Raw genomic sequence first — 57,671 nt, 5'->3', positions numbered from 1 at the left:
AATAAATGCGGTGAAGATATAAGTCAGCGCAACAAATGCGGCTGTAATGGTGAGAAACTGAACAGATGAAAGCTCCTGGTCAGTTCTCTGAGATGTCTGAACTGCTTTTTCCATAGTGATAGATCCTTTCCCGAAAACATCGATGTATGGATGTCCTCTTTTCATATATTTTTGGTTGGGTATACTTTACAACATGAGTGTACATGAATAAAGACACAATTATAGAAAAAAAAGAGGGGACAGATCTGAGAGGGATATTTGTCATTAAAACAGGAGGTTTACCTGGTGGGAAATAAAACAGAGTTTTCGTAATGAAGGCGTAAAACGGGAAATACAGGGTCAGCATAGGAAGAGAATAAGATAGGTATATCTGGGAAGATTATAATGTTAGAAAAATCCTGTACGGAGCAGGATGTCTGCTTACGGTTCACCGGCAATGTCCCGCGAGGTGTTTTTTGTGAGTGAAGGTCACAGAAAACCCGAGATATATTCATAAAGTACAGGGAGAAATCAATTGACAAAGCTGTAATAAAATCGTAAACTATAGCAAAGAGTGTGTTCAGGAGTGAATGTTCCGGACACACTTTGTGACTGATGATGATTATGAGGAGGATACTATGAAGAATAAAAAATTTATTGCACTTTTAGCTATGACTGTTGCTCTTTCTGGTGTCATGACGGCATGTAGTTTCGGAGGAGGAAAAGAGGACAGCGTGGTTGTGGAGTCTACTCCTACTCCGACACCGGCGAAAAAAGCGAAGGTTACACCGACTGTTGCAGCAGATGCACAGAATACAACCTATACATCCAAGGATAAATCTGTAGCGATCAAGCTTCCGGATGCAACCTGGGCCAACAAGTCCGATGAGACAGATATGGTGAGCTTCGAGTCTCCGGACCAGGGCAGGATCCTGATCCTTCATGGCTCCGGTGCTGACCTGGAATCCGCAGTGATCCCGAACTCCCAGGATATGGCAGTTTCCATGACACAGGCAGAGAACATGGTAAATGGAACCGATTTTGAGATCCAGGATTACAAGGCAGATCAGAAAGACGGAATCAACATTTATTCTTATACTGTGAAATATAAGGATACGACCAAGAGTGACGGTTATGTATATGCTATCAATAAATACTTTGTAAGTGACAGCGAGTATTACAGCATTGTGGCCTCTGTTAAAAAAGAGGATGCTCTGAAAAAGGTTCAGGAGTCTGTCGACAGCTTTGCGATCCTTGGTGATTCCACTCTGAAGAGTGCGGCAAATGGTTCCGCAGCCAAGACTGCCGGTAAAGATAATGCAGCAGCTTCCTCTGACGGAAATGCATCTGCAGATGGTAATGCAGCAGCTTCTACTGACGGAGCAGCAGATGGAACTACAGCTGCCGGCGGAAGCACATCTGCCGACGGAAGTGCAGCGTCTGACGGAAGCAGCACATCTGACGGTTCTTCCGATGGAACTGCATCCACTGACAGCAGCTCCTCCGGTGCTATCGTAAATGGCGGATTTACAGATGAGCAGCTTGGCAACACAGATGAGACAAGAACTATTTACAGAAACTCCGATGGTAAACCACGTGTTATCGTTCCGGACGGAAACGGTGCATGGATGGATAACGAAGGAAACCGTTTCACCTTCTCTTCTCAGTATGACTGTGATGTATACGAAGAGGATGGAACAAGCTTCTACTGGCACGGTGAGGCTGCAGACGTATACTATATGCCTGTACAGTAAAGCCTGGAGCAGCAGGAGATTCGGTTAGATAAGAGTTCCGGGATCACAGCTTTTGTGGCTGCGGTCCCGGATTTTTTGTGTCATATTATGTCAGAGGCGTATACTTATACAGGAAGACATGGTATAATGTGAACGCTGCGGGCGATGGAACGTCCGAAAAATATTTGGAGGTTTTTATGGAAGCATACAGCGATTTTGCCAGAGTTTATGATATTTTCATGGATAATGTGGAATATGAAAAATGGGCGGAATATCTTATAGGAAGTCTTAAAGAATACGGAATTGAAGACGGGATCGTGCTGGAACTTGGCTGTGGGACCGGAGTGATGACAGAGCTTCTGGCTGAGTCCGGTTATGATATGATCGGTGTGGATAACTCTGAGGAAATGCTTGGCGAAGCCATGGAAAAACGTGCAGAATCCGGCCATGAGATCCTTTATCTGGAACAGGATATGCGGGAGTTTGAACTTTATGGAACGGTACGTGCTGTCGTCAGCGTCTGTGACTGTATGAATTACATCACAGAGGAGAAGGATCTGCTTACTGTATTTAAACTGGTGAACAATTATCTTGATCCGGATGGAATTTTCATATTTGATATGAACACCCCGTATAAATACCGGGAAATGCTTGGAAATACGACTATTGCAGAGAATCGGGAAGAGGGAAGCTTTATCTGGGAAAATGAATTTGATGAGGAGACCGGGATCAATGTGTATGATCTGACTCTGTTTCTTCCGAGAGAAGATGGTCTTTATGAGAGAGACGAGGAAATTCATTACCAGAAGTCCTATGATCCGGAGAAAGTAAGGGAACTTCTTGAAAAGGCAGGCTTGATCCCGCTGGCGGTTTATGACGCATACACCAAGGATGTGCCGAAGCCGGACAGCGGAAGACTGACTTTTGTGGCCAGAGAACATGGAAAGGAAATTCCGTCAGAAGAGAAATAAAGGAGGAAATTTTTTTATATGAGTGATTATATTGTAAGAGCAACAGCGGCAAACAGCCAGATCCGTGCATTTGCGGCTGTTACAACCGATATGGTGGAGACAGCGAGAAAGAATCATAACACCAGTCCGGTGGCAACAGCGGCACTGGGACGTCTCCTTACCGGCGGTGCTATGATGGGAGCTATGATGAAAGGAGAAAAGGATCTCCTTACACTTCGGATCCATGCAGGCGGACCACTGCAGGGAATCACAGTAACTGCAGATTCTCACGGAAATGTAAAGGGTTATGTGGGAAATCCGGATGTATGTATCCCGGCAAACAGTAAAGGCAAGCTGGATGTTGCGGGAGCTGTCGGTGTAGGCTTTATGGATGTGATCAAGGATATGGGACTGAAAGAGCCATATGTGGGACAGGTTGCTCTTCAGACCAGCGAGATCGCAGAAGATCTCACCTATTATTTTGCAACCAGCGAGCAGGTTCCGTCTGCGGTAGGACTGGGTGTGCTGATGAATAAGGATAATACAGTCCGTCAGGCGGGAGGCTTTATTGTACAGCTGATGCCTTTTGCAGAGGAAGAAGTGATCGCAAAGCTTGAGGAAAACGTATCAAAGATCGATTCTGTTACCAATCTTCTGGAGCAGGGACATACACCGGAAAGTCTTCTTGAAAAAGTACTGGAAGGCTTTGACATAGAGATCAATGATACACTGCCCACACAGTTCCATTGCAACTGCTGCAGAGAGCGTGTGGAAAAAGCGCTGATCAGCATCGGAAGAAAAGAACTTAACGAGATGATCCAGGAAGGCAAGGACATTGAGATGAACTGTCATTTCTGCAATAAGAATTATAATTTTACCGTGGAAGATCTTAAGAGGATCATAAGAGAGTGCAAGCGATAAAACTCGGGAGGAAGAAAAAATGAAGCATGGTTTTATCAAGGTGGCAGCGGCAACGCCGAGAGTTACCGTTGCAGACTGCAAGGCAAACGGAGAGGAAATCCTTAAGGCCATTCATGAAATGGAAAAGGAGCATGTCAAGCTGATGGTATTTCCGGAATTTTGTATCACAGGATATACCTGTCACGATCTTTTTCTCCAGAGATGTCTTCTGGACAGTGCGTGGGATGAGCTTCTGCATATTGCGGAGGAGACAAGGGAGACGGACGCCCTGATCTTTGTGGGACTCCCTCTGCGTCACAGAGGCAAGCTCTATAATGTGGCAGCAGCTCTGAATCATGGCCGTATCGTGGGATTTGTGCCGAAGACTCATATTCCGAATTATAATGAGTTTTATGAGCAGAGACAGTTTGCAGGTGCAGAGGAAGAAGATGTGGAATTTGTGGACTTCCTGAAGTGCGAGAAAAATGAGGAGGATGAGTTCTGGGATGAAATTCCTTTTGGAACAGAGCTGATCTTTGAATGTAAGGAATTTCCGGAATTCACCGTTGCAGCAGAGCTCTGTGAGGATCTCTGGGTCCCTGCGCCGCCAAGTATCCGTCATGCCATCAACGGTGCGCATATCATCGTTAATCTCTCTGCCAGTGATGAGATGGTAGGTAAGGATTCCTACCGGAGAACTCTGGTAAGCGGGCAGTCAGCACGACTGATCTGCGGATATATTTATGCCAGTGCAGGGGAAGGGGAGTCTACCCAGGATCTCGTGTTTGGCGGACAGAATATGATCGCAGAGAACGGTTCCATGCTTGCGGAAAGCAGACGCTTTGAGAACAGCATCATTTACAGTGAGATCGATGTGCAGAGACTGGCTGATGAGAGAAGAAGAATGTCCACGTATCCGGCAGTTTCTACCTGCAGTTATACAAGAGTTGATTTTTCTGTAGCAGAGGAGGAAACAAGACTTACCAGAAAATATCCACAGTATCCCTTCGTTCCGTCTGTGAAGGAAGAGCGTGATGAGCGCTGCGAGGAGATCCTGAACATCCAGGCTATGGGACTTAAGAAACGTATGGAGCATATTCACAGCAGGAGTGCGGTGGTAGGACTTTCCGGAGGACTGGATTCTACCCTGGCGCTTCTTGTAATGGCACGTGCCTTTGACAGGATGGGAATGCCGAGAGAACAGATCCACTGTGTGACCATGCCATGCTTTGGAACCACAGACAGAACCTATCAGAATGCCTGCAAGTTAAGCCGCTGCCTTGGTGCAAGGCTTACCGAGGTAAATATCAAAGAGGCGGTAAATATCCATTTCCGGGATATTGGACATGATCCGGAGATCCACGATGTGACGTATGAGAACAGCCAGGCACGTGAGCGTACCCAGATCCTGATGGATACGGCAAACAAGGAAGGCGGCGTTCTTGTGGGAACCGGAGACCTTTCCGAGCTGGCTCTTGGCTGGGCAACCTATAATGGCGATCACATGTCCATGTATGGTGTGAATGCTTCTGTTCCAAAGACACTGGTACGTCATCTGGTACGTTATTATGCGGATACCTGCGGAGATGAGGAACTGAAAGAGGTTCTTCTGGATATCCTGGATACTCCGGTAAGCCCGGAGCTTCTTCCTCCTAAGGATGGCAAGATCGCCCAAAAGACTGAGGATCTGGTAGGACCTTATGAGCTTCATGATTTTTATCTGTATTACATGCTGCGTGCAGGATTTACACCGGATAAGATCTACAGGCTTGCCTGCCTGACCTTTGACGGGATTTATGATAAAGAGACGATCCTGAAATGGCTGAAAACCTTCTATCGGAGATTTTTTGCCCAGCAGTTCAAGCGTTCCTGTCTGCCGGATGGCCCGAAGGTAGGTAGTGTGGCACTTTCTCCAAGAGGAGATCTCAGAATGCCAAGTGATGCAAGTGCAAGGATCTGGCAGGATGTGCTGGAGAAGATTGAAATCTGAACGTAGATCGCAGAGCGGAGAGCTTAAGTGTTCTCCGCTTTTTTTACTGCGTCCGTGATAGCTGAAAGGAGCACCTGGGAGGTATATTTCCGGTCTCCTGCATACTGAATGTCTTCCAGGGACTGACTGGAATAAATCTGACTTGCCAAAGAATCCAGAACCGGTTCCATAAGAGGATAGGAAGCTTTTGTCGTTTCATTTAAATTCACCAGACGGATGGCCTTGATCCTGTCAGCATTTACAGTAACTTCCACATCGAAGGTATTATCATTCAGAGTGATGGAAGAGGTATAGACGCCCGGCTTGTAGCGGGATTTTTCGCCGGCTGTATGACTGGCATTTTTTCCGGGACCGAACATGAAGAAAAGAACGACAGCCAGAACAACAGCCAGAGCCAGAAAGACAGCTGTGTAAATGATCTCTTTCATATGTAGAACGATGATCCTGGTTTTGGAACTCATGGCGCACGCCTCCCAAAGCTTTTTGTATAGTTTATTATCGGGATGGAGGATTTATGCCACAGCTGTGCGCAGACCATCCGATACCGTGTCTGGAAAAATAAGGAAAAGAGCAGGCAGATATTTCAGAATATGGAGAACGACCGTTCTATAGGAGCAGAATTTGTGGTATGATAGGAATACTTCAGGCGCAGGAGGGCGCCGGAATGACTGAAAATCTGCAAGTGATCGGGAGGATGAAGATGTCATTACAGTTTATCATAGGAAGTTCCGGAAGCGGAAAATCCTGTTATGCTTATCAGAATATAATAGAACAGGCGGGGCTGCACCCTGAGAAGCTTTTTTATGTGATCGTGCCGGAGCAGTTTACCATGCAGACCCAGAAGACACTGGTGGAGATGAGTCCGGGCAAAGGAATCCTGAATATTGATATCCTGAGCTTTGAGCGTCTTGCATACCGTGTTCTGGAGGAAGTTGGAGGAGACAGCCGCACCCTTCTGGAAGAAACCGGTAAGAGTATGGTGCTGCAGAAGATGGTACAGCAGCATGGAAAGGAGCTTTCCTATCTGGGAGGTCAGATGCGTAAAGCAGGATACCTGGATGAAGTGAAGTCTATCCTGTCGGAGTTTATGCAGTACGATATCCGGGACAGTGAGATTCAGGAGATGATCGAGGATTCCGGTGACAGAGCGTTACTTCAGATGAAGCTGAAAGACGTAGCTGTTCTTTACCAGGCATTTACCGGATATCTGAAGGATCATTATATGACGGGAGAAGAAGTAATGGATGCGCTGGAAAAAGCTCTTCCGTTTTCTGAAAAAATGAAAAACAGTGTACTTCTTCTGGATGGTTACACCGGTTTTACTCCTATTCAGATGCGTGTCGTGGGAGAACTTCTTGCTGTCTGTGAAAAGGTGATGGTAACGGTGACTATGGATGCGGATGAGAATCTGAGCATGAGAGGAAAACCTTATCAGCTTTTTTATATGAGCCGTCAGATGATCCACGGGCTTTCGGAGCTGACCAGGGAGATCGAGACGCCGGTTCTTTTGAAGGATGTGGGAAAATCCCGCTTTTCCCAGGCACCTGCCCTCCATTTCCTTGAAAAAAATATTTTCCGTTACCGAAAAAATATATACAAAAAAGCGCAGGATGAGATCTGCATGTTTTCGGCAGTGAACCCGCAGAAGGAAATGGAAGAAGCTGCCCGCCGGATCGCCAGACTTGTAAGGGAAAAGGGCTGCCGTTACGGTGAAATCGCCGTGATCACAGGGAATCTGGAGGAGTATGGCAATCTTGCAAAGCAGGTATTTACAGCAGCAGGAATCCCGTATTTCATTGATGAGAAGCATACGGTCCTGATGAATCCGTTTGTAGAATATTTCCGGGCAGCACTTGAGATGGCAGTGCAGGATTTTTCCTATGAAAGTGTATTCCGGTATCTCCGCTGCGGAATGTCCTGCGTGACCAGGGAGGAAGCAGACCTTCTGGAGAATTATGTGCTGGCTCTTGGTATCCGTGGATTTAAGAGATGGGATGAAGTGTGGGTGCGTATTTACCGGGGAATGCCGCCGGAAAGCATTCAGAGGCTTAATGAGATCCGGAAGCGGTTCGCAGATGAGACCAGAGAGCTTGCGCTAAGCTTTAAAGGCGGGAAAAAGACGGTCCGGGAATATTGTACTTTTCTCTACGAGTTTGCAGTGCGGAGCCAGGTGCAGCAGAAACTGAAGCATCAGGAACTGAAATTCAAGGAACAGGGCGACAAGGCCATGGAAAAGGAATATGCCCAGATATACGGAATCGTTATGGAACTTCTGGATAATATGGTGGAGATCCTGGGCGAGGAAACCGTGAACCGTCAGGATTTCCGACAGCTTCTGGAAACAGGATTAAACCAGGCCAAGGTGGCTCTGATCCCGCCAAGTATGGACCAGGTACTTGTGGGAGATATGGAGAGAACCAGGCTGAAGGATATCCGTGCACTGTTTTTTGTGGGAGTAAATGAAGGGAATATTCCGAAGAATACATCCGGCGGAGGAATGCTCACGGAGATTGACAGAGAATTTTTTAAAGATCAGGGGATCCAGCTTGCACCGGGGCCAAAGGAACTGATGAACATGCAGCGGTTTTATCTGTATCTGAACATGACCAAGCCAAGAGAACTGCTCTGTCTGTCCTTCTGTCAGTCTGACAGCCAGGGAAAAGCCCTGAGTCCGGCCTTTCTTGTCAGTAATATCCGGGAGATGTTTCCGAAAATGGAGATCCGGCAGTGCGGAGATATGCAGGAACCTATGGAATTACTGGAGCTTCCGGGAATCAGCCTGGATTATTTCCTGAGAGGGCTTGCAGGAGAAGCTTACCAGGATAATGCGGTCTTCCAGGAACTGTACAGCTGGTATCTTCAGAGCCCGGAATACAGGATCCTTGTAAAAAAACTTACAGAGGCATCTTTTTCAGAACGACCGTCAGACAAGATCGGAAAAACAGTGGCGAAGATCCTCTATGGAGAAATTTCTCCGTACAGCGCTACCCGGCTGGAGCGTTTTGCGGCCTGTGCATTTGCACATTTTCTGCAGTATGGCCTGAAGGTTACAGAACGTGCAGAGTATGAGTTCCGGGCTATGGATATGGGAAATGTCATGCATATGGCACTGGAAAAATTTGCGGTGGAAGTCCGCAAAGAGGGACTGGACTGGGCAGAGCTTACGGAGGAAGAGCGAAACCGTATCATAGACAGTTGTCTGGATCAGGTTTCAGCAGATTACGGAAATACGGTCCTTAAAAGCAGTGCGAGAAATGAATATATGCTCGAACGGACCAGACGTATTTTGCGGCGTACAGTGTGGGCTTTGCAGGAACAGCTGAAGCATGGAGCATTCCGGCCGGAAGGTTTTGAGGTGAGGTTTCAGGGCGGAAGGATCGACCGTGTGGATATCATGGAAGAGCCAGAGAACAATCGGGTCTATGTGAAGGTGATCGATTATAAAACCGGAAATACTTCGTTTGATCTGCTGGCGTTGTATCATGGCCTTCAGCTTCAGCTGATGGTCTATCTGGATGGTGCGTTACAGGTAGAAAAAAGAAAGTATCCGGATCGCGAGATCGTTCCGGCAGGTGTGTTTTATTATAATGTGAAGGATCCTATGATACAGGAGAAGATCCATGCGGATATGGAAAGCATCAATGAGCAGATGCTGAAGAAAATGAAAATGAACGGGCTTGTACAGGCAGATGATAATATGAGCACCAAAATCGACAGCACTATGGCCTCCATACCGGTGTCCCTGAACCGGGACGGAAGCTTCAGCAAAAGATCTTCTGTTGCATCCAGGAAGCAGTTTGATGTGCTGGGAGCGTATGTGCGGAGAAAGATCTGTGACATCCGGGAATCGATCCTGGATGGAAATGCGGCAGTGGAACCCTATGAACTTGGAAAAAAGAATGCCTGCACATACTGTCCGTATCTTACTGTGTGCGGCTTTGACAGGAAGATACCGGGATATGAGTTTCACAGACTGTCGTCCATCGGAGAAGATGCACTGTGGAAAAAGATCATGAAGGGAGAGGAAGAGAATGGCAGTGAAATGGACTGAAGAGCAGAAAAAGGTCATCACACTCCGGGACCGGAATATTCTGGTCAGCGCAGCAGCCGGTTCCGGTAAAACTGCAGTGCTGGTGCAGAGGATCTTAAGTAAGATCATGGATCCTTTGAAACCGGTGGACATTGACCGTCTTCTGATCATGACATTTACAAGGGCGGCAGCGGGAGAGATGAGGGAACGTATCGAACGTGGACTGGATCAGGCACTGGCTGAAGATCCGGATAATGAGCATCTGCAGAGACAGATGACGCTGATCCATACAGCACAGATCACTACCATTGACGGCTTTTGCGCCTATGTGATCCGAAATTATTTTCATCTGATCGGACTGGATCCGGGTTACCGGACCGCAGATGAGGGTGAACTGAAGCTTTTGCAGGAAGATGTGCTGAAGGAGCTTTTTGAGGATCATTATGCAGAAAGAAAGGCAGATTTTACTGCATTTGTGGAATGCTATGCGCCAGGAAAAACGGATGAAGGACTGAAAGAACATGTGCTGGAGCTTTATAATGCTGCGATGAGTAATCCATGGCCCGAAAAATGGCTGGACAGCTGTGTGGAGAATTATCATCTGGATCCGGAAAAAGGTCTTGAGGGGACGCGATGGTTCCGATATCTGTGGGAGGCAGCAGACTGTGCACTGAAAGAAGCGGAAGAGCTTACAGAAACCGCAATGAAGACCTGTCAGCTTCAGGATGGACCGGAGCTTTATCTGGAGGCTCTGGAAAAAGATATGATGCTGATCCTGCAGTTGAAGCAACTGTCCGTTAAAAGGGACTATGATGAGATGGCACAGAATCTCCGGGATCTGAAATTTGCAAGACTTTCCTCAAAAAAAATGGAGGGGGTATCGGAGCAGCTGAAAAATCTGGTAAAAGCTCTTCGCGAAGATGCAAAAGACAATTTGAAGGAACTGGGAATCCGATATTTTTACGGAAATCTGGATGAGCTGACGGAACTGACAGAAGCATCTGCACCACCGCTGGAGATGCTGGTGAAGCTGACAAAGGATTTTGCAGAGCGTTTCCAGGCAAAGAAGCGTGAAAAAAATGTTCTGGATTTTTCGGATATGGAACATTTTGCCCTGGATATCCTTCTGAAAAAGGAAGGAGAAAACTATGTGCCCAGCCAGGCGGCAAGAGAGCTTTCTGAAAAATATGATGAGGTTCTGCTGGATGAGTATCAGGACAGTAATCTGGTCCAGGAGATCCTGATGCAGACAGTTTCCGGCTGGGTCAATGAACGTAAAAATATCTTTATGGTAGGAGATGTAAAGCAGAGCATCTACCGTTTTCGTCTGGCCCGCCCGGAACTGTTCATGGAAAAATATAAGAGCTATTCGCTGGAAGACAGTCAGGAACAGCGGATCGACCTGCACAAAAATTTCCGAAGCAGACCGGAAGTTCTTGAAAGTGTCAACTTTATTTTCCGGCAGATCATGGGGGAAGATCTGGGAGGAATTGCCTACGACGAGGCTGCAGCTCTGTATCCTGGAGCTTCTTTTCCGGAAGGCCAGGATCAGGAATTTGTAAAAACAGAGATCCTTCTTGTGGATAAATACAGTCCGCTGCTGGAAGATAAGGATGAAGAAGTAACGGAGAATGAGAGAGAGCTGGAGGCCCTTGCCATTGCAGGAAAGATCCAATCTATGGTAGGGCATGAACGGGTGCTGGATAAGGAAACTGGAGAGTATCGACCTCTTCAATATGGAGATATCGTGATTCTGCTCCGGTCTGCTTCAGGCTGGGCAGAAACTTTTGGGGAGGTATTGAGTGCAAGAGGGATACCGGTATATACGGCATCCAGAACCGGATATTTTTCTGCAACAGAGGTTGTGACACTGCTGAATTATCTCCGGATCCTGGACAATCCGCTGCAGGATATTCCCATGACCGGCGTACTGCGTTCACCGATCGTTGGATGTACCACAGAAGAGCTGGCTGAGCTCCGGATCGCATATCCGGAAGGAATGATCTATGAATGTGTGTGCAGGTTTGTGGAGGATTACAGAGAGCATGGAAGCTTTGAGGAAAACAAAAAAATCCTCGGAGAGAAGCTGTCCTGTTTTATGGACACTATGAATGCACTTCGTGACAAGGCGGCTTACACGCCGGTGCATCAGCTGATCCTGGAGGTACTTGCACGCACCGGATATGGAGACCATGCAAAGGCAATGCCAAATGGTGAACAGAGGAATGCAAACCTGAACATGCTTGTGGAAAAAGCAATGGAATATGAGAAGACAAGCTATCGAGGCCTTTTTAATTTTGTAAGATATATCCAGAAGCTTCAGCAGTATCAGGTGGATTACGGGGAGGTAAATCTTTCCGGAACCGGGGAAAGTGCGGTACAGATCATGACGATCCATAAGAGTAAGGGACTGGAGTTTCCGGTAGTGTTTGCAGCAGGAATGGGAAAACGCTTTAATTTCCGGGATATGAACGCAAGTATCCTGATCCATCCGGAGCTGGGGATCGGTGCGGATGCGATCCTGCCGGAGAAGAGGATCATCGCTCCATCCCTGTGCAAGCAGATCATACGGAGAACGCTCCTGATGGAAAGCCTCGGAGAGGAGCTGAGGGTACTTTATGTAGCGCTTACACGTGCAAAGGAAAAACTGATCCTCAGCGGAACTATTGGAGCCTTGCGTCCGGAATTGGAGGAATTGTCCGCATTAAGGGACAGTGAGGAACCATTGCTTTCTCTGGGAAGAAGGCTTTGCGGGAAGACTTACTGGGATTATGTGCTTCCGGCACTGGTAAGACATCGCTGCATGGCACCATTATTTCATGAATATGGCATCTTTATGAATACCGCAAATCCTCTGTACAAAGATCCGGCAGAATTCATAGTTACAAGGGTCACAGCACGGGAACTGACAGAAAGTGAGGTTATGGAACAGGCGGAGCGGGAAATGAAGAAGGAAACGCTGGAGAACTGGAATCCGGGCAGAGTTTTTGACAGTGAGATCCGGGAGGAGATCCAGAGACGTTTTTCTTTTGTATATCCATATCAATATCTGGAAGACCTTCCTGTGAAGGTCAGTGTATCAGAACTGAAAAAGCGAAGCTACCACAGTGAGCAGGATCTGGAAGAAACGGTGGATTATGAGACGGAAGAAGAGATCCAGCCGCTGGTTCCCCGATTTATCGAGGAGAAGAAAGAGGAGGGATATACAGGGACACTTCGTGGAACGGCTTATCATCGTGTAATGGAATGTCTGGACTATCAGAAGACAGCAAACAGGGATGAGATCCGCAGACAGCTGAGAGAATGGGTTGACGCCAGGAAGATGGAAAGAAAAGAGGCTGAGTCGGTCCGGGTAAAAGATATCTGGAATTTTGTGGAAACACCCCTCGGACAGCGGATGAAAGCAGCTTCAGAGAAGAGACTTCTGTTCAGGGAGCAGCCTTTTGTGATCGCAAGAAAAGCTTCGGAGCTTGATCCGAAGTGGCAGTGTGAGGAAAATGTTCTGGTACAGGGAATCATTGATGCGTATTTTATAGAGGATGAAGAAATCGTTCTGGTGGACTATAAAACGGACTTTGTGAGACGTGGAGAAGAAAAGAAGCTGATCGACCGTTATCATGTACAGCTGGAGGATTACGCCCAGGCATTGGAACGGATGACAGGCCGGAAGGTGAAGGAACGGTATATTTATTCGTTTACTCTTGGAGAAGCGTTCAGTCTCTAATCTGAAAATGAAAAGATATGTTAATGTGGGCAGATATCCTGCGGCGGAGAGGTTATACTCTCCAGCCTGCAGGATATTTGTTTTTCAGGATCCCGTTTACAAGCTTTCCGAAGCCGAGAGGATAACCGTCCACGCAGAGAAGATGCCAGCCTTTTTTGTGTGCGGCCTCTTCCGGCTCGATCATAAGAGTTTCGCCTTTCAGATAACGGGTAAGCCGCTCGTCGGAAACCGGCAGGGAGATAACTGCTTCCACATCTCCTTTGTGAAGAGCCAGCGCCAGAGGCTGAGACGGCTCAAAACGGTTTTTCTTCAGATCACCCAGATAGAGGCCGTTTCGAAGAAAGGAGATTCCTCGGAGATCCAGCGGGAAGGGCAGCTGATAGTATACTTTATCTTTGCGGACTTCCACACGGTTCCAGTCAAATTCCTGACCGCCGATGGTTTTCAGGCCGATCTCAGAGAAAAATTCCTCCAGCCATTTCCGGGTGTTTTTGTCCGGCCCTTTTGCGGAAAAGCGGAAAACAGGTGGAAGAGAGTCGCCTTTTTTGCGGAACAGGGCGAGAAAATGGCCTTCACCATCCATTTTGTGTGGAAAGATTCGGACGCATTTTTGAAGTTCTTCCGGATTAAATGCATTTAAGTTTAATGCGATTTCGGAATCGGAAGTGTCTGCTGTGCCGGCATATTCCGGGCGGCCGCCGGAGAAGCCTTCATATCCTGGCATTTCCATAAGTTCCATATCCGGGCGTTGTCTGAGAAGATAGGCTGCCACTTCTTCGTCTTCACATGGGGAAAAAGTGCAGGTGGAATAAAGCAGCATTCCGCCCGGACGGAGCATATCGGCAGCTTTTAAGACCAGGTCTTTCTGGATATCAGAAAGCTCTGCGGATTTTTCCGGTGTCCAGTCGCGGGCAAGGGCTTCTTCTTTTCGGAACATGCCTTCCCCGGAGCATGGAGCGTCCAGAAGGATCTTATTGAAGAAAGCGGGAAAACGCTGGGCAAGTTTGGCGGGCTTTTCGTCGGTGACGAGCATATTTTTCATACCAAAAAGCTCCAGATTTCTGAGAAGGGCTCTGGCTCTGGAAGTACTGATATCGTTGGCAAGGAGAAATCCGGTGTCATTTAAGGCTGCACCCAGGGCAGTGGCTTTTCCTCCGGGAGCTGCACAGAGATCCAGGACAAAATCTCCAGGTTCGATGGGAAGCCTGGAAGCTGGTGTCATGGCACTTGGTTCCTGAAGATAATAAAGACCTGCCTGGTAGTAAGGACATCGTGCAGGGCGGCTTTCCTCCTCGTAGAAGTATCCTGTATTGATCCACGGGATCGGCCGGATGGGGAAAGGGGAAAGCGTCTGAAAGTCCTGGCAGGAGAGCTTGGCGGTGTTTACACGTAGACCGTAAGTGCGGGGATTTTTGTAGCTTTTCAGGAAAGCATCATAATCATCTCCCAGCATTTCTTTCATACGCTTCAGAAAAGGAAGCGGTAATGTCTGTATTTTATCTGAATCTGTCATAATTTCCTCCATAATATAAACTTGACTCTCTCGGATATTGTGTGAAAAGAGTGGTTTCCGAAAATATTATAAAGTATAGAGGGATTTTTCTAAATACTATTGACAAAACTATATTATACGATATATAGTATTATTCACAGAACAATATTACATGACTTATCATGTGAGCGTTGGATCGTGAAGTGATCGCGTTCATCAGCATGTAGTAAGACGGAATGTGAATGTCTGTTTTACAGGTCATAGAGAGGTGAGCAGATGGTATTTAATACAGGAGCAGCCCTGCTGGATGCGATCGTCTTGGCTGTTATTTCCAGAGAGAAGGACGGTACCTACGGGTACAAGATCACCCAGGATGTGCGAAGTGTTCTGGAGGTTTCAGAATCTACGCTGTATCCGGTCCTTCGCAGGCTTCAGAAGGATGAATGTCTGGAAGCCTACAATATGGAATATGCAGGAAGAAACCGGAAATATTATAAGCTGACAGATAAGGGCGCAGCGCAGCTGAATCTTTACAGAAGTGAATGGGAGATCTATTCATCTAAGATCACCAGGATGTTTGAGGAGGGAGTTTGATCATGAACAGAAAGCAGTTTATGGAACAGCTTGAACGGCTGCTTTCCGATATTTCAGAGGCAGAGAGACAGGAAGCACTGGAATATTATGAGGGATATTTTGATGATGCAGGTCCTGAGAATGAAGGAGAAGTGATCCGGGAACTGGGAAATCCGGGGAAGGTTGCTGCGATCATTAAGGCAGATCTTCAGGAGAACAGTGAAGATTACGGGGAATACACAGAGAACGGATATCAGGATACCCGTGTGAAAGAGAACGGGGAAATGCCGGACCATTATACAGAAGTAACCGTATACGGAAATGGACAGGGAGGGTCCCATCGTGATACGGGAAGCAAAGAAAATTTTGAAGACCGCAGGAAAAGACGTGCCCAGCGCGGCTATCACGCAGAGAAAAAGCAGAATAAGGCAGGGATCATTCTTGCGCTTATCGTTCTTGTTTTTGCGGCTCCTCTGATAAAAGGATTATTTGGCGGAGTACTGGGGATTTTGGTGACACTGGCATTGTTGCCTTTCCTGCTGACATTTTTTGCAGGAGTGGGATCGATCATCCTTGTGATCGGTGCAGCTGCGTGTATTGTTGTTGGAATTGCCATGGCGGTGTCTCTTCCGCCGGCCGGGATCCTGACTATCGGTATCGGATGCCTGATGATGGCACTTGGACTTTTGCTACTGTTACTGACGGTGTGGTTTACAGGTAAGATACTGCCGGCGATTCTGAGGAAATTTACGGGATTCTGCAGCAATCTCCTGAATGGAAGAAAGGCGGGAAAAGTATGAAACGTTTTCTGAAGGTAATCCTGATCCTTGCAGCAGTATTCGGTGTGGCAGGCCTGGGACTTACTGCCGGCGGAGCTGCCATGGGAGCGACTATGGGAGATGTGAGTGTGCTGGATCATGGAATCACGCAGGTGCTTCGTATTCTGGATCATGAAGACAGCTGGGAAGTGGAAGACTCCGAAGAAGATATGGATGAGCAGGAGGATGATTTTCAGGCAGATGCAGAGAGAGCGGTAACTGAGAAAGGCATTCTGGCAGACAGTGCAGACAGTTCCGCATATACGAAAGTATATGAGGCTTCGGCTGTGTCAGACCTTTCCTGCAATCTGAGATATGAAGAACTGGTTTTGAAAACATGGAATGAGGATAAAGTCCAGGTGAAAGTTTCAGGGAAGGATCACAATCGCGTTCAGATCAGCAATGACAACGGCAGTCTGAGAATTGCAAGTGATCAAAAAGTGAGAAACCGTTCCGTGGAAATTTTTTGCCCGGAAAACTTAAGCTTTCAGAAGATAAAACTTCAGATGGGAGCCGGAACCATCGAACTGGATGGTGATTTTAAAGCGGAGCAGATGGAAGTAAATGTGGGAGCCGGAACCATTGAAAATTCCGGCAGCCTGGATATAAAGGAAGCAGATTTTACAGTCGGAGTGGGAACTGCCGACATCAGTGAAATTCAGGTGGAAAAATTAAATGGCAGCTGTGGCATGGGAAATATGGAGCTTACACTTACAGGAAAAGCAGCTGATTATAATTATGAGCTGAAATGTGGTCTTGGAAATCTGGAGGTGGATGATTCTCTGGAAACATCCATCACTTCCGGAAATAAACAGATCACAAATGAAGGTGCTGCGAAAAATATAAAACTGGATTGCGGAATGGGAAACGTTCAGGTTGAATTTGAAGAAGATTAAAGGAGAAAGCATTATGAGCAACAAAAAACTTTACAAATCATCAGTAAACCGTATGTTATGTGGTGTCTGTGGCGGAATTGCAGAATACTTTGATATCGATCCGACTCTTGTCAGGCTGGTGTGGGTGATCATTACGCTGATGGGCGGAGCCGGAATCCTGGCGTATATCATTGCAGCGATCATTATCCCGGATTAAAAATGACAGTATCTGTAAAGGACGGACATATTTTTCAGAATGCATAATTTCTCCGAAAATTGTTCATACTCCATAAAAAAGATGAGGAGTGTGGAAGATGAACAGGGAGAAAGAAGTAAAGGCATATCTTGAGGGAAAGCTTTCCCAGGCGGAAAAACTGAAATACGAGATTGCCGATGAGATGGGAGTTCTGGATAAAGTGATCAAAGACGGGTGGAAAAGCCTTTCTGCAAAAGAAACCGGACGGATCGGTGGTCTTATGACAAAAAAGAAGAAACATAAAAAGTAAAATACAGCCTGAAGGAACAAGGCGGAATGACGCCGGAAAAGTCCTTCGGGCTGTATTGAATTATAAGAAAATTTTTCTGAAAAAAAGAAATTTTTTTGACGGTTCAGGGTGGACTGACCAGTGGAAAAGAGCTATACTGTTGGAATAACAGAGGAGGTATGAATGAACATGGGTGAAAAAATTAATAACATTCTAAAGGGTGAGATCATCTCCTCAGTATTTTATATACTGCTTGGACTTTGCCTGATCCTGATCCCCACGCAGACGGTGGATGTGATCTGCAAAGTAGTATTCGGGCTGATCCTCATCGGAGTTGGCATTTATCATATTTATATTTACATACGTGGAAAAGCGAAAGCTACGATCATGGATCTTCTAAGTGGTGTGGTTGTTTTTGTACTGGGTGTGTTTCTTTTTATGACACCTTCCATCGTGATCAAATTGCTTCCATGGATGCTCAGCGCATTTGTACTGGTTGACAGTCTGTGGAAGTTTAAAGGAGCTTTCCTTCTGAAAAAAGGAGGAAACGGCGCATGGAGCGTGCTTTTGATCGGAAGTCTTGTTTTCATTGTACTTGGAATCGTGATGCTGTTTGGAAGATTTCCGAAGATCATGACTCTGCTGATCTTTTCCGGCTGGGTGCTGGTGTGTGACGGAGCTGCGGATATCGTATTCTATATTATTATGAAGCTGGGGCTTCGTAAGATTGCAAAAAAAGCAGAGACAGAGAAGGAAGATTCTGGTGCAGACAGTTCAGATGCTGTAAATGAAACGGCAGATATGGATGTGCCAAATGATACAAAAACCCAGGATGAAAATGCGCCAGGTGAGCAGCAGAGCGGGAATGAAACAGAATATCCAACAGACACAGACGGATATTCTGCGGACAGAAAAGAGACAGAAGAATCGACAGAACCGGAAGAAGAGCAAAAGCAGGAGAATTCCTGCTGGGAAAAAGAACCGGAGGATGTGGAGATGAAGCTCTGGGATGTAGGCAAAGACCAGGCGGAAACCGGCAGCCTGAAGAACCTTCTGGATGGTTCCGATGAAGACCTGGAAGAGTGGAAGGACTGACCCTTCTCTTGCATCATCTGTCATTCCGTGGTAAGATGTGCACATGAAAAATACAGATAAAAATATAAAGATACTGATGATGGATTTTTCCGGAATATATGAGGATCAGCAGTTCTGGAGGGGAAAAGAAGTATCCCGGGTGGAGGCCAGGGACATTCCCGGAACCAACTGCTACTGCGATGAGGATGCGATGAATACCATTCGCAGCCGTATTGCCCCTTATTCTTCCGGAGGGATCCATTTTATTGATTCCGGAAACTATCACTATATGACAAGGATCTGGCTGGAAAAGATATCGGAGCCTTTCTCGCTTCTTGTATTTGACAATCACACGGATATGCAGCCGCCAGCATTCGGAGGTCTGCTTTCCTGCGGAGGATGGATCTATGATTCTGTTATGGAACTTCCATTGCTTAAAAGGGTGATCCTGATCGGCCCGGATGAGGAGGCTTTTTCCAGAGTGGAATCGGAGATTCAGGAAAAGGTGGAGTTCTTGAGCAGAGAGAAGCTTCTGGAAATGGAAGAAGCGCAAGTGTGTGCGTTTGTAAGCGAGCATGTGGGAAAGCTGCCGCTGTACATTTCTGTGGATAAAGATGTTCTCTGCAAGGATGATGCGGACACGAACTGGAGCCAGGGAGACATGCGCCTGAATACGCTGCTGGAATGCCTGAAGAGGGTCAGAGAAATATGTGCAGAGGGAATCCGGGGCGTGGATATCTGTGGTGAATGTGATGTGGCAGAATCTGGAAACAGCGCCTTGAATGACCGGGCCAATGCTGCTTTGCTGGAGTGTTTTCTGTCCGCATACGGGAGCGAAGATCATGACGGAAATAAGAATAAGATAACAGGAGGAAACTGATGAAAAATGAACTTCTTACCATCGGGCCCTTTACGGTATATGGTTATGGTCTGATGATCGCCATTGGAATTGTGGCAGGCTGCCTGACTGCAGAATACAGAGCCGGAAAACAGAAGCTTGACAGTGAACAGATCTTTCCAATGATCCTGTGGTGCCTGGTAGGGGGATTTTTCTGTGCAAAGCTTCTCTTCTGGATCACAGAGTGGAAATCAATTGTTCAGGATCCGGGATTTATAATGGAAACTTTAAGCTCTGGTTTTGTGGTGTTTGGCGGTATCATCGGCGGGATACTGACGGGGCTTTTGTACTGCAGGATCAGAAAGTTAGTATTTTTTAAATATGCAGATGTGATCCTGCCATCTGTGGCATTGGCCCAGGGATTTGGACGGATCGGATGTTTCCTGGCGGGCTGCTGTTATGGAAAAGAGACAGAGAGTATTTTTTCTGTGATATTTCAGAATTCTGAATATGCGCCCAATCACGTGGCGCTGATCCCGACGCAGTTGTATTCCAGCGGACTGGATTTTCTGCATTTTCTTCTGTTGTTGCTGATCGCACGGAACAAAAAAGAAGATGGTCAGGTCACTGCCTGTTATCTGATCTTTTATAGCATTGGACGGTTTGTGATCGAGTTTTTCCGTGGGGATATTATCCGTGGAAGTGTGGGGATTTTGTCGACGTCTCAGTTTATCAGTATTTTTACCGGGATTGCGGGAATCGTGCTGCTGATATTGATCAGGAAAAAAAGAGACAGCAAGAGCTGCGTTTAAACGAATCAGGGAAGTTCCATGTATCAGGAAAAAGTTGGACAATAGTGGTATAAGGACAGGCTTTCGCTGCATACATCTATGAAAAAGGCGAAAGCAGGCCTGTCATGCTCAGAAAAGAAGATTTTGAACCAAATATGAAAACAGAGGATAAGATCCCCGGAGCGCAGACGGAAAATCCGGCACAGAGTCAGCGCTTCGGGGATTTTATCGTGAAATATATGCAGGATGTCCAGGATACTATGGAACTTTTTCCGGGGACATCTTTTCAGGCAATCAATGAAATTTTCGGTGTTCTTTATGTTCCGCTGGAAAGTATGGGAGAGATCGAGGTTACGGGAATCTCCTATAATTCAATCCCGAAATGCTATACCTACATGGATATGGAGGCAGCAGGGGAATCAGGGATCAACAGGCTGCACGATCACCCCTATCTGAAGCTGCGTGGAAAAGGTACTGCGGTGGCGGTAATCGATTCGGGGATTGATTATCAGAATGAAGTGTTTCGAAATGCAGGCGGCTCCAGAATCGCTTATTTATGGGATCAGTCAATAGAAGATGAAGAACAAAATCAGTCTGGGCGGGAATCGGAAGCTGAAAATGGAGATGCAGATAATTTGCCGGAAGATGGGGATGATATAACAGATACAGAAGTTCCATATGGCAAATTATTCCGGAAAAAGGATATTGACCGGGCACTGGATTCCGAGGATCCGTTTGCCATCGTGCCATCCAGAGATACCAACGGCCATGGCACGGCACTGGCAGGTATTGCTGCCGGAAATATGGTACCCGGAGAAAATTTTACCGGAGCAGCACCGGAGGCAACCCTGATCATCATCAAGGTAAAGCCGGCAAAACAATATCTCCGGAATTTTTATCTTTATCCTCCGGAGGCAGAAGCTTTTCAGGAAAATGATGTGATGATGGCCATTGCTTTTGCGATTACCCAGGCCAAAAAGCTGAAGATGCCACTTTCTATCTGTCTGGGAATCGGAAGCAGCCAGGGCGCACATCTGGGGACCAATGCGTTAAGCCAGTATGTGGACTATGTGGCAAATTTTTCCCAAGTATCCGTATCTGTGGCAGCAGGAAACGAAGGAAATACCAGAAACCACAGTGCAGGCTTTTTTTCTCAGGGAAGGGAGCAGATCGTGACGGAGCTTCGTGTGGCGGAAGGAGAGCAGGGCTTTACAATGGAATTCTGGGGTGAGCCGCCGGAAATCTACGGGCTTTCCATTCAGTCACCTACAGGAGAGATACTGGAGATAAGCAGCTCCATCGGTTTCAGGACTCAGGAGCTGTCATTTGTTTTTGTGGAAACAAAGGTGTATGTGAATTATATCCTGATCGAGCGTCAGACCGGATATTCGCTGGTGTATATTCGATTTTTCCATCCGGCGTCCGGTATCTGGAAAATTTTTACCAAGGCAAGAAATCAGCAGAACGTAAAGTTCCATATGTGGCTTCCTGTGGAAGGGCTGATCTCCCAGGATACTTATTTTCTGGAACCATCCCCCTATACTACGGTGACAGCGCCGGGAGACGCCAGGAACAGCATCACGGCAACCGCCTACCAGCACCGTGACGGAAGCATCTACATTGCAGCAGGCAGAGGCTATACGCCAGATGGCATGATAACTCCACATCTTGCAGCTCCTGGCGTTAACGTAAAAGTGCCGCTGGTACGAGGCGGATTTGGAACCCGCTCCGGAACCAGTATATCCGCTGCACAGACCGCCGGCATCGCGGCACTTCTGTTTGAATGGGCGATCATACGGAATAATCAGCCGTTTTTTACCGGGAGCAGCGTGAAATATTATCTGCAGAGAGGCGCAAGAAGAGAAGAAAACATGCAGTACCCAAACCCGGAGTGGGGGTATGGGAGGGTGGATCTGTATCATACCTTTGAGTTGCTGACGTGAGCTGATCTGTTTTTTTGATCATGTATGCTGCTTATTATTTATATATAAAGGAAAAACGATTTCCCGGATCGCAGAAGAAACTCAATGGAAAGATGTATAGATATTACATTTGGAAAAGTAATAAAAGGATACGAAAGTACTAATTTTGGAAAAAATATTCATATAGATAATTCACTTTGTATCGTGTACTATAAATATATGGAAAAAATATATAATGATACAAAAGGGAGGATTTTACTATGGAGCTTTCAACTTTGGTAAAAATGTCAAACACTTACGGAAGCAATCCGGCTTATGTTCTGGCAGGAGGCGGTAATACTTCTGTAAAAGACGATACAACACTGTATGTAAAGGGATCCGGTACACAGCTTGCTACCATTAAGGCAGAGGAATTTGTCAAAATGGACAGAGCCCGTCTGAATGAGATCATGAAAACGGAATATCCGGCGGATGATGTGAAGCGTGAATCGGCATATCTTGCAGATGTAATGGCGGCAGTGACCGATGAGGATAAAACAAAACGTCCCAGCGTGGAAGCGCTGCTCCACAATCTGTTTGCCTATACGTATGTCCTGCATGTTCATCCGACACTTATCAATGGACTGACCTGCGGAAAGGGCGCAAAGGCTCTTTGCGAAGAGCTTCTTGGAAAAGATGTACTCTGGATCGATATCTGCAAACCGGGATACACACTTGCCCGCATCTGCTTCGAGAAAATGAATGCCTATAAAGAAGAAACAGGAAAAGACGTGCAGATCCTTCTGCTTCAGAATCACGGAATTTTTGTTGCGGCTGATACTGTAGAGGAGATTGGCGTTTTATTCGATGGTGTGATCGGAAAGCTGGAAAAGCAGGTAAAGAGAACTGCGGATGTAAGTGATGCAGTTACACCTGAAAAAGAGCAGGCAGCACAGAAGCTTTCCAGTCTGCTTGGACATGCGGTGGAAGTCGTACCGGCTGCGGAGGCTGATAATTTTGTAAAAGACAAAACTGCTGCAGCACCTCTTCTGAAGCCGTTTACTCCAGATCATATTGTATATTGCGGACCTTATCCGTTATTTGTAGAAAATATTGATGAGGCGAAAAATGCGATGGATGCATTTATGACAGAGCATGATAAAGAGCCAAGACTGATCCTGGTACAGGGCGTTGGCGCATTTATCATGGAAGATGACAAAGGAAAGGCAGCAAAGGCACAGCTTCTGGTAAAGGATGCGATCAAGCTTGCAGTGTATGCGGAGAGCTTTGGCGGCCCGCTGCAGATGACCGATGAGATCACATATTTTATCACACACTGGGAAGCAGAAGCATACCGCAGTAAGAAATAAAAAAGAAAAATATATAGAGAAATAAAGAAAATGCGCCGGGAACTGTTAAGAAATTCCCGGTGCATTTTTATCGAATGACGGATACATCTGTTCAGGACAGAGTTACGCAGCAAATGTGGATATTTTTATCCGCATTACCACAAATCTTATTTCCGATACACGAACGCCGGCAGTCCGTCCTCGCCAACCGGAACATTTACAGTTCCCTGGATCAGAGGGCGGGCATAGCGGATAAAGTCTTCGGTGACATCGGAGCCGTCTTCTGTGATCCATTCTACAGGGACAGTCTTTTCTTCGTTGCAGATAACGTTGACATCCTCCAGTGTGCATTTCATGGAGTATGGAGAATCACTCTGACGTTTAAATGCGATCATCTTTCCGGTTTCGCCGTTCAGGGCGGCCTGTACACCAAATTCACCGGCGAGAATTGCTTCCTGCTGGTCTGTCTCAGAGAGCATGGAGACAGAGCAGCGCTGGCTTACATTGAGCTCTACGGAGCGGGCTTTGACACCAAGACGGCTGCGTACAAGATTCTCAAGATATTTACCGCAGCCAGCAAGCATCTTGTGACCGAAGGCGTCGGTTCCGGCAGCGCTGTCGTATTCGCAGATGAATGTGCCGTCTTTATCGTGGATTCCCTCAGATACACAGACTACGACGTTGCAGTTTTTCTCAAAGGCAGCATGAACTTTCAGGAGAAATTCTTCTACATCGAAATTGGTTTCCGGAAGATAAATGAGAAGCGGATTGTCTCCGACGTATTTCCGGGCAAGGGCAGCAGCTCCGGTGAGCCAGCCTGCGTGACGTCCCATGATCTCGATGATAGTGACGGATTTTTTCTCGTAGACACAGGCGTCCAGGGTGATCTCACGGACGGTGGAGGCTACGTAGCGGGCAGCACTTCCGAATCCGGGAGTATGGTCGGTGTTTACAAGGTCGTTATCAATGGTCTTCGGCTCACCGAGGATACGGATGTCACTGCCAATCTTTTCGGCATAGCGGGAAAGCTTGCTGACGGTATCCATGGAATCATTGCCGCCGATATAAAAGAACCAGCCGATGTTCATCTCCTCGAATTTCTGAAAAAGCTTCGGATAAACCGGATCCTCCAGGGATTCCGGAAGCTTGTAACGGCAGGAGCCGAGATAGGCGCCGGGTGTCCAGGTAAGAGCGAGAAGCTGCTCTCCCGGAAGTGCTTCCTGGAAATCAAGGAATGTTCCGTTTAAAAATCCCTCAATGCCGTTGACCATACCATAAACATGGTCGATCTCCTCTGTATGTTTAAGTGCTTCAGATACCACACCGTAAAGACTGCTGTTGATAGCTGCGGTCGGTCCGCCGGATTGTCCTGCGATAAGGTTCTTTTTTGACATTTTGATACCTCCTGGGTGTTGTTTTTTATATTGTAACAGAAATAGGAGAAGATAACATCTAAAAAAATCACCTTTTTTATAAAAAAATTACTCTAGCAAATGGTTATATCATAGTAATATAATAGTATAAACAGAGAAAAGAGGTGAAAAAACGATGACAGTAAGAAAAGTACAGTTTGAGAGCATGGATGAAGTGAACCGTTTTCTTGATGTGACGGAGCATTTTCCGTTTGCAGTGGATCTGAAAAGGGGAAGCAGGACAGTAAATGGCAAATCCATTCTTGGAGTTGCATCTATTGGCCTTGGCAGAGAGATGGACTTTTGTGCACATGTGCCGGAGCTTGCGCCGGAGATCACATCCAGTCTTGGTTTTTGCATGAGGTAGGTTTAAGAGGAGAAAAAATAAATAATGGTTGATCGATGGTGAATGAGGATATCGTAAGGTCGCAGAGGCGATGCTCGGTATCCTCATTTTTGATATATGACAAATACAAGTATTTAGAAAAAAATCTAAATAGTTATTGACTGGGAAAGTCGAAAATGATATATTCTATTTAGAAATATTTCTAAATACTATCCGAAAGGAGGAAGCCATACACGATGGCGTTTGCAGAAACCTTCAAGGCACTTTCGGATCCTGTGCGGAGAGAAATCCTGCAGCTTCTGAAAAACGGGAAAATGTCAGCTGGTGAGATCGGAGGACATTTTGACATGACGGGTGCAACCATATCCTATCATCTGAAAATTTTGAAGAAAGCAGATCTTGTGTGGGAAACGAAGGTGAAGAATTTTGTGTATTACGAACTGAATACCACAGTTGTAGAGGAACTGCTTCTGTGGCTCAGTGATCTGAAAGGGGGAAAGAATGATGAAAGGTGAAGAAAGAAAAGAGTTTCTGAAGGAATATAAAATGTCCCTGATCTCCGGGAGTATCCTTACGATCTCCCCGTCACTGGCAGGGATCCTGCTGTGGGACCGTCTGCCGGAGAAGATCGCAACACATTTTGATCAGCACAATGTGGCCAACGGCTGGAGCAGCAAGCCGATGGCAGTTTTTGGAATTCCGTTTCTGCTTTTGCTGATCCATCTGTTTTGCGTGTTTTTTACAGCCAATGATCCAAAGAGAAAAAATATCAACAGGCGTATTTTTACCATGATCCTGTGGCTGGTTCCGGTGGTGTCTGTGATCACCTGCATGACGATCTACGGACTTGCTCTGGGAATGGAACTTGATATAGGTGTGATCGTGAATATCATGGTAGGTATCATGTTTATCATTCTCGGAAATTACGTTCATAAGGTGAAACAGAATTATACAGTGGGAATGAAGCTTCCCTGGACTTTGAACAGCGAGGAGAACTGGAACCGTACCAACCGTATGACAGGCTGGATACTGATCCTGTCAGGGCTGCTTTTTCTTATGAATTCGCTGCTTCTGAAAACGGAAATTGTTTTGGCGGTAATTTTTGTGGTCATCCTTGTGCCAATGATCTATTCATTTATTCTTTATAAAAAGGGAATCTGAGAAAAATCTTCAGACCGTCATTGTCGTGAAAAGGCAATGGCGGTTTCTTTTTTAACAAAAAATAATGTTCAAACAAAGCGGTACGTGATATGATAATGTCATACAAAAGCATTTTCTCGAACACTATAAACAGACAGCAGACAGGAGGGATCATTATGACAGAATTAAGCCGTTTTCAAAAAGATGTGGAAGTTGCTGCCACTGCTCTTGAAATGCGGGCAGAGAACGAGGATGCCAAAGAAGAGGCTATTCATCTTTACCGGAAATTTGGAAGTACCAAGCAGGAGCCGCTGCGGCTGGCAGTTGCCCTGCGGGGATATTTTCTGGAGGAAGGTGTGGAGGAAGAGGAACGCGCGCATTATGGAGCATATCTTAAGAAAAGGATCCGTCCGGCTGTGGAACGTCTGATCCTGGAAGATGACTGGGAAAAGATCGAGAAGCTTTATGAGAACGAATGGTTTGGGGAACAGGAACTGGAAGTGTTTCTGAAACTGGCCGAAGAGTGGAGGAGACCTGCGGCGCTGATGGGACTTCTCCATTTGAAAAAAGCAAATTATGGATTTAAAGAGAAAAAATTCGAGTTGTGATTTTTTTTCAGGAAATCAGGAAAGGAGGCGTTCGGTGGACCGGAGGCAGGAAGAGCTTGGAATACATATCCTGGAAAACATAAGGAACGAGCTGTACTACTATTTTCCATATCTGGACGGTGCCTTTGCCTGTATTTCCGGGAAGGGCTCAGAGCAGACCGGAACCATTGGAACAGACGGAGCTTTCTTCCTTTTTTCCCCGGAATATCTGCTGGAGCTTTATGTAAAAAGGCCGGAGGCAGTACGAAGAGGTTATCTGCACATGCTGCTGCACTGCCTGTATCTGCATCTTTTTCGGGAAGATCAGGAGGACAGACGCTTATGGAACCTGGCCTGTGATATTGCAGTAGAACAGATCATTTCCAGGGAAAAGATTCCGATTCTGGAGACAGGCGGCGATGCGAAAAAAATCCGTGAAAAGGTTTTTCATATTCTGGGAGACAGGTCGGATTCCGCAGAAACGATATGCCGGAAGCTGAAGGAACAGGCTTTTCCGTTCCACCTGGAAGAACTGGAAGAAGCCTTTCATTTTGACGATCACACCTTGTGGGACACCTGCACAGGAGAAAAAGGAAAAAGAACAAAGGAAAAATGGAACAAGCTTCTTTCCTATACTGACGCTAACCGTCAGGATCACCGGAAACGGCGGGGAAGCCAGAAAGGGGACCAGAAGGAAGAAACAGGAACGGTAAGATCCGGAAGGTACGATTACAAAAAATTTCTCCGTCAGTTTTCTGTGCTGCGGGAAGAGGTGGAACTGGATACGGAAAGCTTTGATTATATTTTTTATAATTACGGGATGGAGCATTATGGAAATCTTCCGCTGATCGAGCCGCTGGAATATAAGGAAGTGAACCGTCTGGAGGAGCTGGTGATCGCCATTGATACTTCCGGCTCCTGTGATGGAGAGACTGTGCGGAGATTCCTTGGAGAAACGTATTCCATTCTCAGTGAAAAAGAGAATTTTTTCCATAAAATGAAGGTGTACCTGATCCAGTGTGACTGCTGTATCCAGGATGTTAAGGTGATCCATTCCGAGGAAGAATGGAAGGAATACAGCAAAAATATCACCATACAGGGCCGGGGCGGAACAGATTTCCGGCCGGTGTTCCGGTATGTGAAGGAGCAGCAGGAGAAAAAAGAAATCCGCAGTCTTAAGGCTCTGATCTATTTTACAGACGGGGACGGGATATATCCCGGAAGCAAACCGGATTATGAAACGGCCTTTGTATTTTTGCATAAAACAGAAAAAATGGAGCTTGTTCCGCCCTGGGCGATCCGGCTTGTGGCAGAGCAGGAAGGAGTGCGTTACAGAACATGAATATAAAAGAGGCAAAAGAAGAGATCAAACATACCTTACTGGCTTACAACCGGAAGGATGCAGCCGGGCGCTATACATTTCCCAGACTCCGGCAGCGTCCTATCCTGCTTATGGGACCTCCCGGAATCGGAAAAACAGCGATCATGGAGCAGGTGGCAGAGGAATGCGGGGCAGGTCTGGTAGCTTATACCATCACCCACCATACAAGACAGAGTGCGGTAGGACTGCCAAGGATCGTGACCCGGTGCTACAATGGAAAAGAGATCAGCATCACAGAGTATACTTTAAGTGAGATCATTGCTTCTGTGTATGATTGTATGGAACGTACCGGGAAGAAGGAGGGAATCCTTTTTATTGATGAGATCAACTGTGTTTCCGAGACACTTGCACCCACTATGCTGCAGTTCCTTCAGAACAAGACCTTCGGAAGTCACAGCGTGCCGGAAGGATGGCTGATCGCGGCAGCAGGAAATCCTCCGGAATATAATAAATCGGTCCGGGAGTTTGATATTGTAACACTGGACCGTGTACGGAGGATGGATATCGAGGCAGATATTGATGTGTGGATGGAGTATGCCTGGAAAAAGGAGATCCACGGATCGATCCTGGCTTATCTCGGCATGAAAAAGGATCATTTTTATTCTGTGGAGAATACAGTGGACGGGAAATTCTTCGTGACAGCAAGAGGCTGGGAAGACCTGTCTGAGATCCTGAAGGCTTATGAGGAACTGGGCGTGGAGATCACGGAGAATCTGGTCGGGGAGTATTTGTGCAGAGATGAGATCGCAAGAAGCTTTTTTGCCAGCTATCAGCTGTACCGGAAGTACGGAGAGGACTATGGCCTGGAACGCCTGCTTTCCGGAGAGATGCCGGAGGAAGAGCAGCAGAAAAAGGTAAAAATGGCGAAGGATGCTTCTTTTGAGGAACGTTTCCTTGTGACAGGGCTTCTGCTTGACGGCCTGAACGGAAGTTTTCTGACCTATGAGAAGATGGATGGTGAGACAGGTGCTGTTTATCAGGAACTTCTGCATTTGAAAGCTTTTCTCCAGGATAAAAAGGACATGACGGCGCTGGATGAATTTACAGATATGAAGAAGAAAAGTCTGGCTGTCCGTCTGGAGGCGGAGCTTCTTACCGCAGATCAGCAGACCACGGAAGAGCTTGTGATCCGCACTCTGGAAGAATTCAGCCTTACTATCCGCAAGGAGCATATCACAGAAACAGAGGCTGGCTTTGAACGGATCCGGCAGCTTTTTACGGAAATGGCGGAGAAGAGAAAGGCCTGTGCGAAAAAAATCACCGGGGAGCTGGAACAGGCATTTGCATTTATGAAGGAATGCTTCGGGGACGGACAGGAAACGGTGCTTTTTGTTACCGGATTGACCCGGAACACCCATGCGGCGGCCTTTATCCGGGAGTATGGCTGTGATCCTTATTTTGCCTGCAGTGAGAAGCTTCTTTACCGGAAACAGGAGAAAAAGCTTCAGGAGGAATGTGCGTCACTATTAGAAATATGAATGATCCCTTAACGAATACTTATGACTGAAAGGGGCCTGACATCTTGACAGGAGGGCTTGTGAGGTGATACGGTAACGGTGTCGAAAACAAAAATCAAATAACCGAATGATGAGGTGTGAGAACATGCAGGAATTAAAACCAATCAAAGAAGGTAAAGTACGTGAGATTTATGACAATGGAGACAGTCTGATCATGGTTGCAACAGACCGTATCAGCTGCTTTGACGTAATTCTGAATAACGAAGTTACAAAGAAAGGTGCTGTACTGACCCAGATGTCCAAATTCTGGTTTGACATGACTGAGGACATTCTTCCGAACCACATGATCTCTGTAGATACCAAGGATATGCCGGAGTTTTTCCAGCAGGAGAAATTCGAAGGAAAATCTATGATGTGCCGTAAACTGAACATGCTGCCGATCGAGTGTATCGTACGTGGATACATCACAGGAAGTGGATGGGCAAGCTACAAGGAGAACGGCACTGTATGTGGCATCAAGCTTCCGGAGGGACTGAAGGAATCCGACAAGCTGCCTGAGCCGATCTACACACCATCTACCAAGGCTGAGATCGGTGATCACGATGAGAATATTTCCTTTGAGCAGAGTATCGATCATCTTGAGAAATACTTCCCGGGAAAAGGACGCGAGTATGCAGAAAAGCTTCGTGACAACACCATTGCTCTTTACAAAAAATGTGCAGAGTATGCACTCAGCAAGGGAATCATCATTGCAGATACAAAATTCGAGTTTGGTCTTGATGAGGACGGAAATATGGTCATCGGTGATGAGATGCTGACACCGGACAGCTCCCGTTTCTGGCCGGCAGAAGGCTATGAACCAGGACATGGTCAGCCATCTTTTGACAAACAGTTTGCACGTGACTGGCTGAAAGCCAATCCGGACAACGACTGGACACTTCCTCAGGAAATCGTTGACAAGACTATTGAGAAATATCTCCAGGCATACAAAATGCTTACAGGAAAAGAACTGGCCTGAAAATAACAGCAGTTCTGAAATAGAACATACCTTACAAGCCGCTTCGGACGCCCATTCCGAGGCGGCTTCTTTCTTTATAAAACAGGACAAAAACAAAACGGTTGCAAGAAAACGGAGGGATATTTATAATAAATACAGAAACCAGATGATCCTGACAGATTTAAAGGAGTGTGATTATGAGCAGGAAAAACAAGGTGAAAAAGAAAAAAACAGTGGGAGATCATATTCTGACGATCGTTCTGATCGTGGCAATCTGTATTTTCTGTTATGCAGCTTTTAACCTTTATCATATTTATACAGAATATAAAAAAGGAACCGATGAATATAACAGCATTTCCGAAATGGCAGTGACAGAACGTGATCCGGACCAGGTGGAAGAGATGAATCAGCCGGATGAACAGCCTGTAGCACCTGTGAGTGTTGATTTTGATTCTCTCAGGAGTATCAATGAGGATGTGATCGGCTGGATCTATATGGAGGCATTGCCTGAGATCAGTTATCCGGTGGTACAGGGAGAGGATAATAATTTTTATCTGCACCAGACATATGAGAAAAATTATAATTTTGCGGGAACGATCTTTATTGATTATGAGAACAAAAGGGATTTCAGCGATTGTAATACCCTGGTGTACGGACACAATATGAAGAATGGTTCCATGTTTGGAATGCTGAAAAAATACAGAGCTGATGAGACGCTTTACAATGCCAGCAAATATTTCTGGATCCTCACACCGGAAAAAGATTACCGGTATGAGATCATTGCAGCGTATACGACTTCTGTAAACAGCGATACGTATACCTTATTTAAGGGACCTGGCAAAGAGTTTCTGGAATATGAGAAAAAAATGTTCCAGAATTCGGAGATCAGAACAGATGCCACTGCAAGTGAAGCCAATGTGAAGGATAAGATCGTTACATTATCAACCTGTACCGGCAATCAGGCAACACGTTTTGTGGTACAGGGAAAAAGAGTGAATGCAGTGAACCCACAGTAGAGCTTTTGCGGATAAGTTTGGGAGGAAATGATATGGGAAATGAGATAGAAAAATTACAAAAGATCATTGATGAGAGCAGAAATATTGTATTTTTCGGCGGTGCAGGTGTTTCAACAGAAAGCGGGATCCCGGATTTTCGAAGCCAGGACGGACTGTATAACCAGAAATATGATTATCCGCCGGAAACAATCTTAAGCCATACATTTTTCATGCGAAAACCTGAGGAATTCTTTAAATTTTACAGAGATAAGATGCTTTGTGATACTGCAAAACCGAATGCAGCACATCTGAAGCTGGCGGAGATGGAGCAAACAGGAAAGCTGAAGGCTGTGATCACTCAGAATATCGATAATCTTCACCAGATGGCAGGAAGTAAAAAGGTCCTGGAGCTTCACGGAAGCGTTTACCGAAATCATTGTGTGAAATGCGGGAAATTCTATGATTTTAAATATATGAAGGAATCTGAAGGTGTTCCGCGGTGTAGCTGCGGTGGCATGATCAAGCCGGATGTGGTCCTTTATGAGGAAGGGCTGGATGACTATACGATACAGGAATCAGTAAGAGTGATCTCAGAGGCGGAGGTGCTGATCATCGGGGGAACTTCTCTGGCGGTATATCCGGCAGCAGGCCTGATCGATTATTTCCGGGGAAATCATCTGGTGGTGATCAACAAGGCACCGACACCGAGGGATAAATATGCGGATCTTCTTATTAAAGAACCGATCGGGCAGGTGTTTTCTCAGATAAGAGTCTGAAAATATGGGAACCCGGGAGGATCTGCAAAAATAAAAATGAGGAGTATCAAATGGGATTAAATTATGAAGTTGGAGATATTGTCACACTGAAGAAGGCTCATCCCTGTGGCAGTAAAGAATGGGAGATCCTTCGTGTAGGAGCGGATTTCCGCCTGAAATGCAAGGGCTGCGGACATCAGATCATGGTGGCACGTAAGCTGGTTGAGAAAAATACACGAGATTTGAAAAAATTCGAAAAAAATTAAAATTATGCTTTACATCACGGGAGAGATGTGCTAGAATCAACAATCGTGATATATTTCATATCCTTGCTCTTTGACAGGCAAAGGGCCAAAAGACCATAAGGAGGTTAAGACAAGCATGAACAAGTACGAGTTAGCATTAGTTGTGAGCGCTAAGCTTGAGGATGAAGCACGTGACGCTGTAGTTGAGAAAGCAAAAAGCTACATCACACGTTACAACGGCGTGATCACAGAAGTTGAAGAATGGGGTAAGAAGAAATTAGCTTACGAGATTCAGAAAATGCATGAAGGCTTCTACTATTTTATTCAGTTTGAAGCAGATTCTCAGTGCCCGGCGGAGATCGAGAGACATGTCCGCATCATGGACAATGTATTAAGATACCTGGTTGTCAAGAAAGAGGCATAATTTTTGCAGCGGATTTTCGAAAACACCATTAAGAACCTGTTCAGTTAAGTGAAATCATAAGAGAGGTAGAACGATGAACAAAGTAATATTAATGGGACGCTTGACAAGAGATCCTGAGGTAAGATATTCCGCAGGAGAAAATGCCCTGGCAATCGCCAGATATACACTGGCAGTTGATCGCAGATTCCGTCGTGACGGAGAGGCAAGCGCTGATTTTATCAGCTGTGTTTCTTTCGGACGTACAGCAGAATTTGCGGAAAAGTATTTCAGACAGGGACTGAAAATTGCAGTTACGGGACGTATCCAGACAGGAAGCTATACGAACCGTGAGGGACAGAAGGTTTATACGACTGAGGTTGTTGTTGAGGATCAGGAATTTGCTGAGAGCAAAGCATCAAGCGACAGCTATGCAGCATCTCATCCGAGAACAGAGGCAGCACCTGCACCGTCTATGCTGAGTCCGAGCGCAGCAAGCGCCGACGGCTTCATGAACATTCCAGACGGAATTGATGAGGAGCTGCCGTTCAATTAGAACATCTGATCAAGACAGATGAGACGAATAAGATAGGAGGAAACAATCATGGCTTACAATAGAGGCGAGAGACCAGATTCTCCGATGAAGAGAAGAGGCGGACGCAGAAGAAAAAAAGTTTGTGTATTCTGCGGTAAAGAGAATAACGAGATCGATTACAAGGATGTAGCAAAGTTAAGAAAGTATGTTTCCGAGAGAGGTAAAATTCTCCCGAGAAGAATTACAGGTAACTGTGCGAAACATCAGAGAGCACTGACAGTTGCTGTTAAGAGAGCACGTCATATGTCCCTGATGCCATACGTTCAGGACTAATTCTGATCTTATACAGGGTCGTTGCGAAACAGATGAGCAGTCATCTGAGGGCAGCGGCCTTGTTTTTTTATATGCAGGATTCTTTCTTATGAGCGAAACAGATTTTATCATTGCTATGGAATTATAATAAGGAATCTGGTATAATGTTAAATAACTTGTGGGTTAAATTACATTAAGAACAGGAAAAAGCAATGAACAACAAAGTTAAATTCAAGGGGCCTATGAAACACTTCATGCGCTGGCCGCTGTACCTTTCGGTCCTGGTTGTGCTGCTGGATCTGCTGGTGTTTATTGTAAGTATAAAGGCCGGAATTCTGGTGTCTGCAGGTACTGTGATCTATATTTTTATTGCAGTACAGCTTTTTCGATATCACAAACCGCTGATCGTCAATGATATGATCGCATTTGCCAATCAGTATGATGTGGTAGAAAAGCGGATGCTGGAAGAACTGGCGCTTCCTTATGCCATTATGGATATGGAAGGCCGCATGATCTGGTCCAACCGTATTTTTTCGGAGATCACGGGGAGAGATCAGTTTTATAAAAAAAATATCAGCACAGTTTTCCCGGATATTACTCCGGACAAGCTTCCTGTAGCCGATGAACTGGAAATTTCCGAGATCAGTATACATTTCGGGGATCGGATCTATCGGGCTTCCATGCAGCGGGTGACTATGGGTGAAGTGGTCAGTCATGCGGATATTTTGGAGAATATGTCCCAGAATATCAGTCTGATCGCCATGTATCTTTATGATGAAACAGAGCTTAAGGAATACATTCAGAAGAATGAGGACAATAAGCTTGTTGTGGCACTGGCTTATCTGGATAATTATGAAGAGGCGCTTGAGAGTGTGGAGGATGTGCGCAGATCCCTTCTGATCGCACTGATCGATCGTAAGATCACGAAATATTTTTCCAACTTTGACGGCCTTGTGAAGAAACTGGAGAAAGATAAATATCTTCTGATCATGCGCCAGAGTTCACTGGAAACACTGAAGGAACAGCGTTTTCATATCCTGGATGAGGTTAAGACGGTTAACATCGGAAATGAAATGGCTGTGACATTAAGTATCGGAATCGGTCTGAATGCTGCTACGTATATCCAGAATTACGAATATGCCAGAATTGCCATTGAGATGGCGCTGGGTCGTGGCGGTGATCAGGTAGTGATCAAAAATGAAAATAATATTACCTACATTGGCGGCAAAGCGCAGCAGATGGAGAAATCAACCCGTGTGAAGGCACGAGTGAAGGCTCAGGCTCTGAAGGAATTTATGAGCACCAAGGATCGAGTGGTGGTTATGGGACACAAGATCACAGATGTGGATGCTCTGGGAGCCGGGATCGGTATTTACCGTGCCGGTAAGACTCTTGGCAAGCCGGTGCATATTGTGATCAATGATCCGACCACATCCATTCGGCCGCTGATGAGTGGATTTATGGAGAATCCGGATTATGAGCCGTCCATGTTTGTGGACAGTAATCAGGCCAAAGAACTGGTGGATAACAATACGGTAGTAATTGTGGTGGATACCAACAAGCCAAGCTATACCGAATGCCAGGATCTTCTCTATATGACAAAGACCATTGTGGTATTGGATCATCACCGCCGCGGCAGCGAGGTAATCCAGAATGCAGTTCTGTCCTATGTGGAGCCATATGCATCCTCAAGCTGCGAGATGATCGCAGAGATCCTGCAGTATTTTGCAGACGGGCTGAAGCTTCGCAGTATTGAGGCGGACTGTATTTATGCGGGTATCATGATCGATACCAACAACTTTACAACAAGAGCGGGTGTGCGTACTTTTGAGGCAGCAGCATTCCTGCGCAGATGCGGAGCAGATGTGACACGTGTACGTAAGATGCTCCGGGATAATATTGATTCTTATAAGGCGAGAGCGGAGGCAGTTCGTACTGCGGAGATCTACAGAGATTATTTTGCCATTGCAAGATGTCCGAGTGAAGGCCTGGAAAGTCCTACCGTTGTAGGAGCACAGGCGGCCAATGAGCTGCTCAATATCGCAGGAGTCAAGGCATCTTTTGTTCTTACCAGCTATAATAATGAGGTTTACATCAGTGCCAGAGCCATTGATGAGGTGAATGTACAGGTCATGATGGAACGGATGGGCGGCGGCGGACATCTGAATATTGCCGGTGCACAGGTGAAAGACACCATGGATGAGACCGAAAGAATGCTGAAAGAAATTATAGACCAGTTATATCAGGAAGGGGACAAATAGAAATGAAAGTAATTCTTCTGGAAGATGTTAAATCCCTGGGAAAAAAGGGACAGATCGTAAATGTAAGTGACGGATATGCAAGAAACATGATCCTGCCAAAAAAGCTTGGTGTTGAAGCTACCTCCAAGAATCTCAATGACCTGAAACTCCGTAAGGCAAATGAAGAAAAGGTTGCACAGGAAAACCTGGACGCTGCCAAGGCATTTGCAGAGGAGCTTTCCACAAAGGAGGTTATCCTTACTCTGAAGGTAGGTGAAGGCGGAAGAACATTCGGTTCTGTATCCTCAAAAGAAATCTCTGAGGCAGCCAAGAAACAGCTGAATCTTGATATCGATAAGAAAAAGCTCCAGCTGGAGAATCCGATCCGTAACCTGGGTGTTACCAATGTTCCGGTACGACTTCATCCGAAGGTAACCGGAAGTCTCAAAGTCTGGGTAAAAGAGGCGTAATCAATGGAAGAAGCACTGATCAAGAGGATTCTGCCTCACAGTATTGAGGCAGAGCAGTCAGTGATCGGATCCATGATCCTGGATCGTGATGCGATCTTGGTGGCTTCCGAGATCCTGACCAGTGATGATTTTTATCAAAAACAATACGGCATCATTTTTGATGCCATGGTGGAACTCTGTAATGAAGGACAGCCGGTAGATCTGATCACTCTGCAGAATCGTCTCAAGGAGAAAGAACTTCCGCCGGACATCAGCAGTATGGAATATGTCCGTGATTTGATCGCAGCAGTTCCTACATCAGCCAATGTGAAATACTATGCCAATATCGTAAGTGAAAAGGCAGTTCTCCGTCGGCTGATCAGGACTACGGAAGAGGTTGCCAATGCCTGTTATCTGGAAAAGGACAGTACGGAAACCATACTTGAGGAATCCGAGAAAAAGCTGTTTAATATTTTACAGAGAACAAATGGCAGCGATTATGTGCCAATCCAGCAGGTCGTGTTGAATGCAGTCAGCAATATTGAGAAGGCTTCCAAGCTGAAGGGCTCCGTTACCGGGATTCCGACCGGATTTGTGGATCTGGATTATAAGACTTCCGGTATGCACGCGTCTGATCTTGTACTGATCGCAGCTCGACCTTCCATGGGAAAAACTGCCTTTGTATTGAATATTGCCCAGTATATGGCGTTTCGTAAAGACGTGACCGTGGCTATTTTCAGTCTGGAGATGTCCAAGGAGCAGTTGGTAAACCGTCTTCTTGCTATGGAATCTCACGTGGATTCCCAGAATCTCCGTACCGGAAATCTGAAAGATGAGGACTGGACGAAGCTGGTAGAAGGAGCGGATATTATCGGTGGCTCCAATCTTATTATTGATGATACACCTGGAATTTCCATTGCGGAGCTTCGTTCCAAATGCAGAAAATATAAGCTTGAGCATAATCTGGGGATCATCATGATCGATTATCTTCAGCTGATGAGCGGAAGTGGAAAATCGGATTCCAGACAGCAGGAAATTTCAGATATTTCACGATCACTGAAAGCGTTGGCAAGAGAGATCGATGTACCGGTAATTGCGTTATCACAGCTTAGCCGTGCAGTGGAACAGAGACCGGATCACAGACCAATGCTTTCGGATCTTCGAGAGTCCGGAGCTATTGAGCAGGATGCGGATGTGGTCATGTTTATCTATCGAGATGATTATTATCACAAGGATACCGAGAAGAAAGACATTGCAGAAATTATCATAGCCAAGCAGAGAAACGGTCCTATCGGAACTGTGGAGCTGGTATGGCTGCCAAGATATACCCAGTTTGTAAATATGAAAAAATAGAGCCGTGCAGACGGTAAATGAAAGGCTGTCAGGATGAAAGCTTATAGTTATCCTGATGGCCTTTTGTATTTTTGTCAGTGTGATAGTGGAGTTCGGGATGCTATGGATATAGGCAAAGAGTCATATTTGGTAAAATTATGTCAACCGATTAATCTTGCTATTTCCTGATCTCAGGGGTTATACTGTAGACAGCAGCAGTGAATCTCTATATAAGGGGGCGTTCACAATGGAAAAAAGATATACAGTCAGACAGGCCGTAACACTGACCGGAGTGAAATCTTATGTCCTGCGTTACTGGGAGGAAGAACTGGAGCTTCGGATCGGACGCAATGAACTGGGACATCGCTATTATACACCGTTTGATATCCAGCTTTTTCTTAAAATAAATGAGCTGAAAAGTAAGGGACTTCAGTTGAAAGCAATCCGTACACTGATCCCACCGGAGGTAAGAAAGACAGATACACCGGATTTTTCAGAATCTGATATCAGGATTCTGGAGGGAGAAGCTGTTGAGCTTGAAGATACCCCAATGAAAAATACGGGATCTGAAAAGGAGTTCATGGAAAAAGCGGAATCCGGGAATACAGAGAAGTGCGGAGCAGATAACGATAAGATATTGGAGTTTCAGGAAATCATGGAACGCCTGATCCGTGAGGAAATGCAGAGAAAGAAAGAAGGAGAGTACCGGTGTCGTTCTCTGGATGAAGCAATCCGCAGGCAGCAGCAGGCAAGAAGAGAAGCAGCAGCTTCCTGTGAGGGAAAAAAGAATAAAAGAAACAGAAAAGGCTGCCGGTAAACCGGCAGCCTCATTCATTATAGCAGCTTATCAAGCTAATGGTGCATTACTCAGCAGAGATAGCACCAACTGGACAGGCCTCAGCGCATGTTCCGCAGTCAACACAAGCGTCTGCGTCGATTACATAATGCTCGTCTCCCTGAGAAATAGCCTCGTTCGGGCACTCACCCTCACATGTTCCACAGCTAACGCATTCGTCAGAAATTACATATGCCATAATTGATATCCTCCTTTTAAATTGTGTATTGTATGTATCCCCTACCAGGGATTCTATCCCCATTCTAATATATCTGCATAAAGAATACAAGTATAAATTTATAAACAAAACTGAAAATTCATAACCCGTTGATTCCATCCCGGATTCGTATTATAATAGCAGAACGGAATGAAAATATTTCGATAAAACAGTAAAGGAGAATACAATCATGGCAAAAGTTACAAAGAGCATGCTGATCGGAGAACTGCTCACTGTAGACCCGAATATCGCACCGATCCTGATGAGAGCAGGAATGCATTGTCTTGGCTGCCCGTCTTCACAGATGGAATCTCTGGAGGAAGCAGCAATGGTCCATGGCCTGGATGCAGATGTCCTCGTAGCTCAGATCAATGATTTTCTTGGTGAGTAATAAACAGAAGCTTTTTTGCTGAAACAAAAGAACCGCTGTCGGGAAATGCAGATCATATGGATCGCATTCCGACAGCGGTTTGTTTGTCTGCAGGATATCTGGTTTGTCAGATATTCAGAAGCTTCTGAAGTGCATGATCAGCGATCAGTGCACAGTGCTCTCTGAAGTAGGCTTCACCGGCTGGTGTGAATGCGCGGCCGATGCCATACTCGGAAAGGATATTGCAGACCTTGTTAAATTCTTCAGGTGTACAGTCTGACTGATGAAGAACCAGCTGATAGACACCGTCTTCTCCTTCACGATAGAGAGTATTATCACCGGTAAAGAAACCATTCATACCATGAGCTGCGGCAATAACATCATCCAGCTCCGGGAAAGAGTACAGGCGTATAAGCTTTACAGAACTCTCAGCTGGCTGCTGTGATGCATCCGGAGTTTCTGTTTCCTGAGAGGTGGAAGTTTCTGCCCTTTTTTCTTCCGGTTTCTGTGAAAGATCCTTAAGTTTGGATTCACAGAGCTTCTGGAAGATATCGATGATATTGTCAGCGCCATCGATCTCTACGGTATCGGAAGGCTTGTTGCCCTTGAAGGGGGCAAATTTGGAAAAACGTGTATCCAGTTCTTCAGGATCTTCCACTTTAGTGATAATGAGGATAACACTTTCGGCATTGACAGGAATAGCCTCGATCATCAGAGGAATATTATCTGCTTCAAAACCAAACTGTATCTGTGCCTGCTGCATCATATCACGAAAGAGACGTTTGGCTTTCTCGGTACCGTATGCAAGTTCACTGATACGGATCTGATGACTGTCCAAATCTTCTTTCGTCAGGGTACAGCGGATCTGATTTTCATTGATTTTTTCTATTTTCATATGATCACATCCTATAGGTGAATAAATTAATCTTTTACATACTGTATTATATAACAGTTATACACAAGATGTAAAGATGCAGAAACCTGAGAAAAAAAGAAAATTTCCTATTCTCTTATAAAAGACTTGCATCTGAAGGGAAATCAGGTATAATGAAAATCAGAAAAGCTGTCTCATCCCAGAAACAAGAAGACAGTAACGATAACTTAAAGTCATATTTTTCTGAAGATAAGGATTCTGTGTGAAATTCATCGGCGAGTCTGTCGGTACACAGATAAATTTTCCCCATTTTATTATTTATATTTTATTACAAGTATCATCCTAACAGGGAAGTTGCAGCTTTTCGAGAACCATTGCTGGTGTTTTCTGAAAATCTAACCAGGAAAGGAGGTCGGGATACGCCAAATATATCACAGGAAAAAAAGAAATCCGCAAAACCCCTTCGAAGGGAACTGGAGCTTTATCGTGAGAACGGAGTTTCTCTTTATCTCAATGGAGCACCAAGCACTCCGAAAAAAATCGCAAAAGCCTGTCAGATTGCGGAAAACGGGGTCTATATGCGGGATTATACGGAAGATGAAGACGGCCATATCGCCTGTGTAAGCTTTGATCTTATTCGTAAAGAATGACCGTACATAAGAAAAAACGGTTCCCCGGATAACGATCATCCCCTGCACTCATGCATACCATGCGGGGAACCGAAATTCTAAAGAAATTGTGAAAAATTATTAAAAGTCGATTTTTATAACGAAATGTAGACAAGATATGTTATAATGAAACAAATTATGACATTTTATACCGAGAGGAAAAAAATATGACAAAAAAACACATACCGATCCTTGTGGTAGGTCTGCTGATCGTTCTGGTCGTTCTTGCCGGAGGGGCTGTTTACGGGATCAATAAGATTATACCAAGCAGGAAACAGATGAATCTGACAGAATACTACGGACAGAATGCAGACGGTGAGGCTGCGTTGATACTTGGAACTGAGAAACTGGAGGAGAAGGCACTTATCTCAGGAGAAGATGTATATCTTCCGCTGGATGTAGTGAACGGATATTTGAATCAGAGATATTACTGGGATAGTGAAAACAAGAAGATCCTGTATGCAACACCATCCAGTCTCACAGAGGAACCGGCTTCAGATAAGGCAGACGGAAACGTGTGGCTGAAGGATGACACGGTTTATCTGAAACTGGATTATGTAAAAGAGTATACAGATATCGATTCTTATATAGGGCAGGATCCTGCAAGGGTTGCGATACAGTACAAATTTACCAATGTGGAGACCGTGACCACAAAGAAGGATACAGTGATCCGCTACCGGGGCGGGATCAAGGCGCCGATTCTTTCCAAACTGGCGAAGAATACAGTTCTACGGCTGATGAATGAAGGTGAGGACTGGGATCAGGTGGCAACCGATGACGGTTACATCGGTTATGTTCAGAAGAAAAAGGTAAGTGCCGTGGATACAACGGATTATGAAAGGGATTTTAAGACAGAGTCCTATACATATCTTACCATGGATAAGCCGGTGAACCTGGCATGGCACCAGGTCACCAGCACAGATGCAAACAGCTATTTCGCAGATGCGGTACAGAATATGACAGGCGTGAATGTGATCTCTCCAACCTGGTTTTCTGTAACGGATAACTCCGGAAATATTTCTAGTCTTGCATCTGGGGAGTATGTGATGCAGGCACATGAAAAAGGACTGAAGGTATGGGGACTGGTGGATAATTTTAATGAGAACATGAGTACCACAGAAGTTCTTTCAAAAACCAGTTCAAGGCAGAATCTGGAGAATCAGCTGATCACTTATGCACTGAAAGCAGGACTGGATGGAATCAATGTTGATTTTGAATCTTTGGGCGAAGAAGCAGGAATCCATTTCCTTCAGTTTTTAAGAGAGCTTTCTATCCAGTGCCACGCCAATAACCTGGTGCTTTCGGTAGATAATCCGGTTCCGGAAGATTTTACCAGTCATTATGACCGTGCGGAACAGGGCAAGGTTGTAGATTATGTGATCATTATGGGCTATGATGAGCATTACGTAGGCTCCGACGCAGGTTCCGTGGCATCTCTGCCATGGGTAGAACAGGGGGTTAAGGATACGCTTTCAGAAGTAGCAGCTCAACGGACGATCCTTGCGATCCCGTTCTACACAAGGCTCTGGAAGACTACAGATGGCGGTGCACTGACAAGTGAGGCCATCGGTATGGATCAGGCACAGCAGACGATCAGTGATAACGGAGCAGAAACGTACTGGGACAAAAAGACAAGTCAGAATTACGGAACCTATGAAGGGGACGGTGCCACATACCAGATCTGGCTGGAGGACTCTAAGTCTATTGCGGAAAAGGTTAAACTGATCAAAAAATACAAACTGGCAGGTGTGGCAGAGTGGAAGCTTGGGTTCGAGAACAGCGGAATCTGGAGCGTGATCACAGAAAACCTGTCATAAACAGAAGAAAACATTGTGATCTTCACAATGCTAAAAACACTCCCGGCAACATATATTAAAATAAATATGCCGGGGGTGTTTTGCGTTGAAAAAACATTTCATAGAATTGGCAATGGCAGTTCTTATGCTGGTCTGTTTTTATATTCTGTCATGGGAAGCGGCAGAAACTGCAGGCAGACTTATAGATGTATCCGGAAATATAAAAGCAGATCAGGTGATCCTGGTGGATGCCGGCCATGGCGGTATGGATTCCGGAATGGTGGGAATCGGTGGACTGAAGGAAAAAGGGATCAATCTGGATATTGCCATGAAACTTAAAGTGATTCTGGAAAAAAAAGGCCTTGCCGTAGTGATGACCCGGGAAGAAGATAAAGGGCTTTATGAAAATGGTACAAAAAATATGAAAGCACAGGATCTGCAGAATCGTATTGAACAGATCCGGAAATATGCACCGGTGCTTTCTGTGAGTATCCATCAGAACAGCTACAGTGATCCCGGAGTAAAAGGTCCGCAGGTATTTTATTATGAAACTTCGGAAAGCGGAAAAGCACTGGCACTTGCGATCCAGGAAAACATGAACCGGAAGCTTTCCATTGTACGGCCTCGGGTGGCAAAAGGAAACAGGACTTATTATCTTCTGAAGCGAAGTCCAGGTGTGATCAATATCGTAGAATGTGGATTTCTTACAAATCCGGAGGAAGCTTCCCTGCTTCAGACAGAGAAGTATCAGTGCAAGGTAGCAGAGGCTGTGGCCGATGGAATCGTTACATATCTGGAAAAACAGAAGGAAAACGAAAAAAATTGAAAAAAATGTGAATAGCCTTTTCATAGGAAGGTGATTCTGCTATACTTTACGTGAATTAAGGAGAATCCTATGCTTGGAATCATTTATCTTATATTATGTATGTTAACAGGACTGGAAATGGCAGGATGTCTGTTTCCGCGTCAAACAACTGAAAGAGGAAACAGGATATGGGTGGTCCTGCCGGCAGCATTTGGAATAGGGATCCTGATGCTGACCTGGGCAGTCTATATTCTTTCCTGGATGTTCAGCATATGCGCGGGGGTAGAGCATCCTCTTTTTTATGGAAATCTGATCGTATTTCTGGTGGATATCCTGCTGCTTTCGGGAATCTTCCGGTGGAAAAAGAAAAAACAGAAAAAAAACGTTTGTGATATCCGAACGGATGATCAGCAGAAAATGGATCCTGAAAAAAGAGCTTCTGCTTTTTGGCATTCTGACGGTCTTTGTGACCTGGATGATGTTTTACGTTTTTCACATGAAAGACGGCATTCTGTACTCCGGTTTTTCTGTATATGGAGATTATGCACCCCACACGGCAATGATGCGATCTTTTTCCAGAGGAAATAATTTTCCAACCCAGTATCCGCATTATGGCGGGCAGGATGTGAAATATCATTTTATGTTCCAGTTCCTTGTGGGAAATCTGGAGTATTTGGGCTTTCGTCTTGATCTGGGATATAATCTGGTAAGCATCCTGTCTCTGGTGGGCTTTCTTATGGTGCTTTACGGGATCAGCTACCGGATGTTTAAAAGCTTCTGGGCAGGGGCAGCTGCCATTGTTTTCTTTTTTTTCCGCAGCGGAACAGCGTTCTGGCGTTATCTGTGGGAACATCTTCAGGCGGGGGATCTTGTACGGACTCTGGAAGAAAATACGGCGTTTATCGGTTATACCACCAATGAAAATTGGGGATTATGGAATTTCAATGTATATCTGAACCAGCGTCATCTGGCCTTCGGTCTTCTGATGGCAGCTGTAGCGGTATGGACTTTTATAGATTGGGTGGAAGCCGGATGCAGTCACAAGGAACAGGGCTTTTTGTGGGTCCGTAACCGCTTTTTTACAAAAGAAGCCTGGATCTGCAGAAATGAGGGTACGGCGATCCTTCTGGGGCTGTTTCTGGGATTAACTGCCTTCTGGAACGGAGCTGCGCTGATCGGCGGTCTTCTGATCCTTGCCGGACTGGCAGTTTTTTCTGACGGTAAGCTGGATTATATGATCTGTGCCGGACTGGCGGTACTTTTTTCGGAACTGCAGTCGAAGATCTTTGTGTCGGGAAGTGTTATGAGTCCATCCTTTTACTGGGGATTTCTGGCAGACAATAAAAGCATTTCCGGTGTACTCTGGTATCTGGTGGAGATCAGTGGATTTTTCTTTGTGGGAATGATCGTGGCAGCAGTATTTCTGAAAAGAAGTCAGCGGGCAGTGCTGATGGGCTGTTTGCTACCAATGGTATTTGCATTTCTGGTATCGCTGACTCCGGATATCAATGTCAACCATAAATATGTGATGATCTCCTACGCATTTGTGACAGTGTTCTGGGGATGGATTGTTAGATGTGTTTTCCTTGAGGGAAAAAAAGGCTGGAAGAAATGGACCGGTCGCGCAGTGGCAGCCGTCCTTTGTATCTGCCTTAGTGCAACCGGGATCTACGATTACGTGATCATCTTAAGAGACAACGATTCCGCACACAGGATGACTGTAAATATGGAAAGCAGCCTGACGGACTGGCTCAGTGCGAATCTTAAGAAAAATGACCTTCTGCTGACGCCGGAATATACCATGAATGAGGTCACTATGTCCGGTGCCATGCTGTATTGCGGATGGCCTTATTATGCATGGTCTGCAGGGTACGATACGAGCTATCGTGCCGGCCAGGCAGTGCTCATGTATACCACGGATGATCCGGAGGTACTGAAAGCTGCCGTAAAGCAGGAAAAGATCACATATATCCTGTTTGAGGAGGATATGGAATTTGAACAGCAGGAATGTCGTGAGGATATCATCAGGGAGACATATCCACTGGTGTATACCTCAGAGGATGGGAGAATAAGAATCTATGAAACATGACAGCTTATATATCATTATGCCGGCATATAATGAAGAAAAAAATATCGGGACCGTGATCGAGCAATGGTATCCGGTAGTGGAGAAGATCGGCGGGGACAGCCGCCTGGTGATCCTGAATGACGGCAGCAAAGATGCTACCTACAAAAAAATACAGAACTATCAGAAAAAATTTGACCGTCTTATAGGAATCGATAAACCGAATGAAGGGCATGGAGGAACAATACTCAGAGGATATCGTTACGCAGTGGAAAAAGATGCTGATTATATTTTTCAGACGGATTCAGACGGGCAGACACTTCCTGAGGAATTCTGGCAGTTCTGGGAAAAACGTCAAAAGTGCGGGCTTCTTATCGGTTACCGGCAGAAGAGAGAGGATGGGCTCTCCAGGATTTTTGTGACAAGAATACTGCGGCTTGTGCTTTTTCTTATTTTTGGAACCTGGGTAAAAGATGCAAATACGCCATATCGGCTGATGGAGGGAAAACAGCTCGCCAAAGTACTGAAGCGTATCCCAGACGGATTTTTCCTTTCCAATGTGCTGATGACTGTGATCTATGAAAAACATCATCTTTATGTGGAATATATCCCCATCACATTCCGACCGAGACAGGCCGGAAAAAACTCTATCAACATGAAACGGATCATAAAGATCGGAAGACAGGCATTTGCGGACTTTATCCGTCTGCGGGGCAGGATCTGATACAGGAGGGACAGAAGGATGAAAAAAAAGATCAGAGAATTATTTCCGGAGTTGACTGCAGCAGTGATCCTGACAGTACTTTCAGCGTATCTCCTGGGAGGAGATGTATGGACATTCTGGACGTGGTGGCTGCTTGCACTGTTTATGGGAATGGTGGCAATGCCGGTCACAGGAAGGCTTTTCGGAGGCTTTGAAGACCGGGGCTGGCTTTTTTCAAAGGTACTTGCCATTGCGGTTACCGGATTTCTCACCTGGTTTCTGGTAGCGGTGGAAATTCTTCCTTTTACAGCAGCAGTGTGTGTAGGAGTATCTGTGGCTGTTGGCATTTTGTGTGCTGTACTTTTTCATGTTCAGCTGAAGCATGAGATTGAATGCTATCCGTCAGGAAAGATCCGGTTGATCTTTCGGGAGGAGCTTTTGTTTTTTGGGATTTTTCTGCTCTGGACTTATCTGGCTGGATTCCGGCCGCAGGCATACGGAACAGAGAAATTTATGGATTATGGCTTCATGGAGGCCATGATGCGGAGCAAAACTCTTCCTGCACGTGATCTCTGGTATTCTCAGGGAACCATCAATTATTACTATGGCGGGCAGTATTTTGCAGTATTTCTTACGAAGCTTACAGGAAGCAGAGTAGAAGTGACTTATAATCTGATGCGTACCTTTGTGGCAGCGTTTGCCTTTGTGTATCCGTTTTCGCTGGTCCGTCAGATGACGAAGGACAGGCTGTATGGACGGCTGGATGGAAAGAAGAAATATCTTCCGTCACTGGCAGGAATTACTGCAGGCATTGCGGTATCTATCGCAGGAAATGTACATTATATCGTCTATCGTTGTGTATTACCGCTGATTCGGAAGATGCAGGGGGCGGCAGAAGCAGCCAGCTACTGGTTCCCGGATGCAACACGTTACATAGGGTATAATCCGGTGAATGACAGTGATAAGACCATACATGAATTCCCATGCTATTCGTTTGTCCTAGGGGATCTTCATGCCCATGTGGTAAATGTGATGTTTGTGACATTTCTGGCAGGAATGCTCTATGCATGGCTGAAAATGATCCGAAAAAGAGGGCCTGAGCCTGAAAAACAGGAACGCAGTGTTTTCTGGCTGAGACAGCTTCTGATGCCGCATATCCTTCTGGCGTCAGTTTTTCTTGGCATGTTCCAGTGGACCAATTACTGGGATTTTGTGATCTATTTTGTAGTGACCGGCGGCGTTGTCCTGATCGCAAATATCATACGATTTGAGGGGAAGATAATCAGGATCCTGGCAGTGACGATCGTACAGGCAGTGGAGATCATAGGTCTCTCTTATCTGGTGATCCTGCCCTTTACATTGAAATTTGATACGATGGTACAGGGAGTGGCACTGGCACAGCATCATTCACTGTGGTATCAGCTTCTGATCCTCTGGGGGCTTCCGGTAATCCTTACTGTTTTGCTGATCCTGTCTGTTATCACAGAAAAAATGAGGGGACTGAAGCACAAAAGTCTTTACAGGCTGCTGGAGGCGCTCACAGTTCCGGATCTTTTTGCAGTGATCATGGGCTTATGTGCTATCGGACTGGTTCTGATTCCGGAGCTTGTATATGTACGGGATATTTATGAAAATGGAAATGCCAGAGCCAATACCATGTTCAAGCTGACGTATCAGGCATATATCCTTTTTGGAATGACGATGGGATATGGGATTTACCGTATGCTGGTGGTATCCAGACAGAAAATCATCCGGATCCTTTCAGGTGTGGGACTTTTTGTACTGCTCTGGACCGTGGGCTATTTCGGAAATGCCGTGCATTCCTGGTTCGGGGATGTCTGGAAGGTTTCGGAGTATCAGGGACTGGATGCAACTACATTTCTTGAGCAGGATTTTCCACAGGATGCGTCGGCGATCCGCTGGCTGAAGCAGAATATCAAGGGATCTCCTGTGGTGCTCGAGGCTAACGGGGACAGCTATACCGGATATGAGAGAGTTTCTGCATCTACGGGGCTTCCGACCGTACTGGGATGGTATGTGCATGAATGGCTCTGGAGAAATAATGTACCTGACCTCAATGAAAAAAGTGCGGACATCCAGACTATTTATACTTCCACAGATACAGAGACGGTAAAAAAACTGATCAGCCGTTATGATATTTCTTATATCTTTGTAGGAGAACAGGAAAAAGAAAAATATGGAACAGAGCTTAATGACAGTGTTCTTCAGAGTCTGGGAAGCATTGTCTTTGAAGATGATATGTCAGGAACCTACATTGTGAAAGTGGAGCAGGATTGACATTTTTTCCATAATAACGCTATAATATAACTATTATGTGACTGGTACAGATATGTTCTGAGAGATTTCTGCTGGGCAGTATACAGAAAAAGCAACAGTTGCGGGATGGCAGCAGAGAGGAGGATATTATGAACAGAATCGACAGACTTTATATGGAAATGATCCATTATTATCAGGGGGATCCGAAACATATCCAGCATTTTGTGAAGGTACATGATCTTTCAAGGCTGATCGGCCAGGGTGAGGGTCTGGACGAAGATACGATGTATGTTCTGGAAGCTGCGGCTCTCGTTCATGATATCGGAATCAAAGTCGGTATGGAAAAATACGGACGCTCTGATGGAAAAACGCAGGAAGCAGAAGGCCCGGCAGCTGCCAGAGAGATGCTTACCGCACTGGGCTTTCAAGATAGGGTGATCCGCAGAGTGGAATATCTGGTAGGACATCATCATACCTATAAGGATATTGATGGGATGGATTATCAGATCCTTGTGGAAGCTGATTTTCTGGCTAATTATTTTGAAGATGGACTTGATAAAGAACATATAAAGAAAAGTGCAGAGAAGATATTTAAAACAGAAACAGGCAAAAAAATAGTAAAGGAAATGTTTTTCCCGGAGACTTTTCAGAAATCCGAAACCTGGGCACAGGATGCCCTTCAGGACCTGGAGGATTTTATTGAAGAGCAGGGGATTTATATCAGACAGTAAATGGAGCGTAAAATGAAAGCAGAAATAGCAGTTATGACAGCGGAGAATATAGACAGAAAGGCAATTGCCCGAGGTGGCGAGATCCTGAAAAACGGCGGGCTTGTGGCATTTCCCACAGAGACTGTATACGGTCTCGGAGGAAACGCCCTGGATCCGAAAGCATCGATGAAGATCTATGCAGCCAAGGGAAGACCTTCGGACAATCCGCTGATCGTACATATCGCAGATATCCGTGACCTGGATAAGATCGTTACGGAGGTTCCTGAAAAAGCCAGAGTACTGGCTGAGAAGTACTGGCCGGGTCCGCTGACAATGATCCTTCCCAAAGCAGATATCGTGCCAAAGGAAACAACCGGAGGACTGGACAGTGTGGCAGTACGTTTTCCAAGTGACCGTATCGCACAGGAGCTGATCCTTGCGGCTGGCGGATATGTGGCAGCGCCAAGTGCCAATACTTCCGGAAGACCAAGTCCTACGACAGCGGGGCATGTGGCAGAGGATCTGGGAGAAGCCATTGATATGATCATTGATGGAGGACAGGTAAACATCGGTCTGGAATCTACTATCGTAGATTTTACAGAAGACATACCGGTAGTCCTGCGGCCGGGATATATTTCCCTGGAAATGCTCCGGGAAACACTTGGAGATGTAAGGATGGATAAGGGGCTGATCAAACCGGACAGCAAGGTCCATCCAAAAGCACCGGGAATGAAATATCGTCATTATGCACCAAAGGCAGATCTTGCCATTGTGGAGGGTTCCACAGAGGGTGTGATCGCGGAGATCGAAAGAAGAGCCGGAGAGGCTGAGGATAAGGGACTGACTGTGGGGATCATCGCAACAGATGAAACAAAAGGCCGATATTCACATGGAATCGTAAAGAGTATCGGAAGCCGGGAGCAGGAAGAAACGATCGCGCATCATCTGTACGAGGTCCTGCGTGATTTTGACAGCTGTAATGTAAGTGCCATTTATTCAGAGGCATTTTTTACACCAAGAATGGGACAGGCGATCATGAACCGCTTATTGAAAGCGGCTGGTCATAAAATTATCAATGTTGAGGAGGAGAAAGAAAATGATAGCACTGGGATGTGATCATGGCGGCTATGAGCTGATGCAGGAGGTAAAGAAGCATCTGGAAGAGAGAGGACTGGAGTACAAAGATTTTGGATGCAATGGTCCGGAATCTGTAGACTATCCTGTTTATGGAAAGAAAGTAGCACAGGCGATCGTGGACGGCGAGTGTGAGAAAGGTATCCTGATCTGCGGAACAGGTATCGGAATTTCCATCACTGCTAATAAATTTAAGGGAATCCGTGCTGCACTTTGTACAGATTGCTTTACTGCAGAGGCAACAAGACTTCATAACGATGCCAACATTCTGGCCATGGGCGGTCGTGTAGTAGGACCGGGACTTGCTCTGAAGATCGTGGATACATTCCTGGATACACCATTTTCCGGGGATGAGCGTCATATCAGAAGAATCAACATGATCGAGGATTGATCGATCAATAAGAAACCAATAGAAAAAAGAGGATTCTGTATGGATAAAAAAGGACAGAAACGACAGGGATATCTTTCCTGGGATGAGTATTTTATGGGGGTTGCCATGCTTTCCGGCATGCGTTCCAAAGATCCTCATTCACAGGTTGGTGCCTGTATCGTAAGTGAAGATAACAAGATCCTGTCAATGGGGTACAATGGATTTCCAAAGGGATGTTCCGATGATGAGTTTCCCTGGGGAAGAGAAGGAGATCCGCTGGATACCAAATATCTTTATGTGACACACAGTGAGCTCAATGCCATCCTGAATTACCGGGGAGGAAGTCTGGAAGGTGCCAAGCTTTATGTGTCCCTGTTTCCCTGCAACGAATGCGCCAAGGCTATTATCCAGGCAGGGATCAGGACTATTGTATATGACTGTGATAAATATGCAGATACTCCGTCTGTGATCGCATCCAAAAAAATGCTGGATGCAGCCGGAGTCCGGTATTATAAATATAACCGGACAAACCGTGAGATCACCATTAAAGTGTAAAAGAGAACAAAAATAAGAGAAAACAGCAGCCCGGCCCCTGATCCATCATAGCATCAGGGCTTCGGCTGCTGTTTTTTATGAATGGTTAAGAAGGTGTTTCGGAATGAAGATCTTCCGGTGTGGATAAGGCTGTGTGAGAGATCTTCTGTGGAAAACTTAAGCAGACTTTGAAAAGGTCACCGTCCAGATAAAGTTTAAAGGTGCCACCTTGAAGCTGCGTAAGGCTCTGTGCGATGGATAATCCAAGTCCGCTGCCTTCTGTATTTCTGGCAACATCGCCGCGGATGAAACGTTCGGTCAGTTCTTCAGCCGGAATGTTCAGAGGCTGTGCGGAAATATTTTTCAGGGTAAAGATGACTTGATCTTTTTCCAGAAGAACTTCCGCATAGACCCTTGTGTTCTCCATGGCATATTTCAGAATATTGCCGAAAAGATTTTCAAGGATACGCCACATCCGTCTGCCATCGGCATAGATCATGGCAGGAGAATCAGGCAGATGTGTCATCAGGGTCAGATGTCTGTTTTCCATCCGTTCTTCAAATTCGCCCATCACCTGGTAAAGCATTTCCACAAAGTTCAGATCCGCCATTTCCAGGGAGAGATTTCCAGCACTGGCTTTGGAAGCTTCGACTACATCTTCGGTCAGACTTTTCAGACGATGTGCCTTCGAATCCAGAATCTCAAGATATTTCAGTGCTTCCGGATCTTTGAGGTTCAGTCTTTTCAGCAGATCAATGTAATTGATGATGGAAGTCAGCGGCGTTTTCAGATCATGGGAGACATTGGTGATCAATTCGGTTTTCATACGCTCATCTTTGAGGCTTTTTTCCACGGCAGCGTCCAGCCCGTCACCAATGCGGTTGATATACTGTGCCATTGCTTTCTGATCACCACGGAGTTCCTTTTCCGGGATCTTGTAAGTGAGTTCTCCATCGGTGATCCGTTTCAGACCATCAAGGATGAGTTCCCGTCCAAGAGCAATTTTGTAGACGCAGAAAAGCGCACCCAGATCCAGAAGAAATAGAAGCAAAAACATCAGGAACCATCCATCAGATGCCGCGAGCAGGGCACTGAAGAAAAATTCAAGGAATAGAAATACGCCAAGTCCCACTACCATACGTATTCTGCTGATGGTATTCCTGGAGAAAAAATCGATCAACTTACCGGCTTTACAAAGACACAGACGGGGAAGCTTCAGGCATTTGCGAAGCAGGCTGTTTTTCCACAGGGTGCGAGCTTTGATCCTGCGGATCAGGCTTAAATAGCCGATCCAGAACAGGCACGTGATCAGGAAAATCGTGATACCCAGGATGATCAGGGAGGAGACAAGGTTATAGGTGGAAGCTTGCATGCTCAGTCCTGCGGTCAATACACCAAGTGCCGGGATACACACGAGTCCTGCTGCTGCTTCCGTATAGATCCTGTCAAAAAAGTTCAGTTCTGGCTGAGCCGTGTCTGTATTACCGCTATCGGAATTTCTTCTTCCGGTGTGGACAGTAAGCCAGATAAAATCTATGATAAAGAGCAGAAAACTGATCACGGTGATCACAGCAGCCGGGATAAATAAAGTACGGTAAGTCAGGAAATTCTGTCTGTCAGTTTTAATGGAATCCTGTACAGGAAGGCTGGTATCATCGATCCAGGCAAGAAAACTGCAGTTTTCATCGTATGTGGAGTTTCGAAGGAGATCGATCCAGTTTCCTACAGAAGGGTTTGCAGCAGCGGAAAGGTTCAGGTTCATAAGACCATTCCGGGCATTTTTTTCATCTGTGGCAGCTTCGTTGACACTTAGGAACACGTAAGGCTTTTTGTCTGAAAAACCGGAAATATCAGTCAGGTCGGAAGTATAGGCTGCATCTGTATTTGTGAAGATTTTCTGTGAGGTGTTATCCGTATAGGCATAATGGATATTGGAATTATCACTGCTGTACTCATCCAGTGTCTGAGCAGCGTCTGTCCAGCCGGAAAAAAGATCCCGGGCATTATCCAGCTGCTCAAAGGCATCGGCCAGGTTCCCTTTGAAATTCCTGGTTTTGGATGAGGTGGAATTCATGTAATCCAGGAGACTGCCGTAACCTTCCGGTGCACAGGGGATTTCAAGGATTGGAGTGAGCATATCTGCCACATCTGTGTAAACTACGTTTCCGTTTTTGTCTGTGATGTTTTTCAGAGGTTCCTGTGACTGGATGCCGCCGTCTGCATATTCGGCGCTCAGAGAGGAAAGAATCCGCTCAGTCCAGTCTTTCTGGGAAATTCCCTCGTATTTCAGGGCACCGGAGTTGGCATTTAGCTGCAGGGTTCCGTCTTCCAGAGCTTTTTTGAAATCAGAATAGTACATATATTTTGTTTCACCCTCCGGGGTGGTAAGGCCCAGGACGATCCAGTTATCATTGGAATGGATCGTCTGTGAACTCCATTCCTTAAGATCATTGAAGGAATAAGCCAGTCCGGAGGTGTTTTTGAAGGAGAGAGAATCTCCGTTATAAAGCTCTCCGAGATCAATGTATGCATCTTCGCTTGTTTTATCCAGGATTTCCCTGGCTGAGATCCCGGACAGGATTGTGGAAATTTTTGAGTAAAAGCTGTCAGCAAAAGCAGAAGTCTGGAAATAATCCTTTGTTTTAAGATCTTCTGCAGAGTCTATCCGGATACCTGCCTGGATCACCAGTGCCGCTGAAAAGACCATGATCACAGGCAGGATAAGAGCAAGGACAAGAGCAGGAATGCGCATAAATGAACGTTTTTTTCCCGTATGTTTATTTTTATTCATAATACCCCTTTCTGAAGTACAGATACTTCATGGCCGGCTGGCTCACCGGCTCAGTTTTTCGATTTTATAACCCAGGCCCCAGACAACTTTCAGATAGCGGGGATCCCTGGGATTGATCTCAATCTTTTCGCGAATGTGACGGACGTGGACGGCTACAGTGTTATCCGCGGCCAGAGCATCTTCATTCCAGATGCTCTCGTAGATCTGCGTGGTGGAAAAAACACGTCCGGGATTTTTCATGAGAAGAAGCAGGATATTATATTCGATGGGCGTCATCCGTACCGCTTCTCCATCTACCAGCACCTCTTTTTTGTCATCGTTTACCGTAAGACCTCCGGTTGTGTAGATGTGTTCCGATGATGCCGGTGCAGCGGAGCCAAGCTGTGTGTACCGGCGCAGCTGGGATTTTACCCTGGCGATCAGCTCCAGAGGATTGAAGGGTTTGGTGATATAGTCATCTGCACCGATGTTGAGGCCCAGGATTTTGTCCGTGTCTTCAGATTTTGCGGACAGGATGATGATGGGCAGAGGATTGCTTTCCCGGATCCTGACTGTTGCCCGGATTCCGTCGAGACGGGGCATCATCACATCGATGATCAGCAGATCTACAGTTTCGCTGTTCAGGATATCCAGCGCTTCCTGTCCGTCATAGGCTTTCAGAATGCAATAGCCTTCCTGTGTAAGATAGATTTCGATAGCTTCCACGATGTCTTTGTCGTCATCGCAAACAAGTATGTTAGCCACTTTTTTGTACCTCCCTGATGTTGTTAGAATAGCAGTCGGAAATTAAGACGAAAGGGGTAAATTCTTAAGATTTCATGAAATCCATTGTACTATATTAAGGATATAGTGTAAACAGAGAAAGACTTGTTGGCAGCAGACGTGATGTGCTAAACTAGTAGAGAAAATAACGATAATAGAAGAAAGATCAGGAGAAAAGTGAAAGTGGAGAATGAAAATAAAATCAGCAGTATGGCAGGGAGCGCACACTGTACGGAAGAAATTATGTCAGCTTGTGCTCTTTGTCCAAGAGAATGCCTGGCAGACCGGGGTGCAGGGAAAAAAGGCTTCTGTGGCATGGATGAGAGAATTTATCTGGCAAGGGCTGCACTTCACATGTGGGAGGAACCCTGTATCTCCGGAACAAAAGGTTCCGGGGCAGTGTTCTTTTCCGGGTGCGGACTGCGCTGCTGTTTCTGCCAGAATCATGATATTGCCATCGGGAGCAGGGGACGGGCTGTAAGTGTGGAACGGCTTGGAGAGATTTTTCTGGAACTGAAGGAAAAAGGAGCTGCAAACATCAATCTGGTAACAGGTGCACACTATGTACCACAGATCATAGAGGCACTGGATATGGCCCGAAGGAATGGTCTGGATATTCCGGTGGTGTATAATTCCAGTGGGTATGAAAAAACAGAAACCCTGAAGCTTCTGGAAGGATATGTGGACATTTATCTTCCGGATCTGAAATATCTGGATCCGGAGCTTGCACAGAAATTTTCTTATGCGCCGGATTATGTGCAGGCTGCAAAGGCTGCAATCGGAGAGATGGTGCGTCAGACCGGGAAATGTGAGTTTGGAGAGGATGGATACATCCGGAAGGGAACCATTGTCCGGCATCTGATCCTGCCGGGACATACAGGAAATTCCATAAAAGCTCTGAGGTATCTTCATGAAACCTATGGGGAGGATATTTATATCAGTATTATGAATCAGTATACGCCGGTGAGAAAATTTGTGGAATTTAAGGAATTAAACCGGAAAGTTACAAAAAGAGAGTATGAAAAAGTTCTGGATGCTGCTGTGGATATGGGGATTCAGAATGGATTTATCCAGGAAGGAGAAACTGCTTCAGAAAGCTTTATTCCTGATTTCGATTATGAGGGAGTGGAAAAAAATACTCCGTAAATGGAAGGAGGCCGGTACTTTCGTACCGGCGCGTATGAAAAAGAAAAATATTATAGAAAGTTCATCACCTTCTATGACCTATAATATACAGCAAAAATGTGAAGAAAGTGTGTCTAACATTTGAAATAAATGTGAAAAGAACAATTTATGCCACGAATATAGCAAAATATGACGAATATATACATGAATAAATGAGAGACGGAATGTTAACCGAACCAGGGAAAGCCTCTGCTTCAATTGCGAAAAGCAATAAGCAGCAGGCAGGAGCGTGCCTGTATCAGGAGAAAAAAATCGGAGAAGCTGATGATAACATATCAGTTCTCCGATTTTTATTTTATCAGAATTTCTTCCAGGTTTCACGAAGAAAAAGGATCAGGATCGGAAATAGCTCCAGTCGGCCGGCCAGCATATCAAAAGAAAGGACCAGCTTGGACAGCGGAGAAAAGATCCCGAAGTTTCCGGTAGGACCGATCAGGGAAAGACCGGGACCTACATTGTTTAAAGTGGTGACTACGGCTGTGAAATTTGTTACAAGATCAAATTCATCAAAACTGATGATGAAGATAGATGCAGCCACAATCATCAGATAAACGATCATATAAATATTGGTGGCACGCATAACTTCGTGAGACACCGCTTTTCCGTCCATTTTGATCTTTTTTACTGCGTTGGGGTGCAGATAAAGATGCAGTTCCTTGCGAACAGATTTTGCAAGAAGCAGAAGACGGGAAATCTTGATTCCGCCGCCTGTACTGCCGGCACAGGCACCACAGAAGGTAAGCAGTACCAGAATCGTTCTGGATACTGCAGGCCACTGGTTATAATCCGTAGTGGCATAACCGGTGGTAGTGATAATAGAACCAACCTGGAAAAATGCCTGCTGAAGTGCTTCCCACACATTGTCAAACAGATGTCGGACGTTGAGTGTGATCATCAGGGCAGAAGCGATGATCACAAAGAAGTAGCAACGGACCTCTTCAGATTTCAATGCCTGAGAAAACTTCCTGGTGAGAAGAAGAAAATAGACATTGAAGTTAACGCCAAACAGGATCATAAAGATGGTGATGACGATCTGAACATATAAGCTGTAGCTTCCCATACTGTCGGATTTGATTCCGAACCCACCGGTTCCGGCAGTTCCAAATGCTGCACAGAGACTGTCGTAAAGAGGTATCCCTCCAAGAAGCAGAAGGATGATCAGTGCAACAGTGAGCGCAATGTAGATCTTGTATAGGATCTTGGCAGTTGACTGGACTTTTGGAAGAAGCTTTCCTACGGAAGGACCGGGGCTTTCTGCCTTCATAAGGTTCATATGATAGCCACCTGAAAGGGGCAGTAGTGTCAGGATAAATACCAGAACCCCCATACCACCGATCCAGTGGGAAAAGCATCTCCAGATGTTGATGCAGTAAGGCATCTGTGTTGGATCAGAAAGGATACTGGAACCGGTTGTGGTAAAACCGGAAACGATCTCAAAAAAAGCATCGATCGGATCGGGGATAGCTCCGCTGAGTACAAAAGGCACAGCG

General features: G+C 45.7%; 55 protein-coding genes (2 of these 55 only partly in view). 46 read left to right on the top strand and 9 right to left on the bottom strand.

All coding sequences use genetic code 11. The annotated features are described in order from the left end of the window. Positions 1–114, bottom strand: partial view of an ECF transporter S component gene (locus EYS05_RS01470; protein ID WP_138276427.1) — the start only. The gene continues 450 nt to the left of window position 1, outside the view; the window shows 114 of its 564 coding nt (coding positions 1–114); it begins with the start codon at positions 112–114; its stop codon lies off the left edge, out of view. A 503-nt stretch (positions 115–617) separates the two neighbouring features. Here EYS05_RS01470 and EYS05_RS01465 point away from each other — a divergent pair. The 4 genes from EYS05_RS01465 to EYS05_RS01450 all read left to right on the top strand — a co-directional run bounded on the left by EYS05_RS01465 (position 618) and on the right by EYS05_RS01450 (position 5,552). Continuing rightward, positions 618–1,733, top strand: coding sequence for a hypothetical protein (locus tag EYS05_RS01465; RefSeq protein WP_243101157.1), 1,116 nt, complete (start codon positions 618–620; stop codon positions 1,731–1,733). A 176-nt stretch (positions 1,734–1,909) separates the two neighbouring features. Beyond that, the gene (locus tag EYS05_RS01460; RefSeq protein WP_138276426.1) at positions 1,910–2,683 is read left to right on the top strand and encodes a class I SAM-dependent DNA methyltransferase; all 774 of its coding nucleotides are present in this window, start codon (positions 1,910–1,912) and stop codon (positions 2,681–2,683) included. 18 nt (positions 2,684–2,701) lie between these two features. Continuing rightward, on the top strand, positions 2,702–3,583 hold the full coding sequence (hslO, locus tag EYS05_RS01455) for an Hsp33 family molecular chaperone HslO (protein ID WP_015527218.1): 882 nt from the start codon (positions 2,702–2,704) through the stop codon (positions 3,581–3,583). Between the two features lie 19 nt (positions 3,584–3,602). Continuing rightward, positions 3,603–5,552, top strand: a complete 1,950-nt coding sequence (locus EYS05_RS01450) for an NAD(+) synthase (protein WP_138276425.1) — start codon at positions 3,603–3,605, stop codon at positions 5,550–5,552. Positions 5,553–5,575: 23 nt separating this feature from the next. Here EYS05_RS01450 and EYS05_RS01445 read toward each other — a convergent pair whose 3' ends face one another. After that, complete coding sequence (locus tag EYS05_RS01445) at positions 5,576–6,013, bottom strand: FMN-binding protein (RefSeq protein ID WP_138276424.1); 438 nt, start codon at positions 6,011–6,013, stop codon at positions 5,576–5,578. A 203-nt stretch (positions 6,014–6,216) separates the two neighbouring features. Here EYS05_RS01445 and addB point away from each other — a divergent pair, with 203 nt between their 5' ends. Together addB and addA are read left to right on the top strand one after the other, a co-directional pair. After that, positions 6,217–9,603, top strand: a complete 3,387-nt coding sequence (gene addB, locus EYS05_RS01440; protein ID WP_330575517.1) for a helicase-exonuclease AddAB subunit AddB — start codon at positions 6,217–6,219, stop codon at positions 9,601–9,603. Further along, positions 9,584–13,306, top strand: coding sequence for a helicase-exonuclease AddAB subunit AddA (gene addA / locus EYS05_RS01435; protein ID WP_138276423.1), 3,723 nt, complete (start codon positions 9,584–9,586; stop codon positions 13,304–13,306). The genes addB and addA overlap by 20 nt, the downstream gene beginning before the upstream one ends. A 52-nt stretch (positions 13,307–13,358) precedes the next feature. Here addA and EYS05_RS01430 read toward each other — a convergent pair whose 3' ends face one another. After that, positions 13,359–14,819, bottom strand: coding sequence for an RsmF rRNA methyltransferase first C-terminal domain-containing protein (locus EYS05_RS01430; RefSeq protein ID WP_174235822.1), 1,461 nt, complete (start codon positions 14,817–14,819; stop codon positions 13,359–13,361). A gap of 255 nt (positions 14,820–15,074) precedes the next feature. Here EYS05_RS01430 and EYS05_RS01425 point away from each other — a divergent pair, with 255 nt between their 5' ends. The 10 genes from EYS05_RS01425 to EYS05_RS01380 all read left to right on the top strand — a co-directional run bounded on the left by EYS05_RS01425 (position 15,075) and on the right by EYS05_RS01380 (position 23,523). After that, positions 15,075–15,392 carry a PadR family transcriptional regulator gene (locus EYS05_RS01425; protein WP_015527209.1) on the top strand — a complete coding sequence of 106 codons (318 nt, stop codon included), beginning with the start codon at positions 15,075–15,077 and terminating at the stop codon, positions 15,390–15,392. A 2-nt stretch (positions 15,393–15,394) separates the two neighbouring features. Continuing rightward, complete coding sequence (locus EYS05_RS01420; protein ID WP_118514276.1) at positions 15,395–16,171, top strand: DUF1700 domain-containing protein; 777 nt, start codon at positions 15,395–15,397, stop codon at positions 16,169–16,171. Beyond that, positions 16,168–17,085: a DUF4097 family beta strand repeat-containing protein gene (locus EYS05_RS01415; protein ID WP_118514278.1), complete on the top strand. Its 918-nt coding sequence runs from the start codon at positions 16,168–16,170 to the stop codon at positions 17,083–17,085. The genes EYS05_RS01420 and EYS05_RS01415 overlap by 4 nt, the downstream gene beginning before the upstream one ends. A 13-nt stretch (positions 17,086–17,098) precedes the next feature. After that, positions 17,099–17,281 carry a PspC domain-containing protein gene (locus EYS05_RS01410; RefSeq protein WP_021977077.1) on the top strand — a complete coding sequence of 61 codons (183 nt, stop codon included), beginning with the start codon at positions 17,099–17,101 and terminating at the stop codon, positions 17,279–17,281. 97 nt (positions 17,282–17,378) lie between these two features. Then, positions 17,379–17,570 carry a small, acid-soluble spore protein, alpha/beta type gene (locus tag EYS05_RS01405; protein ID WP_015527205.1) on the top strand — a complete coding sequence of 64 codons (192 nt, stop codon included), beginning with the start codon at positions 17,379–17,381 and terminating at the stop codon, positions 17,568–17,570. Between the two features lie 168 nt (positions 17,571–17,738). Then, positions 17,739–18,644 (top strand): DUF308 domain-containing protein, encoded by a 906-nt coding sequence (locus EYS05_RS01400; RefSeq protein ID WP_158293292.1) that lies wholly within the window; start codon positions 17,739–17,741, stop codon positions 18,642–18,644. A 43-nt stretch (positions 18,645–18,687) separates the two neighbouring features. After that, on the top strand, positions 18,688–19,503 hold the full coding sequence (locus EYS05_RS01395) for an arginase family protein (RefSeq protein ID WP_138276422.1): 816 nt from the start codon (positions 18,688–18,690) through the stop codon (positions 19,501–19,503). Next, on the top strand, positions 19,503–20,273 hold the full coding sequence (locus EYS05_RS01390; RefSeq protein ID WP_138276421.1) for a prolipoprotein diacylglyceryl transferase: 771 nt from the start codon (positions 19,503–19,505) through the stop codon (positions 20,271–20,273). Before EYS05_RS01395 ends, EYS05_RS01390 begins: the two co-directional genes overlap by 1 nt. 104 nt (positions 20,274–20,377) lie before the next feature. Next, positions 20,378–22,195 carry a S8 family peptidase gene (locus tag EYS05_RS01385; RefSeq protein WP_138276420.1) on the top strand — a complete coding sequence of 606 codons (1,818 nt, stop codon included), beginning with the start codon at positions 20,378–20,380 and terminating at the stop codon, positions 22,193–22,195. A gap of 239 nt (positions 22,196–22,434) precedes the next feature. Next, positions 22,435–23,523, top strand: coding sequence for a class II aldolase/adducin family protein (locus tag EYS05_RS01380; protein ID WP_110103225.1), 1,089 nt, complete (start codon positions 22,435–22,437; stop codon positions 23,521–23,523). Between the two features lie 146 nt (positions 23,524–23,669). Here EYS05_RS01380 and EYS05_RS01375 read toward each other — a convergent pair whose 3' ends face one another. Continuing rightward, positions 23,670–24,896 carry a 6-phosphofructokinase gene (locus EYS05_RS01375; protein ID WP_138276419.1) on the bottom strand — a complete coding sequence of 409 codons (1,227 nt, stop codon included), beginning with the start codon at positions 24,894–24,896 and terminating at the stop codon, positions 23,670–23,672. A 154-nt stretch (positions 24,897–25,050) separates the two neighbouring features. Here EYS05_RS01375 and EYS05_RS01370 point away from each other — a divergent pair, with 154 nt between their 5' ends. The 17 genes from EYS05_RS01370 (at position 25,051) to EYS05_RS01290 (ending at position 38,902) form a co-directional block, all read left to right on the top strand. Continuing rightward, entirely contained in the window at positions 25,051–25,281 is a 231-nt protein-coding gene (locus EYS05_RS01370) for an HPr family phosphocarrier protein (protein WP_110103223.1), read from the top strand. A gap of 215 nt (positions 25,282–25,496) precedes the next feature. Then, on the top strand, positions 25,497–25,775 hold the full coding sequence (locus tag EYS05_RS01365; RefSeq protein ID WP_015527197.1) for an autorepressor SdpR family transcription factor: 279 nt from the start codon (positions 25,497–25,499) through the stop codon (positions 25,773–25,775). Next, positions 25,762–26,421: an SdpI family protein gene (locus tag EYS05_RS01360; protein ID WP_306466244.1), complete on the top strand. Its 660-nt coding sequence runs from the start codon at positions 25,762–25,764 to the stop codon at positions 26,419–26,421. The genes EYS05_RS01365 and EYS05_RS01360 overlap by 14 nt, the downstream gene beginning before the upstream one ends. A 155-nt stretch (positions 26,422–26,576) precedes the next feature. Continuing rightward, the gene (locus tag EYS05_RS01355) at positions 26,577–27,008 is read left to right on the top strand and encodes a hypothetical protein (RefSeq protein WP_092068357.1); all 432 of its coding nucleotides are present in this window, start codon (positions 26,577–26,579) and stop codon (positions 27,006–27,008) included. Positions 27,009–27,042: 34 nt separating this feature from the next. Continuing rightward, complete coding sequence (locus EYS05_RS01350) at positions 27,043–28,329, top strand: vWA domain-containing protein (protein WP_243119182.1); 1,287 nt, start codon at positions 27,043–27,045, stop codon at positions 28,327–28,329. Next, positions 28,326–29,846: an ATP-binding protein gene (locus EYS05_RS01345; protein ID WP_138276417.1), complete on the top strand. Its 1,521-nt coding sequence runs from the start codon at positions 28,326–28,328 to the stop codon at positions 29,844–29,846. Before EYS05_RS01350 ends, EYS05_RS01345 begins: the two co-directional genes overlap by 4 nt. Positions 29,847–29,970: 124 nt before the next feature. Continuing rightward, positions 29,971–30,843 carry a phosphoribosylaminoimidazolesuccinocarboxamide synthase gene (locus EYS05_RS01340; RefSeq protein ID WP_015527192.1) on the top strand — a complete coding sequence of 291 codons (873 nt, stop codon included), beginning with the start codon at positions 29,971–29,973 and terminating at the stop codon, positions 30,841–30,843. A gap of 176 nt (positions 30,844–31,019) precedes the next feature. Further along, complete coding sequence (srtB, locus tag EYS05_RS01335; protein WP_118514296.1) at positions 31,020–31,838, top strand: class B sortase; 819 nt, start codon at positions 31,020–31,022, stop codon at positions 31,836–31,838. Between the two features lie 32 nt (positions 31,839–31,870). Continuing rightward, positions 31,871–32,593, top strand: coding sequence for an NAD-dependent protein deacylase (locus EYS05_RS01330; protein WP_118514298.1), 723 nt, complete (start codon positions 31,871–31,873; stop codon positions 32,591–32,593). Between the two features lie 50 nt (positions 32,594–32,643). Then, the gene (locus EYS05_RS01325; protein WP_118514300.1) at positions 32,644–32,838 is read left to right on the top strand and encodes a DUF951 domain-containing protein; all 195 of its coding nucleotides are present in this window, start codon (positions 32,644–32,646) and stop codon (positions 32,836–32,838) included. A gap of 115 nt (positions 32,839–32,953) precedes the next feature. After that, entirely contained in the window at positions 32,954–33,241 is a 288-nt protein-coding gene (gene rpsF / locus EYS05_RS01320; protein WP_021977097.1) for a 30S ribosomal protein S6, read from the top strand. Positions 33,242–33,314: 73 nt separating this feature from the next. Continuing rightward, the gene (locus EYS05_RS01315; RefSeq protein WP_138276416.1) at positions 33,315–33,773 is read left to right on the top strand and encodes a single-stranded DNA-binding protein; all 459 of its coding nucleotides are present in this window, start codon (positions 33,315–33,317) and stop codon (positions 33,771–33,773) included. Positions 33,774–33,821: 48 nt separating this feature from the next. Further along, the gene (gene rpsR, locus EYS05_RS01310; RefSeq protein WP_021651398.1) at positions 33,822–34,085 is read left to right on the top strand and encodes a 30S ribosomal protein S18; all 264 of its coding nucleotides are present in this window, start codon (positions 33,822–33,824) and stop codon (positions 34,083–34,085) included. A 191-nt stretch (positions 34,086–34,276) separates the two neighbouring features. After that, positions 34,277–36,325 (top strand): DHH family phosphoesterase, encoded by a 2,049-nt coding sequence (locus EYS05_RS01305; protein WP_138276415.1) that lies wholly within the window; start codon positions 34,277–34,279, stop codon positions 36,323–36,325. Between the two features lie 2 nt (positions 36,326–36,327). Next, a complete protein-coding gene (rplI, locus tag EYS05_RS01300) occupies positions 36,328–36,774 on the top strand; it encodes a 50S ribosomal protein L9 (protein WP_015527184.1) in 447 nt (148 codons plus the stop codon). 3 nt (positions 36,775–36,777) lie between these two features. Beyond that, positions 36,778–38,106: a replicative DNA helicase gene (dnaB, locus tag EYS05_RS01295; protein WP_015527183.1), complete on the top strand. Its 1,329-nt coding sequence runs from the start codon at positions 36,778–36,780 to the stop codon at positions 38,104–38,106. A 226-nt stretch (positions 38,107–38,332) separates the two neighbouring features. Further along, positions 38,333–38,902, top strand: coding sequence for a MerR family transcriptional regulator (locus tag EYS05_RS01290; RefSeq protein ID WP_118368999.1), 570 nt, complete (start codon positions 38,333–38,335; stop codon positions 38,900–38,902). Positions 38,903–38,948: 46 nt separating this feature from the next. On the opposite strand, the gene EYS05_RS01285 is transcribed toward EYS05_RS01290, so the two are convergent. Beyond that, entirely contained in the window at positions 38,949–39,119 is a 171-nt protein-coding gene (locus EYS05_RS01285; protein WP_015527180.1) for a DUF362 domain-containing protein, read from the bottom strand. Positions 39,120–39,327: 208 nt separating this feature from the next. Between EYS05_RS01285 and EYS05_RS01280 the strand changes: the two genes are divergently transcribed. Further along, complete coding sequence (locus EYS05_RS01280; protein WP_015527179.1) at positions 39,328–39,528, top strand: DUF1858 domain-containing protein; 201 nt, start codon at positions 39,328–39,330, stop codon at positions 39,526–39,528. A 106-nt stretch (positions 39,529–39,634) separates the two neighbouring features. Here the strand turns inward: EYS05_RS01280 and EYS05_RS01275 are convergent, their stop codons facing one another. After that, positions 39,635–40,402: an adaptor protein MecA gene (locus EYS05_RS01275; RefSeq protein WP_118369001.1), complete on the bottom strand. Its 768-nt coding sequence runs from the start codon at positions 40,400–40,402 to the stop codon at positions 39,635–39,637. 359 nt (positions 40,403–40,761) lie between these two features. On the opposite strand from EYS05_RS01275, the gene EYS05_RS01270 reads away from it, so the two are divergent. The 11 genes from EYS05_RS01270 (at position 40,762) to EYS05_RS01225 (ending at position 51,464) form a co-directional block, all read left to right on the top strand. Next, on the top strand, positions 40,762–41,031 hold the full coding sequence (locus EYS05_RS01270) for a hypothetical protein (protein WP_021651392.1): 270 nt from the start codon (positions 40,762–40,764) through the stop codon (positions 41,029–41,031). A 185-nt stretch (positions 41,032–41,216) separates the two neighbouring features. Next, positions 41,217–42,866, top strand: coding sequence for a glycosyl hydrolase family 18 protein (locus EYS05_RS01265; RefSeq protein ID WP_118626157.1), 1,650 nt, complete (start codon positions 41,217–41,219; stop codon positions 42,864–42,866). A gap of 85 nt (positions 42,867–42,951) precedes the next feature. After that, a complete protein-coding gene (locus tag EYS05_RS01260) occupies positions 42,952–43,671 on the top strand; it encodes an N-acetylmuramoyl-L-alanine amidase (protein ID WP_243119181.1) in 720 nt (239 codons plus the stop codon). Positions 43,672–43,838: 167 nt separating this feature from the next. Continuing rightward, positions 43,839–44,042 (top strand): hypothetical protein, encoded by a 204-nt coding sequence (locus EYS05_RS17545; protein ID WP_243119180.1) that lies wholly within the window; start codon positions 43,839–43,841, stop codon positions 44,040–44,042. 11 nt (positions 44,043–44,053) lie between these two features. Next, entirely contained in the window at positions 44,054–45,739 is a 1,686-nt protein-coding gene (locus tag EYS05_RS01255; RefSeq protein ID WP_243119179.1) for a hypothetical protein, read from the top strand. Next, the gene (locus EYS05_RS01250; RefSeq protein WP_138276414.1) at positions 45,729–46,439 is read left to right on the top strand and encodes a glycosyltransferase family 2 protein; all 711 of its coding nucleotides are present in this window, start codon (positions 45,729–45,731) and stop codon (positions 46,437–46,439) included. Before EYS05_RS01255 ends, EYS05_RS01250 begins: the two co-directional genes overlap by 11 nt. Positions 46,440–46,457: 18 nt before the next feature. Continuing rightward, positions 46,458–48,716 carry a DUF2298 domain-containing protein gene (locus EYS05_RS01245; RefSeq protein WP_138276413.1) on the top strand — a complete coding sequence of 753 codons (2,259 nt, stop codon included), beginning with the start codon at positions 46,458–46,460 and terminating at the stop codon, positions 48,714–48,716. Positions 48,717–48,844: 128 nt separating this feature from the next. Continuing rightward, complete coding sequence (locus tag EYS05_RS01240) at positions 48,845–49,426, top strand: HD domain-containing protein (protein ID WP_138276412.1); 582 nt, start codon at positions 48,845–48,847, stop codon at positions 49,424–49,426. A gap of 12 nt (positions 49,427–49,438) precedes the next feature. After that, a complete protein-coding gene (locus EYS05_RS01235; protein WP_138276411.1) occupies positions 49,439–50,521 on the top strand; it encodes an L-threonylcarbamoyladenylate synthase in 1,083 nt (360 codons plus the stop codon). Then, positions 50,502–50,930, top strand: coding sequence for a ribose 5-phosphate isomerase B (gene rpiB / locus EYS05_RS01230; protein ID WP_015527166.1), 429 nt, complete (start codon positions 50,502–50,504; stop codon positions 50,928–50,930). The genes EYS05_RS01235 and rpiB overlap by 20 nt, the downstream gene beginning before the upstream one ends. Positions 50,931–50,969: 39 nt before the next feature. Beyond that, positions 50,970–51,464, top strand: coding sequence for a deoxycytidylate deaminase (locus tag EYS05_RS01225; protein WP_138276410.1), 495 nt, complete (start codon positions 50,970–50,972; stop codon positions 51,462–51,464). Between the two features lie 85 nt (positions 51,465–51,549). On the opposite strand, the gene EYS05_RS01220 is transcribed toward EYS05_RS01225, so the two are convergent. Then, entirely contained in the window at positions 51,550–54,234 is a 2,685-nt protein-coding gene (locus EYS05_RS01220) for a sensor histidine kinase (protein WP_138276409.1), read from the bottom strand. Positions 54,235–54,276: 42 nt separating this feature from the next. Beyond that, the gene (locus tag EYS05_RS01215; protein ID WP_110103207.1) at positions 54,277–54,978 is read right to left on the bottom strand and encodes a response regulator transcription factor; all 702 of its coding nucleotides are present in this window, start codon (positions 54,976–54,978) and stop codon (positions 54,277–54,279) included. A 228-nt stretch (positions 54,979–55,206) separates the two neighbouring features. Here EYS05_RS01215 and EYS05_RS01210 point away from each other — a divergent pair, with 228 nt between their 5' ends. After that, on the top strand, positions 55,207–56,142 hold the full coding sequence (locus tag EYS05_RS01210) for a radical SAM protein (RefSeq protein WP_227573884.1): 936 nt from the start codon (positions 55,207–55,209) through the stop codon (positions 56,140–56,142). A 337-nt stretch (positions 56,143–56,479) separates the two neighbouring features. On the opposite strand, the gene EYS05_RS01205 is transcribed toward EYS05_RS01210, so the two are convergent. Beyond that, positions 56,480–57,671: the 3' portion of a TrkH family potassium uptake protein gene (locus tag EYS05_RS01205; RefSeq protein WP_110103206.1), read on the bottom strand. Its footprint extends 248 nt past the window's final position; the window shows 1,192 of its 1,440 coding nt (coding positions 249–1,440); its start codon lies beyond the right edge, outside the window — the gene reads right to left on this strand; its stop codon occupies positions 56,480–56,482.

Source organism: Blautia sp. SC05B48, from assembly GCF_005848555.1.
Classification (GTDB): Bacteria; Bacillota; Clostridia; order Lachnospirales; family Lachnospiraceae; genus Blautia_A.
The sequence above is the reverse complement of the archived record's forward strand: the minus strand, read 5'-3'. Positions and strand labels throughout refer to the sequence as shown.

Bases quoted from the DNA above. Each gene is read 5' to 3' on its own strand.
- EYS05_RS01465 (WP_243101157.1), top strand. From the start codon at position 618: ATGAAGAATAAAAAATTTATTGCACTTTTAGCTATGACTGTTGCTCTT.
- EYS05_RS01460 (WP_138276426.1), top strand. From the start codon at position 1,910: ATGGAAGCATACAGCGATTTTGCCAGAGTTTATGATATTTTCATGGAT.
- hslO (WP_015527218.1), top strand. From the start codon at position 2,702: ATGAGTGATTATATTGTAAGAGCAACAGCGGCAAACAGCCAGATCCGT.
- EYS05_RS01450 (WP_138276425.1), top strand. From the start codon at position 3,603: ATGAAGCATGGTTTTATCAAGGTGGCAGCGGCAACGCCGAGAGTTACC.
- EYS05_RS01445 (WP_138276424.1), bottom strand. From the start codon at position 6,013: ATGAGTTCCAAAACCAGGATCATCGTTCTACATATGAAAGAGATCATT.
- addB (WP_330575517.1), top strand. From the start codon at position 6,217: ATGACTGAAAATCTGCAAGTGATCGGGAGGATGAAGATGTCATTACAG.
- addA (WP_138276423.1), top strand. From the start codon at position 9,584: ATGGCAGTGAAATGGACTGAAGAGCAGAAAAAGGTCATCACACTCCGG.
- EYS05_RS01430 (WP_174235822.1), bottom strand. From the start codon at position 14,819: ATGACAGATTCAGATAAAATACAGACATTACCGCTTCCTTTTCTGAAG.
- EYS05_RS01425 (WP_015527209.1), top strand. From the start codon at position 15,075: ATGGTATTTAATACAGGAGCAGCCCTGCTGGATGCGATCGTCTTGGCT.
- EYS05_RS01420 (WP_118514276.1), top strand. From the start codon at position 15,395: ATGAACAGAAAGCAGTTTATGGAACAGCTTGAACGGCTGCTTTCCGAT.
- EYS05_RS01415 (WP_118514278.1), top strand. From the start codon at position 16,168: ATGAAACGTTTTCTGAAGGTAATCCTGATCCTTGCAGCAGTATTCGGT.
- EYS05_RS01410 (WP_021977077.1), top strand. From the start codon at position 17,099: ATGAGCAACAAAAAACTTTACAAATCATCAGTAAACCGTATGTTATGT.
- EYS05_RS01405 (WP_015527205.1), top strand. From the start codon at position 17,379: ATGAACAGGGAGAAAGAAGTAAAGGCATATCTTGAGGGAAAGCTTTCC.
- EYS05_RS01400 (WP_158293292.1), top strand. From the start codon at position 17,739: ATGGGTGAAAAAATTAATAACATTCTAAAGGGTGAGATCATCTCCTCA.
- EYS05_RS01395 (WP_138276422.1), top strand. From the start codon at position 18,688: ATGAAAAATACAGATAAAAATATAAAGATACTGATGATGGATTTTTCC.
- EYS05_RS01390 (WP_138276421.1), top strand. From the start codon at position 19,503: ATGAAAAATGAACTTCTTACCATCGGGCCCTTTACGGTATATGGTTAT.
- EYS05_RS01385 (WP_138276420.1), top strand. From the start codon at position 20,378: ATGCTCAGAAAAGAAGATTTTGAACCAAATATGAAAACAGAGGATAAG.
- EYS05_RS01380 (WP_110103225.1), top strand. From the start codon at position 22,435: ATGGAGCTTTCAACTTTGGTAAAAATGTCAAACACTTACGGAAGCAAT.
- EYS05_RS01375 (WP_138276419.1), bottom strand. From the start codon at position 24,896: ATGTCAAAAAAGAACCTTATCGCAGGACAATCCGGCGGACCGACCGCA.
- EYS05_RS01370 (WP_110103223.1), top strand. From the start codon at position 25,051: ATGACAGTAAGAAAAGTACAGTTTGAGAGCATGGATGAAGTGAACCGT.
- EYS05_RS01365 (WP_015527197.1), top strand. From the start codon at position 25,497: ATGGCGTTTGCAGAAACCTTCAAGGCACTTTCGGATCCTGTGCGGAGA.
- EYS05_RS01360 (WP_306466244.1), top strand. From the start codon at position 25,762: ATGATGAAAGGTGAAGAAAGAAAAGAGTTTCTGAAGGAATATAAAATG.
- EYS05_RS01355 (WP_092068357.1), top strand. From the start codon at position 26,577: ATGACAGAATTAAGCCGTTTTCAAAAAGATGTGGAAGTTGCTGCCACT.
- EYS05_RS01345 (WP_138276417.1), top strand. From the start codon at position 28,326: ATGAATATAAAAGAGGCAAAAGAAGAGATCAAACATACCTTACTGGCT.
- EYS05_RS01340 (WP_015527192.1), top strand. From the start codon at position 29,971: ATGCAGGAATTAAAACCAATCAAAGAAGGTAAAGTACGTGAGATTTAT.
- srtB (WP_118514296.1), top strand. From the start codon at position 31,020: ATGAGCAGGAAAAACAAGGTGAAAAAGAAAAAAACAGTGGGAGATCAT.
- EYS05_RS01330 (WP_118514298.1), top strand. From the start codon at position 31,871: ATGGGAAATGAGATAGAAAAATTACAAAAGATCATTGATGAGAGCAGA.
- EYS05_RS01325 (WP_118514300.1), top strand. From the start codon at position 32,644: ATGGGATTAAATTATGAAGTTGGAGATATTGTCACACTGAAGAAGGCT.
- rpsF (WP_021977097.1), top strand. From the start codon at position 32,954: ATGAACAAGTACGAGTTAGCATTAGTTGTGAGCGCTAAGCTTGAGGAT.
- EYS05_RS01315 (WP_138276416.1), top strand. From the start codon at position 33,315: ATGAACAAAGTAATATTAATGGGACGCTTGACAAGAGATCCTGAGGTA.
- rpsR (WP_021651398.1), top strand. From the start codon at position 33,822: ATGGCTTACAATAGAGGCGAGAGACCAGATTCTCCGATGAAGAGAAGA.
- EYS05_RS01305 (WP_138276415.1), top strand. From the start codon at position 34,277: ATGAACAACAAAGTTAAATTCAAGGGGCCTATGAAACACTTCATGCGC.
- rplI (WP_015527184.1), top strand. From the start codon at position 36,328: ATGAAAGTAATTCTTCTGGAAGATGTTAAATCCCTGGGAAAAAAGGGA.
- dnaB (WP_015527183.1), top strand. From the start codon at position 36,778: ATGGAAGAAGCACTGATCAAGAGGATTCTGCCTCACAGTATTGAGGCA.
- EYS05_RS01290 (WP_118368999.1), top strand. From the start codon at position 38,333: ATGGAAAAAAGATATACAGTCAGACAGGCCGTAACACTGACCGGAGTG.
- EYS05_RS01285 (WP_015527180.1), bottom strand. From the start codon at position 39,119: ATGGCATATGTAATTTCTGACGAATGCGTTAGCTGTGGAACATGTGAG.
- EYS05_RS01280 (WP_015527179.1), top strand. From the start codon at position 39,328: ATGGCAAAAGTTACAAAGAGCATGCTGATCGGAGAACTGCTCACTGTA.
- EYS05_RS01275 (WP_118369001.1), bottom strand. From the start codon at position 40,402: ATGAAAATAGAAAAAATCAATGAAAATCAGATCCGCTGTACCCTGACG.
- EYS05_RS01265 (WP_118626157.1), top strand. From the start codon at position 41,217: ATGACAAAAAAACACATACCGATCCTTGTGGTAGGTCTGCTGATCGTT.
- EYS05_RS17545 (WP_243119180.1), top strand. From the start codon at position 43,839: ATGGGTGGTCCTGCCGGCAGCATTTGGAATAGGGATCCTGATGCTGAC.
- EYS05_RS01255 (WP_243119179.1), top strand. From the start codon at position 44,054: ATGATCAGCAGAAAATGGATCCTGAAAAAAGAGCTTCTGCTTTTTGGC.
- EYS05_RS01250 (WP_138276414.1), top strand. From the start codon at position 45,729: ATGAAACATGACAGCTTATATATCATTATGCCGGCATATAATGAAGAA.
- EYS05_RS01245 (WP_138276413.1), top strand. From the start codon at position 46,458: ATGAAAAAAAAGATCAGAGAATTATTTCCGGAGTTGACTGCAGCAGTG.
- EYS05_RS01240 (WP_138276412.1), top strand. From the start codon at position 48,845: ATGAACAGAATCGACAGACTTTATATGGAAATGATCCATTATTATCAG.
- EYS05_RS01235 (WP_138276411.1), top strand. From the start codon at position 49,439: ATGAAAGCAGAAATAGCAGTTATGACAGCGGAGAATATAGACAGAAAG.
- rpiB (WP_015527166.1), top strand. From the start codon at position 50,502: ATGATAGCACTGGGATGTGATCATGGCGGCTATGAGCTGATGCAGGAG.
- EYS05_RS01225 (WP_138276410.1), top strand. From the start codon at position 50,970: ATGGATAAAAAAGGACAGAAACGACAGGGATATCTTTCCTGGGATGAG.
- EYS05_RS01220 (WP_138276409.1), bottom strand. From the start codon at position 54,234: ATGAATAAAAATAAACATACGGGAAAAAAACGTTCATTTATGCGCATT.
- EYS05_RS01210 (WP_227573884.1), top strand. From the start codon at position 55,207: ATGGCAGGGAGCGCACACTGTACGGAAGAAATTATGTCAGCTTGTGCT.